The 57,671-nt window shown below is 69.5% G+C and carries 49 protein-coding genes, 2 tRNA genes and 1 pseudogene (1 of these 52 running past the window's edge); 35 read left to right on the top strand and 17 right to left on the bottom strand.

Annotated features, from left to right (window positions below; all coding sequences use genetic code 11):
- Window positions 1-71: the final stretch of a lipid II:glycine glycyltransferase FemX gene (locus IEZ17_RS26135; RefSeq protein ID WP_189304165.1), read on the top strand. Its footprint begins 1,048 nt before the window's first position; only the last 71 of its 1,119 coding nucleotides appear in the window; its start codon lies off the left edge, out of view; the stop codon is at window positions 69-71.
- Between the two features lie 64 nt (window positions 72-135).
- Window positions 136-1,167 carry an alanine racemase gene (locus tag IEZ17_RS26130; RefSeq protein ID WP_189304154.1) on the top strand — a complete coding sequence of 344 codons (1,032 nt, stop codon included), beginning with the start codon at window positions 136-138 and terminating at the stop codon, window positions 1,165-1,167.
- A 91-nt stretch (window positions 1,168-1,258) separates the two neighbouring features.
- Here the strand turns inward: IEZ17_RS26130 and IEZ17_RS26125 are convergent, their stop codons facing one another.
- Together IEZ17_RS26125 and IEZ17_RS26120 are read right to left on the bottom strand one after the other, a co-directional pair.
- Entirely contained in the window at window positions 1,259-2,740 is a 1,482-nt protein-coding gene (locus tag IEZ17_RS26125; RefSeq protein ID WP_189304152.1) for a glycosyltransferase family 87 protein, read from the bottom strand.
- Window positions 2,741-2,870: 130 nt separating this feature from the next.
- Complete coding sequence (locus IEZ17_RS26120; protein WP_373299938.1) at window positions 2,871-5,543, bottom strand: transglycosylase domain-containing protein; 2,673 nt, start codon at window positions 5,541-5,543, stop codon at window positions 2,871-2,873.
- A 361-nt stretch (window positions 5,544-5,904) separates the two neighbouring features.
- Here IEZ17_RS26120 and IEZ17_RS26115 point away from each other — a divergent pair, with 361 nt between their 5' ends.
- The 4 genes from IEZ17_RS26115 to IEZ17_RS26100 all read left to right on the top strand — a co-directional run bounded on the left by IEZ17_RS26115 (window position 5,905) and on the right by IEZ17_RS26100 (window position 9,757).
- Entirely contained in the window at window positions 5,905-6,573 is a 669-nt protein-coding gene (locus tag IEZ17_RS26115) for a PadR family transcriptional regulator (protein ID WP_189304148.1), read from the top strand.
- A gap of 59 nt (window positions 6,574-6,632) precedes the next feature.
- On the top strand, window positions 6,633-7,715 hold the full coding sequence (locus tag IEZ17_RS26110) for an inositol-3-phosphate synthase (protein WP_189304146.1): 1,083 nt from the start codon (window positions 6,633-6,635) through the stop codon (window positions 7,713-7,715).
- A 79-nt stretch (window positions 7,716-7,794) separates the two neighbouring features.
- A complete protein-coding gene (locus tag IEZ17_RS26105; protein ID WP_189304144.1) occupies window positions 7,795-9,057 on the top strand; it encodes an MFS transporter in 1,263 nt (420 codons plus the stop codon).
- A 124-nt stretch (window positions 9,058-9,181) separates the two neighbouring features.
- Entirely contained in the window at window positions 9,182-9,757 is a 576-nt protein-coding gene (locus IEZ17_RS26100) for an LppU/SCO3897 family protein (RefSeq protein ID WP_189304142.1), read from the top strand.
- A gap of 143 nt (window positions 9,758-9,900) precedes the next feature.
- Here IEZ17_RS26100 and IEZ17_RS26095 read toward each other — a convergent pair whose 3' ends face one another.
- Complete coding sequence (locus tag IEZ17_RS26095; protein ID WP_189304140.1) at window positions 9,901-11,376, bottom strand: CCA tRNA nucleotidyltransferase; 1,476 nt, start codon at window positions 11,374-11,376, stop codon at window positions 9,901-9,903.
- A 246-nt stretch (window positions 11,377-11,622) separates the two neighbouring features.
- On the opposite strand from IEZ17_RS26095, the gene IEZ17_RS26090 reads away from it, so the two are divergent.
- From IEZ17_RS26090 to trxA, 7 genes are all read left to right on the top strand, one after another.
- On the top strand, window positions 11,623-13,902 hold the full coding sequence (locus IEZ17_RS26090) for a DUF6049 family protein (protein ID WP_268249852.1): 2,280 nt from the start codon (window positions 11,623-11,625) through the stop codon (window positions 13,900-13,902).
- Window positions 13,903-13,948: 46 nt separating this feature from the next.
- A complete protein-coding gene (murJ, locus tag IEZ17_RS26085; protein ID WP_189304136.1) occupies window positions 13,949-16,177 on the top strand; it encodes a murein biosynthesis integral membrane protein MurJ in 2,229 nt (742 codons plus the stop codon).
- A gap of 107 nt (window positions 16,178-16,284) precedes the next feature.
- Window positions 16,285-18,006 carry a protein kinase family protein gene (locus IEZ17_RS26080; protein WP_189304134.1) on the top strand — a complete coding sequence of 574 codons (1,722 nt, stop codon included), beginning with the start codon at window positions 16,285-16,287 and terminating at the stop codon, window positions 18,004-18,006.
- 193 nt (window positions 18,007-18,199) lie between these two features.
- Complete coding sequence (sigM, locus tag IEZ17_RS26075) at window positions 18,200-18,895, top strand: RNA polymerase sigma factor SigM (RefSeq protein ID WP_189304133.1); 696 nt, start codon at window positions 18,200-18,202, stop codon at window positions 18,893-18,895.
- Window positions 18,892-19,812: an anti-sigma factor family protein gene (locus IEZ17_RS26070; RefSeq protein WP_189304130.1), complete on the top strand. Its 921-nt coding sequence runs from the start codon at window positions 18,892-18,894 to the stop codon at window positions 19,810-19,812. The genes sigM and IEZ17_RS26070 overlap by 4 nt, the downstream gene beginning before the upstream one ends.
- Window positions 19,813-19,925: 113 nt before the next feature.
- On the top strand, window positions 19,926-20,876 hold the full coding sequence (gene trxB, locus IEZ17_RS26065) for a thioredoxin-disulfide reductase (RefSeq protein ID WP_189304128.1): 951 nt from the start codon (window positions 19,926-19,928) through the stop codon (window positions 20,874-20,876).
- A 58-nt stretch (window positions 20,877-20,934) separates the two neighbouring features.
- Entirely contained in the window at window positions 20,935-21,276 is a 342-nt protein-coding gene (gene trxA / locus IEZ17_RS26060; RefSeq protein ID WP_373299937.1) for a thioredoxin, read from the top strand.
- 87 nt (window positions 21,277-21,363) lie between these two features.
- On the opposite strand, the gene IEZ17_RS26055 is transcribed toward trxA, so the two are convergent.
- The 9 genes and pseudogenes from IEZ17_RS26055 to rpmH form a co-directional block, all read right to left on the bottom strand.
- Window positions 21,364-21,981 carry a GNAT family N-acetyltransferase gene (locus tag IEZ17_RS26055; RefSeq protein ID WP_189304126.1) on the bottom strand — a complete coding sequence of 206 codons (618 nt, stop codon included), beginning with the start codon at window positions 21,979-21,981 and terminating at the stop codon, window positions 21,364-21,366.
- A 308-nt stretch (window positions 21,982-22,289) separates the two neighbouring features.
- Window positions 22,290-23,390, bottom strand: coding sequence for a ParB/RepB/Spo0J family partition protein (locus IEZ17_RS26050; protein WP_189304124.1), 1,101 nt, complete (start codon window positions 23,388-23,390; stop codon window positions 22,290-22,292).
- Complete coding sequence (locus tag IEZ17_RS26045; protein WP_159509548.1) at window positions 23,387-24,457, bottom strand: AAA family ATPase; 1,071 nt, start codon at window positions 24,455-24,457, stop codon at window positions 23,387-23,389. The genes IEZ17_RS26050 and IEZ17_RS26045 overlap by 4 nt, the downstream gene beginning before the upstream one ends.
- Before the next feature lie 306 nt (window positions 24,458-24,763).
- Window positions 24,764-25,489 (bottom strand): 16S rRNA (guanine(527)-N(7))-methyltransferase RsmG, encoded by a 726-nt coding sequence (gene rsmG / locus IEZ17_RS26040; RefSeq protein WP_189304123.1) that lies wholly within the window; start codon window positions 25,487-25,489, stop codon window positions 24,764-24,766.
- Between the two features lie 132 nt (window positions 25,490-25,621).
- Complete coding sequence (locus tag IEZ17_RS26035; protein WP_189304121.1) at window positions 25,622-26,128, bottom strand: Jag family protein; 507 nt, start codon at window positions 26,126-26,128, stop codon at window positions 25,622-25,624.
- A gap of 14 nt (window positions 26,129-26,142) precedes the next feature.
- A complete protein-coding gene (gene yidC, locus IEZ17_RS26030; RefSeq protein WP_189304119.1) occupies window positions 26,143-27,282 on the bottom strand; it encodes a membrane protein insertase YidC in 1,140 nt (379 codons plus the stop codon).
- A 3-nt stretch (window positions 27,283-27,285) separates the two neighbouring features.
- Entirely contained in the window at window positions 27,286-27,603 is a 318-nt protein-coding gene (gene yidD, locus IEZ17_RS26025; RefSeq protein WP_006604423.1) for a membrane protein insertion efficiency factor YidD, read from the bottom strand.
- Window positions 27,604-27,701: 98 nt separating this feature from the next.
- Window positions 27,702-28,058, bottom strand: a pseudogene (gene rnpA, locus IEZ17_RS26020) (ribonuclease P protein component); the annotation flags it as partial.
- Between the two features lie 24 nt (window positions 28,059-28,082).
- Window positions 28,083-28,220, bottom strand: coding sequence for a 50S ribosomal protein L34 (gene rpmH, locus IEZ17_RS26015; protein ID WP_003949374.1), 138 nt, complete (start codon window positions 28,218-28,220; stop codon window positions 28,083-28,085).
- A 375-nt stretch (window positions 28,221-28,595) separates the two neighbouring features.
- On the opposite strand from rpmH, the gene dnaA reads away from it, so the two are divergent.
- From dnaA to IEZ17_RS25955, 12 genes are all read left to right on the top strand, one after another.
- Window positions 28,596-30,506: a chromosomal replication initiator protein DnaA gene (dnaA, locus tag IEZ17_RS26010; protein WP_189304116.1), complete on the top strand. Its 1,911-nt coding sequence runs from the start codon at window positions 28,596-28,598 to the stop codon at window positions 30,504-30,506.
- Between the two features lie 983 nt (window positions 30,507-31,489).
- Complete coding sequence (gene dnaN / locus IEZ17_RS26005; RefSeq protein WP_189304114.1) at window positions 31,490-32,620, top strand: DNA polymerase III subunit beta; 1,131 nt, start codon at window positions 31,490-31,492, stop codon at window positions 32,618-32,620.
- Window positions 32,621-32,766: 146 nt separating this feature from the next.
- A complete protein-coding gene (gene gnd, locus IEZ17_RS26000) occupies window positions 32,767-33,645 on the top strand; it encodes a phosphogluconate dehydrogenase (NAD(+)-dependent, decarboxylating) (protein WP_189304112.1) in 879 nt (292 codons plus the stop codon).
- A 42-nt stretch (window positions 33,646-33,687) separates the two neighbouring features.
- On the top strand, window positions 33,688-34,824 hold the full coding sequence (gene recF, locus IEZ17_RS25995) for a DNA replication/repair protein RecF (RefSeq protein WP_189304110.1): 1,137 nt from the start codon (window positions 33,688-33,690) through the stop codon (window positions 34,822-34,824).
- A complete protein-coding gene (locus IEZ17_RS25990; protein ID WP_189304108.1) occupies window positions 34,821-35,354 on the top strand; it encodes a DciA family protein in 534 nt (177 codons plus the stop codon). The genes recF and IEZ17_RS25990 overlap by 4 nt, the downstream gene beginning before the upstream one ends.
- 451 nt (window positions 35,355-35,805) lie before the next feature.
- Window positions 35,806-37,803 (top strand): DNA topoisomerase (ATP-hydrolyzing) subunit B, encoded by a 1,998-nt coding sequence (gyrB, locus tag IEZ17_RS25985; RefSeq protein ID WP_229852653.1) that lies wholly within the window; start codon window positions 35,806-35,808, stop codon window positions 37,801-37,803.
- A 50-nt stretch (window positions 37,804-37,853) separates the two neighbouring features.
- Entirely contained in the window at window positions 37,854-40,478 is a 2,625-nt protein-coding gene (gene gyrA / locus IEZ17_RS25980; RefSeq protein WP_189304106.1) for a DNA gyrase subunit A, read from the top strand.
- A 14-nt stretch (window positions 40,479-40,492) separates the two neighbouring features.
- The gene (locus IEZ17_RS25975; protein WP_189304104.1) at window positions 40,493-41,194 is read left to right on the top strand and encodes a DUF3566 domain-containing protein; all 702 of its coding nucleotides are present in this window, start codon (window positions 40,493-40,495) and stop codon (window positions 41,192-41,194) included.
- An 87-nt stretch (window positions 41,195-41,281) separates the two neighbouring features.
- A tRNA-Ile gene (locus tag IEZ17_RS25970) sits at window positions 41,282-41,355 on the top strand.
- Between the two features lie 229 nt (window positions 41,356-41,584).
- Window positions 41,585-41,719, top strand: coding sequence for a DLW-39 family protein (locus tag IEZ17_RS42850; protein WP_003958712.1), 135 nt, complete (start codon window positions 41,585-41,587; stop codon window positions 41,717-41,719).
- A gap of 189 nt (window positions 41,720-41,908) precedes the next feature.
- A complete protein-coding gene (locus IEZ17_RS25960; RefSeq protein ID WP_189304103.1) occupies window positions 41,909-43,816 on the top strand; it encodes a vWA domain-containing protein in 1,908 nt (635 codons plus the stop codon).
- Between the two features lie 120 nt (window positions 43,817-43,936).
- Complete coding sequence (locus IEZ17_RS25955) at window positions 43,937-44,536, top strand: hypothetical protein (RefSeq protein ID WP_229852635.1); 600 nt, start codon at window positions 43,937-43,939, stop codon at window positions 44,534-44,536.
- Window positions 44,537-44,827: 291 nt separating this feature from the next.
- On the opposite strand, the gene IEZ17_RS25950 is transcribed toward IEZ17_RS25955, so the two are convergent.
- Window positions 44,828-46,234 carry a serine/threonine-protein kinase gene (locus IEZ17_RS25950; RefSeq protein WP_189304099.1) on the bottom strand — a complete coding sequence of 469 codons (1,407 nt, stop codon included), beginning with the start codon at window positions 46,232-46,234 and terminating at the stop codon, window positions 44,828-44,830.
- A gap of 67 nt (window positions 46,235-46,301) precedes the next feature.
- Window positions 46,302-46,850: a helix-turn-helix domain-containing protein gene (locus IEZ17_RS25945; RefSeq protein ID WP_189304097.1), complete on the bottom strand. Its 549-nt coding sequence runs from the start codon at window positions 46,848-46,850 to the stop codon at window positions 46,302-46,304.
- A gap of 129 nt (window positions 46,851-46,979) precedes the next feature.
- Between IEZ17_RS25945 and IEZ17_RS25940 the strand changes: the two genes are divergently transcribed.
- Window positions 46,980-47,052, top strand: a tRNA-Ala gene (locus tag IEZ17_RS25940).
- A gap of 143 nt (window positions 47,053-47,195) precedes the next feature.
- Here the strand turns inward: IEZ17_RS25940 and IEZ17_RS25935 are convergent.
- Entirely contained in the window at window positions 47,196-48,578 is a 1,383-nt protein-coding gene (locus IEZ17_RS25935; protein ID WP_229852634.1) for an MFS transporter, read from the bottom strand.
- Between the two features lie 92 nt (window positions 48,579-48,670).
- Here IEZ17_RS25935 and IEZ17_RS25930 point away from each other — a divergent pair, with 92 nt between their 5' ends.
- Complete coding sequence (locus IEZ17_RS25930; protein ID WP_189304095.1) at window positions 48,671-49,591, top strand: LysR family transcriptional regulator; 921 nt, start codon at window positions 48,671-48,673, stop codon at window positions 49,589-49,591.
- 59 nt (window positions 49,592-49,650) lie between these two features.
- Here IEZ17_RS25930 and IEZ17_RS25925 read toward each other — a convergent pair whose 3' ends face one another.
- A complete protein-coding gene (locus IEZ17_RS25925) occupies window positions 49,651-50,367 on the bottom strand; it encodes a DUF5324 family protein (RefSeq protein WP_189304093.1) in 717 nt (238 codons plus the stop codon).
- 294 nt (window positions 50,368-50,661) lie between these two features.
- On the opposite strand from IEZ17_RS25925, the gene IEZ17_RS25920 reads away from it, so the two are divergent.
- Both IEZ17_RS25920 and IEZ17_RS25915 read left to right on the top strand, forming a co-directional pair.
- Window positions 50,662-51,189 (top strand): peptidylprolyl isomerase, encoded by a 528-nt coding sequence (locus IEZ17_RS25920; RefSeq protein ID WP_189304091.1) that lies wholly within the window; start codon window positions 50,662-50,664, stop codon window positions 51,187-51,189.
- 112 nt (window positions 51,190-51,301) lie between these two features.
- On the top strand, window positions 51,302-52,210 hold the full coding sequence (locus IEZ17_RS25915; protein WP_189304089.1) for a rhomboid family intramembrane serine protease: 909 nt from the start codon (window positions 51,302-51,304) through the stop codon (window positions 52,208-52,210).
- A gap of 244 nt (window positions 52,211-52,454) precedes the next feature.
- Here the strand turns inward: IEZ17_RS25915 and crgA are convergent, their stop codons facing one another.
- Window positions 52,455-52,709: a cell division protein CrgA gene (crgA, locus tag IEZ17_RS25910; protein ID WP_043265204.1), complete on the bottom strand. Its 255-nt coding sequence runs from the start codon at window positions 52,707-52,709 to the stop codon at window positions 52,455-52,457.
- Between the two features lie 177 nt (window positions 52,710-52,886).
- Here crgA and IEZ17_RS25905 point away from each other — a divergent pair, with 177 nt between their 5' ends.
- The 6 genes from IEZ17_RS25905 (at window position 52,887) to IEZ17_RS25880 (ending at window position 57,652) form a co-directional block, all read left to right on the top strand.
- The gene (locus tag IEZ17_RS25905) at window positions 52,887-53,657 is read left to right on the top strand and encodes a DUF881 domain-containing protein (RefSeq protein WP_189304087.1); all 771 of its coding nucleotides are present in this window, start codon (window positions 52,887-52,889) and stop codon (window positions 53,655-53,657) included.
- Window positions 53,658-53,695: 38 nt separating this feature from the next.
- Window positions 53,696-54,388 (top strand): class E sortase, encoded by a 693-nt coding sequence (locus IEZ17_RS25900; protein WP_189304085.1) that lies wholly within the window; start codon window positions 53,696-53,698, stop codon window positions 54,386-54,388.
- Window positions 54,389-54,469: 81 nt separating this feature from the next.
- On the top strand, window positions 54,470-54,646 hold the full coding sequence (locus IEZ17_RS25895; RefSeq protein ID WP_189304083.1) for a hypothetical protein: 177 nt from the start codon (window positions 54,470-54,472) through the stop codon (window positions 54,644-54,646).
- Window positions 54,643-55,299 carry an aminodeoxychorismate/anthranilate synthase component II gene (locus tag IEZ17_RS25890; RefSeq protein ID WP_189304081.1) on the top strand — a complete coding sequence of 219 codons (657 nt, stop codon included), beginning with the start codon at window positions 54,643-54,645 and terminating at the stop codon, window positions 55,297-55,299. Before IEZ17_RS25895 ends, IEZ17_RS25890 begins: the two co-directional genes overlap by 4 nt.
- The gene (locus IEZ17_RS25885; RefSeq protein WP_189304079.1) at window positions 55,296-56,852 is read left to right on the top strand and encodes a class E sortase; all 1,557 of its coding nucleotides are present in this window, start codon (window positions 55,296-55,298) and stop codon (window positions 56,850-56,852) included. The genes IEZ17_RS25890 and IEZ17_RS25885 overlap by 4 nt, the downstream gene beginning before the upstream one ends.
- Window positions 56,853-56,878: 26 nt before the next feature.
- Window positions 56,879-57,652, top strand: a complete 774-nt coding sequence (locus IEZ17_RS25880) for a class E sortase (protein WP_189304077.1) — start codon at window positions 56,879-56,881, stop codon at window positions 57,650-57,652.
- Window positions 57,653-57,671: the final 19 nt, after the last annotated feature.

Raw genomic sequence — 57,671 nt, 5'->3', positions numbered from 1 at the left:
TCGGCGAATGGGACTTCCCGCTCAACAAGCTGCTGCACAAGGCGCTCGACATCTACATGTCGCGGCGCTGACCGCTCCACCGCACCGTTCGTACCCCTGACATACCCCAGCCACGAGAAAGGTTCCGGGCCGGCCATGGCGCTCACCCTCTACGTCGACACCGCGCGCTGGCGGGCGCATCAGCAGAGCGTTCTCCAGCAGTTTCCCGGGCTGGTCCCGGTCTGCAAAGGCAACGGCTACGGCTTCGGCCACGAGCGTCTCGCCGATGAGGCCACCCGGCTCGGCTCCGACATCCTCGCGGTCGGTACGACCTACGAAGCGGCCCGTATCAAGGACTTCTTCAGCGGCGACCTGCTCGTTCTGACCCCGTTCCGGCACGGCGAGGAGCCGGTGCCGTTGCCCGACCGGGCGATCCGCTCGGTCTCCTCGGTCGAGGGCGTGGGCGGACTGGTCGGCGCCCGGGTCGTCATCGAGGTCATGAGCAGCATGAAGCGGCACGGCGTCCTGCCGGAGGACCTGCCGAAGCTGGCCGCGGCCATCGAGGACGTCCGGCTGGAGGGCTTCGCGATCCACCTCCCGCTGGACCGCACCGACGGCTCCGACTCGGTGGAAGAGGTCATCGGCTGGATGGACCGGCTGCGCGCCGCGCGTCTCCCGCTGCACACCATGTTCGTCAGCCACCTGAAGGCCGACGAACTCACCCGTCTCCAGCAGCAGTTCCCGCAGACCCGCTTCCGCGCGCGGATCGGCACGCGGCTGTGGCTGGGCGACCATGAAGCCACCGAGTACCGCGGCTCGGTCCTCGACGTCACGGCCGTCAAGAAGGGCGACCGGTTCGGCTACCGCCAGCAAAGGGCGGCATCGGACGGCTACTTGGTGGTCGTGGCGGGGGGCACCTCGCACGGCGTCGGCCTGGAGTCGCCCAAGGCGCTGCACGGCGTGATGCCGCGCGCGAAGGGCGTTGCCCGGGCCGGTCTGGCGACCGTCAACCGCAACCTCGCGCCGTACGTATGGGCCGGGAAGCAGCGCTGGTTCGCGGAGCCCCCGCACATGCAGGTGTCGATCCTGTTCGTCCCGGGGGACGCCCCCGAGCCGAAGGTCGGCGAGGAGCTGGTGGCCCACCTGCGGCACACCACCACCCAGTACGACCGCATGGTGGACCGCTGATCCGGCCGGATCCCTCACACACCCGCACCAGGGCCCGGTGCCGCCGGTCAACTCCGCGGCACGGGGCCCTTGTTGTGCGTCCGCCGGCGGGTCAGTCCCGTACGACGCCCCAGCGCACCCGCGGCGCCCCCTCGAAGTGCACCGCGTGGCGCGGCGCGTGATACGCCCGCCCGAGCACGACCACATCGGGGCTCCGGTCCAGGACGCCCCCTGACGGGTCGTCGTCCCCGTCCCTGCGGACCACGTCCCGCTCCGGCATCAGGATGTCACGGACGACCACCGCGCACAGGTAGAGGGTGGCCAACAGGTGGAGGGCGATGGCCAGTTGGTAGCCCTCCGGCGGCAGCCCCTGGTGTTTGTCGCCGCTGCCGGTGTAGGCGAGGTACATCCAGATCCCGAGGAAGTACATGATCTCGCCCGCCTGCCAGATCAGGAAGTCCCGCCAGCGCGGCCGGGCCAGTGCGGCGAGCGGGATCAGCCACAGCACATACTGCGGCGAGTAGACCTTGTTGGTGAGGATGAACAGCGCGACGACGAGGAACGCGAGCTGGGCGAAGCGCGGCCGGCGGGGCGCGTAGAACGTCAGCAGCGCGATGCCGCCGCAGCCGAGGATCATCAGCACGGTCGCGTAGAGGTTGGCGTCCTCCAGGGGGTTCCCGGTGCGCTGCGAGATCAGCAGCCAGACAGAACCGAAGTCGATGGGCCGCTCCTGGCTGAAGGTGTAGAACTTCGCCCAGCCCTCCCGGATATGGAATCCGGACGCGTCATGCATGATCATCACCGGCAGGTTCACCACCAGCCACGACGCCACCGCGCCGATGACAGCCCTCCCGTACGCGCGCCAGGCTCCGGCGCGCCAGCAGAGCACCAGCAGCGGCCCCAGCAGCAGGACGGGGTAGAGCTTCGCCGCCGTCGCCAGCCCGATCAGGACGCCGGCCGCCAACGGGCGGCTGCGTGCCCACATCAGCATCCCGGCGGCGGTCAGGGCGACCGCCAGCAGGTCCCAGTTGATGGTGGCGGTGAGGGCGAAGGCGGGGGCCAGGGCCACCAACAGGCCGTCCCAGGGGCGCCGCCGGTGGGTACGCGCCACACACACCGCGATGACGGCGGCGCAGACCATCAGCATCCCGGCGTTGACCAGCCAGTAGATCTGTTCGCGGCCCTGGATCGCCCCGCTGTGCGGCGTCATCCAGGAGGCGACCTCCATGAAGACGCCGGTCAGTACCGGGTATTCCAGATACTGCATATCGCCCGGCAACCGGTCGAAGTACGGGATCAGCCCGTCGGCGAAGCCCCGTCCGGTATAGAGATGGGGGATATCGGAGTAGCAGGCGTGGACGTACTGGCTGGTGGCGCCGAAGAACCAACCGCCGTTGTAGCAGGGCAGCTTCTGCACCATGCCGAGCGCGAACATACCGATGGCGACGAGCGCGATGAACCGCACCGGCGTCATCCAGTGCGCCCCCAGCAGCGCCCGCCGGCCGATCGGCCCTCCGATCAGCTCGCTGCCGGCCGCCGCCACCTCATCCCGTTGCGTCGGCCGTACCGGCTCGTCCTGTCGCAGGCTCGTCATGGCCCCATCCTGCCGTACACGCATGGGACGAACACGACGAAGCCCCCGCCCGGTCGCACCGGGTCGGGGGCTTCGTGGAGCCGTGTTTCACGTGAAACGAGCGCCGTTTCACGTGAAACGAGCAGTGGTCCTAGCCGCCGGTGGGTCCGCCGAAGATGCCTCCTCCGGTGTTCCCACCGCTCGTCGGGTCAGGTGTCGGACTCGTACCGCCGTTGCCGCCGTTGCCGCCGTTGCCGCCGCCCGGCCCGCCGCCGTTTGCCCCGCCGTTCCCACCGTTGTGCTTGCAGTGGAAGTCCCACGGAGAGCACTGCTTGGTCGGGGTGGGGGTCGGGGAATTCGTCGGGGACGCGGACTGGCTGGGCGTACCGGACGGAGTCACCGACGGCGTGGCGCTCGGCGTCGGGGTCGGGGTCGGAGAGGGCATCCCCAGCTCGTTCTGCACCTGCCCGATCGGCGTGGCGGGCGGGAAGTCCTGCGGGGTGACGCCCTGCATCGCCTGGAGCATGTACTCGGTCCACACCTCGGTCGGCAGCGCGCCACCGTGGATCGAGTCGAAGCCGCCGACACCGTTCATGGACAGCTGACGGGGGTTCTGCGCGTCCTCACGGAACATGGTGATGGCCGTCGAGAGCTGCTTGGTGTAGCCGACGAACCAGGCCGACTTGTTCTCGTCGGTGGTACCGGTCTTGCCGGCGGCCGGCATCCCCAGCTTCTTGGCCGTTGTCGCGGTGCCGTTCTGGATCACGTTCTTCAGCACGTCGGTGACGTTGTTGGCGATGTTGGCGTCCATCGCCGTCTGGGTCTTGGGCTTGTCGAAGCCCGGCAGATCCTTGCCTTCGGACATCACCTTGATCACCGAATACGGCTCCACGCTCGTACCGGAGGCGGCGAAGGTGCCGTAGGCGTCGGCCATACGAATCGCGCTCGGCGTGGAGGTGCCCAGTGCGAAGGACGGGTTGAGGTTCTTGTCGAAGCTGCCCGGCGCGATCCCCGCGGCCTGCGCCATCTCCTTCACCTTGTCCATGCCGACATCCATGCCGAGCTGGACATACGGGGTGTTGACGGACTGCTCCATCGCCTTCCGCAAGGTGATGTAGCCCCAGGGGTAGTTGCTCTCGTTGACCTGATAAAAGGGCGAGTTGTCCTTCTTCAGCACGAACGTACCGTCCGGGTTCTTCACCTTGAGATGGTCATCGCCGTTGTACTTGCTGTCCGGCGAGACCGGCGTGCCGCTGTGCGCGACCGTCCCGTACTTCATCGCCGCGGCGAGCACGAACGGCTTCCAGGTCGAGCCGACCGGCACACCGTAGGTGTCGGCGTTGTTGCTGAAGTGGCCCTTGTCGTAGCCGTCACCGCCGTACAACGCGACGATCCTGCCGTCTCCCGGCACCACGGAGGCGCCACCGAACTGGACGTACTTGTCCTTTTCCGGCCGCTTCGTCGGGTCGATGTAGTGCTTGTCGACCTTCTGCACCGCGGCTGCCAGCTCGCTGGTCTTCTTCTCGTCGAAGGTCGTCTGGATCGTGTAGCCGCCCTTGTCGAACAGGGCCTCGCTGATGTGCCCCTCCTTGAGCACGTACTTCTTGGCTACGTCGATCAAGTACCCGATCTGGCCGCTCTTGCTGGCCACCGGCTTCGGCGCCTTGGGCGTCGGGAACTTCGTGTAGGTGGCCCGCTCTGCCTTCGACAGGAGGTGGTTGTCCACCTCGCGGTCGAGGATCCAGGACCACCGGGCCTTGACGCGCTGGGTGTTCTGCTCGGGTGTGGCGCCGGGGCCGGTGCCGCCCGCAGGGTCGTAGAGGTTCGCGCCCTTGAGCAGGGACGCCAGGAACGCGCCCTCGTCCGGCTTCAGCTGGGAGGCGTTCTTCCCGTAGTACGCCTGGGCCGCCGCCTGGATGCCGTAGGCACCGCGACCGAAGTAGCTGGTGTTCAGGTACCCCTGCAAGATCAGAGGCTTGTCCATCGTCGAGCCGACCTTGATGGAGATGAACAGCTCCTTGAACTTACGGGAGATGGTCTGCTCCTGGCTCAGCATCGCGTTCTTCACGTACTGCTGAGTGATGGTCGATCCACCCTGGGTGTCGCCGCCCTTGGCCATGTTGACCAGGGCGCGGAGGATACCCAGCGGGTCCACGCCGGAGTCCGTCCGGAACGAGGCGTTCTCCGCGGAGATCGCTGCGTTCTGCATGGACAGCGGGATTTCGCTTATGTTGATGTTCTGCCGGTTTGTCTCACCGTCACGCGCCATGACCTTGCCATCGGCCCAGAGGTAGACGTTGTTCTGCGACTTGGCGGCCTTGTTCTCGTCCGGCACCTGCACCAGCGCGAGGCCGACGCCGGCCGCGCCGACGATCAGGCCGAAGACCGCGACGGACATGCCGGCCACCTGCTTCCAGGACGGCACAAACCGTCGCCAGCCGGTGCGATTGGAACGCGGATAGTCAATGAAGCGCTTCTTGGCGGGATTTCCACCACCGCGACCGCGCCCCCGGCCTCCTTCACCACCGCCTCCGCCACCGCCTCCGCCGCCACGACGGCCACCGCCGCCGTAACCGCCGGCGGCCCCTCCGGAGGCCATCGCCGCGGAGTCGGGCGCCCGGCGCCGTCCACCGCCGCGCTGCGCAGCCCGCCGGGCCTCGGCACGCCCTCCGGGCGGCCGGTCCTGGGGGGACTGGGGCAAAGAACCAGTAACAGCGTCATGCGGAGCGGCAGTACGCCGCCCTGATGGCTGCTGTGCGGCACGTCTGGCCGCGGCACGTCCGCCACCTTGCGGCTGTGGCGGTTTGCGACGGTGCTCGCTCATGGAACGAATACTCCTCGGGCAGGCGCGCTCTCTCGTCGCCTGAAGGCGGCAGTTGTCTTCAGGTCCCCCCGATGCACGACCCGCTCCTGACGCGCGGGCCGCACTACACCGAGGTCAGGGACGCCACATATTGGCCCACGGTTCCCGGCAGTCTGCATGCCGCACAGACTACGCACGGCCAAAACCTGCCCAGTGTTGAAATTCACTCCAAAACAGTCAGGTTACGTCGCACGAATAAGTGATGTGACACCGTTCACCGTCCCCCGTCTTGTTCGACCCAGGGCGCCGTTCTATCGTCTGGATGTATCGAGTCGATACATCAGCACGAGATAAAGACCGCACAGGGCCAAGGAGGCGGAGGATGAGCAGGCGTTCCGGCGTCCTCGAATTCGCCGTCCTCGGCCTGCTCCGTGAATCCCCCATGCACGGTTACGAGTTGCGCAAGCGGCTCAACACCTCGCTCGGGGTCTTCCGTGCGTTCAGCTACGGCACCCTCTACCCCTGCCTCAAAGGGCTGGTCGCGAACGGCTGGCTCGTGGAGGAAACGGGCGGCGCCCCGGAGGGCGTTCCCGCCGCGGCGCTCACCGGGCGCCGGGCCAAAATCGTCTACCGATTGACCGCAGCGGGCAAAGAGCACTTCGAGGAGCTGCTCACCCACTCCGGACCGGATGCGTGGGAGGACGAGCACTTCGGCGTCCGCTTCGCGTTCTTCGGCCAGACATCGCGGGACGTACGGATGCGCGTGCTGGAAGGCCGCCGCAGCAGGCTGGAGGAACGCCTCGAAAAGATGCGCACCTCCTTGGCCAGGACCCGCGAGCGGCTGGACGACTACACCCTCGAACTTCAGCGGCACGGCATGGAGTCCGTGGAGCGCGAGGTCCGTTGGTTGAACGAGCTCATCGAGAGTGAGCGCGCCGGGCGCGATCAGCGCGCACCGGGTCCCACGGAGCGGGACAAGAACACCCCGTCAGGAGATGCGGACGGCCTGCCCCGGCACCGGGGTGGTTCCCGGCCGGATCCGTCCGAATGACACCACCACATGAGGCCCTGCCAGGCAGGTCCTCATCGAGAACACAGGGAGCAACCGGAATGGGTTCGGTTCGCGTAGCCATCGTCGGCGTGGGCAACTGCGCCGCCTCGCTGGTACAGGGCGTCGAGTATTACAAGGACGCCGACCCCGACAGCCGCGTGCCCGGCCTCATGCACGTGCAGTTCGGCGACTACCACGTCCGCGACATCGAGTTCGTGGCCGCCTTCGACGTGGACGCCAAGAAGGTCGGCCTCGACCTCTCGGACGCCATCGGCGCCAGCGAGAACAACACCATCAAGATCTGCGATGTGCCGAACACCGGCGTGCGGGTCCAGCGCGGCCACACGCTCGACGGCCTGGGCAAGTACTACCGCATGACGATCGAGGAGTCCGAGGAGACCCCGGTCGACATCGTCCAGGTCCTCAAGGACAAGCAGGTCGACGTGCTGGTCTGCTACCTCCCCGTCGGCTCCGAGGACGCCGCGAAGTACTACGCCCAGTGCGCCATCGACGCCAAGGTCGGGTTCGTCAACGCCCTCCCGGTCTTCATCGCCGGCACCAAGGAGTGGGCGGACAAGTTCACCGAGGCCGGTGTGCCGATCGTCGGTGACGACATCAAGTCGCAGGTCGGCGCCACGATCACGCACCGCGTGATGGCCAAGCTCTTCGAGGACCGGGGCGTCGTCCTGGACCGCACGATGCAGCTGAACGTCGGCGGCAACATGGACTTCAAGAACATGCTGGAGCGCGACCGCCTGGAGTCCAAGAAGATCTCCAAGACGCAGGCCGTCACCTCGCAGATCCCCGACCGCGAGCTGGGCGAGAAGAACGTCCACATCGGCCCGTCCGACTACGTCGCCTGGCTGGACGACCGCAAGTGGGCCTACGTCCGCCTTGAGGGCCGTGCCTTCGGCGATGTCCCGCTGAACCTGGAGTACAAGCTCGAGGTCTGGGACTCCCCGAACTCCGCGGGCGTCATCATCGACGCGCTGCGCGCCGCGAAGATCGCCAAGGACCGGGGGATCGGTGGCCCGATCCTCTCCGCTTCCTCGTACTTCATGAAGTCGCCGCCGGTCCAGTACTTCGACGACGAGGCACGGGAGAACGTCGAGAAGTTCATCCGGGGCGACGTCGAGCGCTGAGGCACTCGCCGCGCTCCTCGCTCCGCCGGCCTCCGGGTATTCCGCCCGGAGGCCGGTGTGCTGTGTGAGGCTGTGCCTCATGCATGCTGTGCGCGATCTCCGCGTATTACTGCGGCTGCGCGACTTCCGGACGCTCCTTGCCGCACGGCTCCTGTCCCAGGCCGCCGACGGGGTGTTCCAGGTTGCGCTCGCCGCGTTCGTCGTCTTCTCGCCCGAAAAGCAGGCGTCGCCCGAGGCGATCGCCTCCGCCATGGCGATCCTGCTGCTGCCGTACTCCCTTCTCGGGCCGTTCGCCGGAGTGCTGCTGGACCGCTGGCGCCGGCGTCAGGTCCTGCTGTACGGCAACCTGCTGCGGACCCTGCTCGCGATGGCGACCGCCGTGCTGATCGCGGTGAAGGTCCCGGACTGGCTCTTCTACGCCTCGGCTCTCTCCGTCACGGGCGTGAACCGCTTTGTCCTGGCGGGGCTTTCCGCCTCGCTTCCCCGCGTCGTCGGCGGCGAGCAGCTGGTGATGGCCAACTCCCTTGCGCCCACGGCTGGAACGCTCGCCATGACGGTCGGCGGTGCGCTCGCCCTCGCCGTCCGGCTGGCCGGCTCGGACGTGGATGCGTTCGTCGTGCTGCTCGCCGCGTTCCTCTACTTCTGTTCCGCCCTCACCGCCCTGCGGATGACCCCGCAGCGCCTCGGCCCCGACCCCTCGGTGCTCCAACCACACCTCGGCGAGGCCCTGTTGAGCACCGTCAAGGGTCTGGTGGACGGTCTGCGCCACCTCGCCGAGCGGCCCACCCCGACCCGCGCCCTGGCTGCGATGACGGTGATCCGCTTCTGCTACGGCGCGCTGACGGTCATGGTGCTGATGCTGTGCCGCTATGCCTGGGCCCGTACCGAATCCCAGGGCCTGGCGCTGCTCGGGATAACCGTCGCCGTGTCGGGAGCCGGCTTCTTCGCGGCTGCCGTGATCACCCCCTGGGCGGTCGGGCGCCTCAGCCCGTTCGGCTGGATCTCCTTCTGTGCCGCGATAGGTGCGGTCCTGGTGCCCGCGCTCGGCCTCTTCTTCCATCCGGCGCCCATGCTGGTCGCCGCGTTCATCCTCGGCCTGAGCACACAAGGCACCAAGATCACCACAGACACGGTGGTCCAGTCGTCGGTCGACGATGCCTTCCGCGGCCGGGTCTTCTCCATCTACGACGTGCTGTTCAACATCGCCTTCGTCGGTGCCGCCGCGGTCGCCGCACTGATGCTGCCGCCCGACGGGAAGTCAGCGGTGCTGATCGCCGTGGTGGCCGTTCTCTATGCGGTGGTCGCCGCGGCGCTGGCCCGCCGGGGGTTCGGGCGCCATTAGCCGTCTTCCCCTTGCTGGTTGGCGCCCCTCGCCCGTGCAGCAGCGCCGGAGCAGATACCGTACGGGCGTCATTCACACACCCGGACACATCACGTCCGGACACTTCAATATCGGGGGAACTCCCATGACCACGCCGCCTCAGGGCCCGAATCCCTACGGCCAGAATCCATACGGCCAGCAGCCGTACGGCCAAGCCCCCTACCCGCAGGCTCCCCAGGCGCCGCAGGCCCCTTACGGCCAGCCGCAGGGCGGATACGCCTACCCCCAGCAGCCGCAGGCACCGTACGGTCAGCAGCCGCAGCAGGGGTATCCGCAGGCACCGCAGCAGCCGTACATGCAGGGCGGAGCGCCCGTGCCGCCGCAGCCTTCCCGCCCGCAGCGGTCGCCCAAGGCGATCGTGAAGGGCATCTTCGTAGCCGTCGCCCTGATCGGTATCGGGGTGGCCTGGGTGAGCTCCTGGAACGACGCCGACACCGCCAAGGTCGGCGACTGCATGAAGAACAGCGGCAACGAGATCAACCCTGATCTCAAGGTCGTCGACTGCGGCACCGCAGAGGCCAAGTTCAAGGTGACGGCAGTCCACACCAACACCACGAACAGATCTCTCTGCCCCAAGACCGACACGACCTATGCCGAGACCCAGCACCGCCGCCACGGCGGCACCACCCGCTTTGTGCTCTGCCTCCAGGACGTGAAGTAGCGACGAGCCCGCTCCCGGGACGGGACGACGCGGGCGATGTTTCACGTGAAACACGGCGGTTCACGACCGGCCGTTTCACGTGAAACGTCGCCCCGTTTCACGTGAAACATCGACGGTTTCACGCTCGCGCGGCCCCAGCGGCCTCAGCCCTGAGCGGCCCACCACTCCTTGAGCGCGGCCACCGCGGCCTCCCGCTCCATAGGACCGTGCTCCAGCCTCAGCTCCAGCATCTGCTTGTACGCCTTGCCGACCTCAGGCCCCGGGCCGATGCCCAGGATCTGCATGATCTCGTTGCCGTCCAGGTCCGGGCGGATCGCGTCGAGCTCTTCCTGCTCCTGGAGCCGCGCAATGCGCTCCTCCAGGCCGCCATACGCACGCGACAGGGCTGCGGCCTTGCGCTTGTTGCGCGTGGTGCAGTCCGAGCGCGTCAGCTTGTGCAGGCGCTCCAGCTGGGGGCCGGCGTCACGTACGTAGCGGCGGACCGCGGAGTCCGTCCACTCACCCGTCCCGTAGCCGTGGAAGCGCAGATGCAGCTCCACCAGAAGCGAAACGTCCTTGATCATGTCGTTCGAGTACTTCAGGGCGGACATGCGCTTCTTGGTCATTTTCGCTCCCACCACCTCGTGGTGGTGGAAGGAGACCCGGCCGTCGCTCTCGAAGCGCCGCGTCCTGGGCTTGCCGATGTCGTGCAGCAGCGCCGCCAGCCGCAGCACCAGATCCGGCCCGTTCTCCTCCAGGTCGACGGCCTGCTCCAGGACCGTCAGCGAGTGCTCGTAGACGTCCTTGTGACGGTGATGCTCGTCACTTTCCAGGCGCAGCGCGGGCAGCTCGGGCAGCACCCGGTCCGCCAGCCCTGACTCCACCAGCAGCCGCAGCCCCTTGCGCGGATTGGCCGCCAGGATCAGCTTGTTCAGTTCATCGCGCACCCGCTCCGCGGAGACGATCTCGATACGCTCCGACATCGCCTTCATCGCGGCGACGACGTCCGGGGCAACCTCGAAGTCCAGCTGTGCGGCGAAGCGGGCCGCGCGCATCATCCGCAGCGGATCATCGGAGAACGACTCCTGCGGCGTCCCCGGGGTGCGCAGCACACGGGCTGCCAGGTCCTCCAGGCCGTCGTGCGGATCGACGAACTCCTTCTGCGGCAGCAGTACCGCCATGGCGTTCACCGTGAAGTCCCGGCGGACCAGATCCTGCTCGATGGAGTCGCCGTAGGAGACCTCGGGCTTGCGCGAGGTGCGGTCGTACGCCTCGGAGCGGTAGGTCGTGACCTCGATGTCGAACGATTCCTTCTTGCAGCCGACCGTGCCGAAGGCGATGCCGACCTCCCAGACCGCGTCCGCCCACGGCCGGACGATCTTCAGCACGTCCTCGGGCCGGGCATCGGTGGTGAAGTCCAGGTCGTTGCCGAGCCGGCCGAGCAGTGCGTCCCGGACCGATCCGCCGACCAGGGCAAGCGTGAACCCGGCCTCCTGGAAGCGACGGGCCAGGTCGTCCGCGACGGGGGACACCCGCAGCAGCTCGCTCACGGCACGGCGCTGCACGTGGTTGAGCGCGTTCGTCGGCTGCGGAGCCCGCTCGGACCGCGGGGTGGGGAAGTCATTGTTGGCGTTCGGCACAACAGAAAAGGGTACGTGGCCGCGCAGCGGGCGGCGTCACGTCAATAGTCACGTCAATAAAGGGGACAGGCATGAGCGGCCCCGGCTTGGTGATCATGTGGAGCAGTCCCCGGCACTACGGCGTGCCGGGCCTCGTTACCATTCGTGGACGCACATTCCGACGACCACTGACGACGACGAGGGACGGGCGAGCGCGTGGCCGATGCGGCAGGGTTCCAGGTGACTGAACGGCCGCGTGGTCGATGGCTGCGCAGGACCGTGACACTGCTCACCGGAGCGCCCCTGCTCGTGGGAATGCTGCAACTCCCGCACCCTCCCTCCGCCCAGGCGGCCCAGGCGGCCCAGGCGGGCTCCCACACGGTAAGCGTCACGATCAATGCGATGTCCCCGTCCGCCCCCGCCAAGGACGACACGGTCACGATCTCCGGCACGCTGACCAACGACAGCAAGACCCCGGTCACCGACGCGCACGTCGGACTGCACCGCGGCGCCGCGCTCAGCGACCGCAGCTCCATCGAGGCCGTGACAGAGCGCACCGGATATCTGCCGGGCGCCGACGGCAAGGAGATCGGCGGGGACACCGAGAAGATCGACAAGCTGGATCCGGGCACCAGCAAGCCGTTCAACCTCAGCGTGCCGGTCAAGGACCTCGACCTCGGCGACGACGGTGTGTATCCGCTCGGTGTCACGCTGTCCGGGCACACCCAGAGCTCCTCGTACGAGCAGGTCCTCGGCATCGACCGGACCTTCCTCCCGTGGCAGGACGCCGCCCCGGCCAAGAAGACCCAGCTCACGTACCTGTGGCCGCTGATCTCCTCCACCCACCTCACCGCCGAGACCGGCGCCGACGCCCAGCAGACCCCGGTCTTCCGCAATGACGACCTCGCCGCGGAGATCGCCCCCGGCGGCCGACTGCACCAGATGGTCACGCTCGGCAAGAACCTCCCGGTGACCTTCGTCATCGATCCGGACCTGCTCGCGACGGCCGACGCGATGACCAAGCCTTACCGGGTGAACGGTCCGGACGGCCCGATGGGCAAGAACCAGGCCGTCGCCAAGCAGTGGCTGAACGATCTCGAAGACGCTGTGAAGGGGCACGAGGTCGTCGCCCTGCCGTTCGGCGACCCCGATCTGGCCTCGCTCGCGCACCACGGCAAGAGCGTGCCCAGTGCGCTCAGCCACCTCGGTCCGGCCACCGAACTCGCCTCGAAGACCGTGGACACCATCCTCGGCGTGAAGCCGCGCACGGACTTCACCTGGCCGGTGAACGGCGCGATCGACTCCTCGATCGTCGACGTCGCGACATCGGCCGGCGCACACAACGTCATCACCCGCAGCGACAGCCTGGCCGACAGCGGCCTGCCCTACACCCCGACCGCGGCCCGGCCCATCGGCGGCGGCAACACGGCCATCGTCACCGACGAGCAGCTCTCCCGGGCTTTCGAAGCCGATACGTCGAAGTCCGGGAACGCCAGCCGCGCGATCCAGGAGTTCCTCGCCCAGGCCCAGATGATCGGCCTCCAGGACCCGGAGCAGCAGCGGAGCATCGTCGTCGCGCCGCAGCGCATGCCGTCGGCCGGCCAGGCCGAGACGATGGCCGGCGCGCTGCGGAATCTGGAGTCGGCCGGCTGGACCCAGCCGCTGAAGCTCGGCGATGCGGCCAAGGCCAAGCCCGACCCCGCCGCCAGCCGCCAGATCCCGAGCCGCTCCGTGTACCCGTCCTCCCTGCGCCGGCAGGAGCTCTCCGCCGACGCCTTCCGGCAGATCCAGGACACCCAGGCCGCACTCGACGACTTCCAGGTGATCCTGGCCCAGCCCGAGCGAGTGGTCACCCCCTTCGGCAACGCCATAATGCGCGAGATGTCGACGGAGTGGCGGGGCGATTCCAAGGGTGCCGGGAGCTTCCGCAACTCCGTGCGCAGCTACCTCGACGGTCTGACCAAGAAGGTGCACCTGATCCAGAAGTCGGAGGCCACGCTCTCGGGGCGCAGCGCCACGATTCCGGTGACGGTCCAGAACAACCTGCTCCAGGGCGTCGAGGGCATGACGCTGCGGCTGACCTCGTCCCAGCCCAACCGCCTCGACGTGGGGCCGTCCCAGCAGATCAAGGTGGACGGCGGGCACAGCCAGTCCTTCAAGTTCGACACCACGGCGAACGCCAACGGTCGCGCCTGGGTGACGGCCCAGCTCTACACCGCGGACGGCAAGCCCTACGGTGACCCCATGACGTTCCAGGTGAACGTCACGGAGATCACCGCCACTGTGATGCTCGTCATCGCGGGCGGTGTGCTGCTGCTCGTCCTCGCCGGCGTACGGATCTACCTCCAGCGCAAGCGAGCCGCGGCCGAGGACGCCGAGGAAGGGCCCGACGACGAGGACAACGACGGTTCCGACGGCGCAGCAGGAACGAACGGCGACAACGGCGGCACGGGCGGCGACAAGCCCGAGCAGCCGAGTGACCGCTCGCCGGACACCGGATCGGAAAAGTCCGGCCCGTCCGGCACAGGTGAGAAAGTGGACCGTTGATACATGACGGGGCCGGATGGCCGGCGACGGATGAGGTGGGGCAGCGATGAATGCGCCGTATGACGGTGGCCGCGGCCGGGGCGCCCATGGCGATCCCTCGGGGGCGGTCCCTCCGACGCCGCCGTTGCCCGCGGACCAGGACCCTTTTGTCCAGGACGCCTACCGCAACGACCCGCACCACCCGCAGGAACCGGCAGGCCAGGATCCGGCGGCTGACGCGTTCTACGACCGCGCCGCGCCTCCGCCGCCAGGACAGCCCACGCACCCCCTCCATCAGCAGCCGCCCACCGCTCAGCACGCCCCCGGCGCGCAGCAGTGGTCCGCGCCGGTGCCGCCCGCGGCCCAGGGCCCGGCCCACGATCTTTCGTACGGCGACGCCGCCGAGACGATGCAGTTCGCCGGTGGCGAGGAGCTGACCGCCCGGGCCGAGGGCGGGCGTCCCGAGCAGGACGCGTTCGCGCATCTCTTCCGGGATCAGCAGCAGCCTTACGAGGCGCCGCGCCCGGCACCGTCCCCGGTGGCGCAGCCGGTGGCCGCCGCCGCGCCCGGTGCGGAGCCCGTACCCCAGCAGGCCCCTTCGGAGCCCGAGCCCGAGCCCGCCCCCGAGCCCGCCCCCGTGGCCGCGGCCGGCAAGCAGTCCGGTGGCCGCGCCTCCGGACTGCTGAAGTCCAGCGCGGTGATGGCCGCCGGCACCATGGTGTCCCGGCTCACCGGCTTCGTCCGCTCGGCGCTGATCGTCGCAGCGCTCGGCGGCGCGGTGCTCGGCGACTCCTGGCAGGTCGCCTACCAACTGCCGACAATGATCTTCATCCTGACCATCGGCGGCGGTCTGAACTCCGTCTTCGTCCCGCAGCTGGTGCGCGCGATGAAGGAGGACGAGGACGGCGGCGAGGCATACGCCAACCGGCTGCTCACCCTCGTCATCGTCGTCCTGGGACTCCTGACGATACTTGCGGTGTTCGCGGCACCACTGTTGGTGAAACTGGTCTCGTTCGACATCTCCCGCGATCCGGCCGCCAACGAAGTCGCGGTCGCCTTCACCCGCTACTGCGTGCCCACGATCTTCTTCATGGGCCTGCACGTCGTCATGGGCCAGATCCTCAACGCCCGTGGCCGCTTCGGCGCGATGATGTGGACCCCGGTCCTCAACAACATCGTCATGATCGCCACCTTCGGCCTGTTCATCTGGGTCTACGGCACGGCGAAGACCTCGCACATCGGCGTCACCACCATCCCCGCCGAAGGCATCCGGCTGCTCGGCATCGGCACCCTGCTGGGCCTGGTGGTCCAGGCGCTGGCGATGATCCCGTACCTGCGCGACGCCGACTTCAAGCTCCGGCTGCGCTTCGACTGGCGCGGCCACGGCCTGGGCAAGGCCGCCAAGCTCGCCAAGTGGACGGTGCTGTTCGTGCTCGCCAACCAGGCGGGCGTCCTCGTCGTCACCCAGCTCTCCACCTGGGCCGGCAACACCGCGGACCAGCAGGGCCACCCGGGCACCGGCTTCATTTCGTACGCCAGCGCCCAGCTGATCTGGAACATGCCGCAGGCGATCATCACCGTCTCCGTGATGGCGGCGCTGCTGCCGCGGCTGGCGCGGTCCGCGCACGACGGCGACACCGGAGCGGTCCGGGACGACATGTCCCAGGGTCTGCGCACGTCGGCCGTCGCCATCGTCCCGATCTCGTTCGGCTTCCTCTCCCTCGGCATCCCGCTGTGCACGCTGGTCTACGGCTCGTCCGGCGCCGGTATCCCGATGGGTTACATGCTGATGGCCTTCGGCGTGGGGCTGATCCCGTTCTCGGTGCAGTACGTCGTCCTGCGCGCCTTCTACGCGTACGAGGACACCCGCACCCCCTTCTACAACACGGTGATCGTCGCCGCCGTCAATGCCGCCGCCTCCGCCCTCTGCTTCCTGGTCCTGCCCGCCCGCTGGGCCGTGATCGGCATGGCGGCCTCCTACGGTCTCGCCTACGTCATCGGCGTCGGTGTGGCCTGGCGCCGGCTGAGCAAGCGGATGGGCGGCGACCTGGACACCGCGCACGTCGTGCGGACCTACGCGCGGCTGGCCGGCGCCAGCATCCCTGCCACGATCATCTCCGGGGCCGTCGTGTACGGCATCATGCAGACCCTCGGCAGCGGATTCGTCGGCTCGCTGGCCGGTCTCGTCGGCGGTGCAGCCGCACTTCTGGCCGTGTTCTACGTCGCCGCACGCAAAATGCGGATCGAAGAGCTGAATGCCCTGGTCGGCATGGTCAGATCCAAGCTGGGGCGCTGACCGAGCACAACCATCGGCTGCCACCGTGTGTCGTGCATAGTGGCGGACTGTGGGCACAATTGTCTTGGCTCATTGAGCCTGCAACGGATGGGGAGGCAGGAACGACGGTGGCGGAACGGAGCACGGCTGCCGTCGACGTGGCCGACACGAGCGGCGAGGAGCCGCTGACCGCCCAGGCGGGTCAGGCCACGAGCGACGGCGCGGAGGCCGAGAAGGTATCCGGCAAGGAACAAGACGCCGCGCGCACCGATGAAAAGGGCGCCGCGACAACCGATTCCAAGCCACCGGAACTGCACAGCGGCCACAAGCTCGCGAGACGCTATCGCCTCGAGGAGTGCGTCACCCGTCTGGACGGATTCAGCAGCTGGCGAGCGGTCGACGAAAAACTGCGCCGAGCAGTCGGTGTGCATGTCCTGCCCGCCGACCATCCGCGGGCCCGTCCCGTGCTCTCGGCAGCCCGGTCCTCCGCGCTCCTCGGTGACCCCCGGTTCGTACAGGTCCTCGACGCCGTCGAGGAGAACGATCTCGTCTACGTCGTCCATGAGTGGCTGCCGGACGCCACCGAGCTGACGACCGTCCTCGCCTCCGGCCCGCTTGAAGCGCACGACGCCTACCAGCTCGTCAGCCAGGTCTCCCAGGCCATGGCCGCCGCGCACCGCGAAGGCCTGGCGCATCTGCGGCTCACGCCGAGCTCGGTGCTGCGCACGGAGTCCGGGCAGTACCGCATCCGCGGCCTCGCGGTCATGGCGGCACTGCGCGGCATCACCTGCGAACACCCACAGCGCACGGACACGGAGGCGATCGGCGCCCTGCTGTACGCCGCCCTGACCCAGCGCTGGCCGTACGAGAACGACGCCTACGGCCTCACCGGCCTGCCGAAGGGCGTCGGGCTGATCGCGCCCGACCAGGTGCGCGCAGGAGTTCACCGCGGGCTGTCCGAGCTCGCCATGCGCGCGGTGAACAACGACGGTGCCACGGCCTCGCGCCAGGAGCAGCCGTGCACCACCCCGGAGGAACTGGCCAAGGCCGTTGCCGCGATGCCCCGCATCCGGCCTCCCGAGACCGCGTTCTCCACCCCGCCGCCGTACCCGCGCAACGGCCATCGGCAGGGCGCGTACGGCCAGTCGTCGGCCCGCAGCGGCCAGTCCGGCCGGCCGACGCAGGCGATCGCCACGCCGCCGCCCCCGCTCCAGAGCCGTACCGGCAAGGCGCTGAAGTGGTCCGTCTCCGCGCTGCTCATCGCGGCGCTGGGCCTGGGCAGTTGGCAGCTGGCAGACACCCTCCTGAAGCGTGAGACCGACCAGGAGAACCCGGGCAACTCGCAGACCAGCAGCGGCTCGGCCAAGAAGCCGACCGGCAAGCCGATCAAGATCATGGACGCCTCGGAGTACTACCCCGACGGTAAGCCGCAGCACCCCGAGCAGGCGAAGAACACCTACGACGGGGACCCCAGCACGTACTGGCGCACCATGAGCTACCGGGAAGGCCCCGACCTCAACCCGGCCTTCAAGCAGGGCGTCGGCCTGGTCTACGACCTCGGCTCGAAGCAGCAGATAAGCAGCGCTTCGATCGGGCTGCACTACGGCGGAAACCACACGACGGTGACGCTCTACGCAGCCAATTCCCTCTCGCCGTCCGAGCCGTTGAGTTCGATGCACAAGCTCGGTACGGCCGAGACCTCGGGAACCACCGCAAAGGTCAGTCTCAAGACGCCGGCAACGGCCCGCTATGTCCTCGTCTGGTTCACCGCGCTGCCCAACTCGCCGGGCGACCAGTACAGCGAGGCTGGTTACAAGCAGGGCGTGACGGAGGTTTCCTTCACCAGCTGAGGGCACGGTGCAGAGGCACCGTCCGCAAGCAAGCCGGGGTTCCGGCCGGGCAGCCGGCCGGAACCCCGCATCCATGCCCACCGGCATACGACTGGCCCACAGCGGTCGGAGCGCCGCATTTCGCCGGCATTTACTTTCCCGACCCGGCGGGCTTCAATGGGACCGAGATCAGGCAGCTACGGCCGGGGGGCCCGTGTCCACCGACAGCGACGAGGCTTCGACACCAACCGACGCCGATCTCCTTGCGCTGCACGTAAAGGGCGACCCCGATGCCTTCGGGGAGATCGTCCGGCGCCACCGCGACCGGCTCTGGGCGGTGGCCTTACGGACGCTCAGTGATCGCGAAGAGGCGGCAGACGCCGTGCAGGACGCCCTGGTCTCCGCCTATCGTGCCGCTCACTCGTTCCGCGGCCAGTCAGCCGTGACGACCTGGCTGCACCGCATCACGGTCAACGCCTGTCTGGACCGGGCCCGCAAGGCAGCCTCCCGCCGCACCTCACCCGTCGCCGAAACCGAGCGGCTGGAGCAGCTTCTCGAACCCGAGGAATCCGCGGCGCTCCCTGCTGAACGCCAAGACCTGCACCGCGAACTGCTCATCGCGCTGCGCACACTCCCCGAGGAACAGCGTGCCGCTCTCGTCCTCGTCGATATGCAGGGTTACCCGGTCGCGGAGGCCGCCGCAATCCTCGATGTCCCGACCGGAACCGTGAAAAGCCGCTGCGCACGGGGCCGTGCACGGCTCTTGCCATTGGTCACCCATCTGCGCGGCGATGGCGGGGATAGCAATCCCGCGAGCGGGGGAAGGAACCGGGCGCAGGGGACATCCGTCCCACCGACGGCAGGGCCGAAGGGAACAGGTGCCGTGAAGGGCGGAGGTGGGCGAGCGTGACGTCGACGACCGGCACAGGTGAGCACCCGGAGGTCTCCGAGATCTCCGATCTCACGGATGGACTGCTGTCCCCCTCTCGCACCGCGGATCTACGCGACCACCTCGCGACCTGCCCGCTGTGCGACGACGTCCATGCCTCCCTGGAGGAAATCCGGGGGCTGCTCGGCACACTCCCCGGGCCGATGCGGATGCCTGCCGATGTCGCCGGCCGCATCGATGCGGCCCTTGCAGCCGAGGCCTTGCTCGACTCCACCGCTGCAGCGTCCGAGTCGTTCGTTTCACGTGAAACACCGAACGCCGCCGTCGCCGTTTCACGTGAAACCACCACGGAAGCCCCCCGACGCGAAGCACCGCCCGCCCGGCCGGCCGGCCAACCCCGTGGCGCCTCCGGGCCGGGCCGTCAGGCACCGCGACGTCCGGCGCGCTCGCGGCTCTGGCCTCGGGTGCTGCTCGGCACCGCGGCGGCGGCAGCGGTGTTCGGCATCGGCGGCCTCTTGATGCAGAGCACCCTCACCGACGGCACTCAGGCCGGCAATCAGCACAGCGCGCCCCCGGCCGCCGCGGGTGGTTCCGGCGGGCTGACCGCCGCATCGCTCGAGACACACGTCCACGAACTGCTCACGTCCACGCAGTCGCACAAAGTGCCGGACATCGGGACCCGCAGCTCTCCCCAGACACCGCTGCTCGGCGGGACCAACACCGTCCCGTCGTGTGTGCGTGTGGGCATCGGACGTCCCGAGGCCCCGCTGGCATCGAGCCGCAGCACGTACGAGGGCAAGGACGCCTTCCTCGTGGTGCTGCCGCATCCTTCCGACCCCAAGAGCGTCTCCGCCTATGTCGTCACTGCCTCGTGCGTCTCGGCCACGCCGCCGGCACCCGGGAAGGTCCTGCTGACCCACTCGTATCAGCGAGACTGAGATACGGGATGTGCGCTGTGGCACTCCGGGAATGCTCGCCCCTTAGGATCCGTTGGGTGGGGTGAGAGTTCCGAGACCCCAGCAAGCCGTCGGCAGAGACAAGGAAGACACCCGTGAGCGACGTCCGCAACGTGATCATCATCGGCTCCGGGCCCGCGGGATATACCGCAGCGCTCTACACCGCCCGCGCGTCCCTGAACCCTCTGGTCTTCGAAGGCGCCGTCACCGCCGGCGGTGCCTTGATGAACACCACCGACGTGGAGAACTTCCCCGGCTTCCGCGACGGCATCATGGGGCCGGACCTGATGGACAACATGCGCGCCCAGGCCGAGCGCTTCGGCGCCGAGCTTGTGCCGGACGACATCGTCTCGGTCGACCTCTCCGAGGAGATCAAGACCGTCACCGACACCGCGGGCACGGTGCACCGCGCCAAGGCGGTCATCGTCACCACCGGCTCCCAGCACCGCAAGCTCGGTCTGCCCCGTGAGGACGAGCTGTCCGGCCGCGGCGTCTCCTGGTGCGCGACCTGCGACGGGTTCTTCTTCAAGGACCACGACATCGCCGTCATCGGCGGCGGCGACACCGCGATGGAGGAGGCCACCTTCCTCTCACGCTTCGCCAAGTCCGTCACGGTCGTCCACCGCCGCGATGCTCTGCGGGCCAGCAAGGCGATGCAGGATCGTGCCTTCGCCGATCCGAAGATCAAGTTCGTGTGGGACAGCGAGGTCGCCGAGATCCACGGCGAGAACAAGCTCTCCGGTCTGACCCTGCGCAACATCAAGACCGGCGAGACGTCCGAGCTGCCGGCCACCGGGCTCTTCATCGCGATCGGCCACGACCCGCGGACCGAGCTGTTCAAGGGCCAGCTGAATCTGGATGACGACGGCTACCTCAAGGTCGAGGCACCCAGCACCCGTACGAACCTGTCGGGTGTCTTCGCCGCCGGCGACGTTGTCGACCACACCTACCGCCAGGCGATCACCGCGGCCGGCACCGGCTGCTCCGCCGCCCTCGACGCCGAGCGGTTCCTCGCGGCACTCTCGGACGGCGAGGCCACGGCCTAGCCGGAGCAGACCACTTCCGCCTGACCCGCCCACTCCCAGCTTTCCCACCACCCACCGCATGAAGGAGATAGCCATGGCCGGCGCCACGGTGACCGTGACGGACGACAACTTCGAAGAGGTCGTCCTCAAGAGCGACAAGCCCGTCCTCGTGGACTTCTGGGCCACCTGGTGCGGTCCGTGCCGCCAGATCGCCCCGTCCCTGGAGGCCATTGCCGCCGAGCACGACGAGATCGTCATCGCGAAGCTGAACACTGACGAGAACCCGGCGACCACCGCCAAGTACGGCGTCATGTCCATCCCGACCATGAACGTCTACAAGGATGGCGAGGTCGTCAAGACCATCGTCGGCGCCAAGCCGAAGGCCGCGATCGAGCGCGACCTCGCGGACTACCTCGCCTGAGGTACGCCGTCGCGTTTCACGTGAAACAGGCCCGCCCCCTCCATGGGGGCGGGCCTGTTTCACGTGAAACGCGACGCTCAGACCGTCTCAGAGCGGCCGGAGGGCAGGCTCCTTCTGGACCGCACCGAGCAGACGGTCCAACGCCAGCTCCACATCTTCCTTCCACGAGATCGTGGTCCGCAGTTCGAGCCGCAGCCGCGGAAAGCGGTGATGGGGGCGGACCGTCTTGAAGCCCACTGCGAGGAGATGATCGGCGGGCAGCACACAGGCCGGTTCGGTCCAGCGGGCATCGCCGAACGCCTCAATGGCCTTGAAGCCGCGCTGAATCAGATCCTTGGCAACCGTCTGCACCATCACCCGGCCCAGCCCTTGCCCCTGGTAACCGGGCGTCAGCCACGCCGTCAGCAGTTGCACGGCGTCCGGCGACACCGGACTGGTGGGGAAGGCCAGAGAGCGCGGCACATACGCCGGCGGGGCATACATGACGAACCCCGCCGGCACCTCATCGACATAGACGACGCGCCCGCAGGACCCCCACTCCAGGAGTACCGCCGAGATCCAGGCTTCCTTCTCCAGCTCCGGCCGACCCGCCTTTACCGCGGCTTCGCCGCTGACGGGGTCGAGCTCCCAGAAGACGCAGGCGCGGCAGCGTTTTGGGAGATCTGGAAGGTTGTCCAGCGTAAGCGGTACGAGCCGACGGCCCATGGAACCAGGTCCTCGCTTCCCTCGCCTGCCGCACCACGCAGCGCGCTCAGCGCCGCCTGCTCCCTGAGCAGACCACCAACGAACCCTCCGATGGCTGCGAGGCCGAATCCCGCCGCCAGCAGTCCGGTGCGGCTCACTGATCGCATGGCCCTCTCCTCGGTGTGAGGTCTCTCCACGTGGATGCGTGCCATACCCGATCGCATCGTATCTACCCTTTACGGGCACGGGTACTGCCGGAAAGCAAAGGGCGGGCCGTGTTCCGGTATCCACTCCGGAACACGGCCCGCCCTGGAGCCGAACGGATCAGCTCACTCTTCTTCGTCGCTCTCCTCGGACAGCGACTTTCCCAGTACCGGTCCCTCACCGGGGGCGAGGGTGCCGAGGATCCGCTCCAGATCGTCCATCGAGGCAAACTCGACGACGATCTTTCCCTTCTTCTGGCCGAGGTCGACCTTCACTCGGGTCTCGAAGCGATCGGACAGCCGAGAGGCAAGACCGGTGAGCGCGGGAGACACCCGGGCGCCTGCCCGCGGCCCCTTCGCCTTGCTCGCGCCCTTCGGGTCCGAGCCCATGAGCGTCACGATCTCCTCGACCGAGCGGACCGACAGCCCCTCCGCCACGATCCGGCGCGCGAGCTGGTCCTGCTCTTCCGAGTCCTCCAGAGACAGCAGGGCACGAGCATGTCCCGCGGAGAGCACCCCTGCCGCGAGCCGCTTCTGCACGGCCGGCGACAGCTTCAGCAGCCGCAGCGTGTTGGAGACCTGCGGACGCGAACGTCCGATCCGGTCGGCCAGCTCGTCATGCGTGCACTTGAAGTCCTTCAGCAACTGGTCGTAGGCGGCGGCCTCTTCCAGCGGGTTGAGCTGAGCCCGGTGCAGATTCTCCAGAAGCGCATCGAGCAGCAGCCGCTCGTCGTCCGTGGCCCGCACGATGGCGGGAATCTTGTCCAGCCCGGCCTCACGGGATGCCCGCCAGCGCCGCTCGCCCATGATGAGCTCGTAGCTTCCGGGCGCCGTCTGACGAACCACCACCGGCTGGAGCAGCCCTACCTCCTTGATGGAGGTGACCAGTTCGGCGAGAGCATCCTCGTCGAAGACCTCACGCGGCTGCCGCGGGTTCGGCCGGATCGCGTCCAGCGGCACCTCTGCGAAGTGGGCACCAGCTACCTCTGACACAGACTCCGCGGTCTTCTCCGCCTCGTCCGGTGCCCCTGTTTCACGTGAAACACCGGGCGTCGGCAGCGAAGCGACCTTGGCAGCCGCTACTCCTCGATCCGGGGCCAGAACCGGTACGGACGACGGTGACGTCGCTCCTCGTCCCACCGCGGGCCCGGCATGGTCCGTGCTCTGCGGTGCCGCGGGGATCAGCGCACCGAGCCCACGGCCCAGCCCTCTACGTCGTTCGCTCACTGAGTCCCCTCCGAGATGCTGTGCTGTGCTTCATAGTTCACACTCAGGCCCTGGCCCCCGGTCTGCGGAGCGCCACGCAACGCGATCTCTCTGGCCGCTTCGAGATACGAGAGCGCGCCACTGGATCCCGGGTCATAGGTGAGCACCGTCTGCCCGTAACTGGGTGCCTCGGAGATGCGCACCGATCGGGGGATGCTCGTACGGAGCACCTCGCTGCCGAAGTGGCTGCGCACCTCATCGGCGACCTGCGACGCGAGCCGGGTACGTCCGTCGTACATCGTGAGCAGAATCGTCGAGACGTGGAGCTTGGGGTTGAGATGCCCTCGCACCAGATCGACGTTCCGCAGCAGCTGCCCCAGGCCCTCCAGCGCGTAGTACTCGCACTGAATCGGGATCAGGACCTCGGCGCCGGCGACCAGAGCGTTCACGGTCAGCAGGCCGAGCGAGGGCGGACAGTCGATGAGGATGTAGTCCAGCGGCTGCTCATACGCCTTGATGGCACGGTCCAGCCGGCTCTCGCGCGCGACCAGTGACACCAGCTCGATCTCGGCGCCGGCCAGATCGATTGTGGCGGGGGCGCAGAAGAGGCCCTCCACTTCCACCACCGGCTGCACCACGTCCGAGAGTGGCTTGCTCTCGACCAGCACGTCGTAGATGGACGGCACTTCGGCGTGGTGGTCGATACCCAGAGCCGTCGATGCGTTGCCCTGGGGGTCGAGGTCTATGACCAGAACCCGGGCCCCGTGCAGCGCCAGTGAGGCCGCCAGGTTCACCGTGGTGGTGGTCTTACCGACCCCACCCTTCTGGTTGGCGACCACCATGACCCGGGTCTGTTCAGGTCGGGGCAGCGCCTCACCCCCGCGGCCAATTGCCTCTACCGCCAGCTGAGCTGCACGACCGATCGGGGTGTTGTCCATCGGGGGCGGCGTTTCACGTGAAACGTCGTCCCCGAACGACTCGCTACGGGGACCGGGGACCGGATCGGTCATCGGTCCCGCGATGTTGGCGTCGGACCGCAAGGATTCACTCTCCTCGACATCAGGCTCGCAATGGTCAGAGCCTGCCATGCTTTCGGCACCGTGAACCAGTGAGGTCCGTTCTCCTGTGGATGAATCCACATCTGTGGATACTTTCGTGACCCTTGCGGGTTTCCGGTCGTGCGGCGCGGCAGCCGCACGACCACGGCCGATGATCCCTTGCAGCAGAGAACGACGTTTCACGTGAAACACGATGCCAGCGCCGCGTCCGATTAAGTCGCGACACTCCGTCTTGTGGCTTTTTATGGCGCTTGCGGAATTCGCCCTATCCGCTATTTCGCGGATAGCCGCGCCCACCGCATTGCAGCCGGCCGGGACCTCTCCGGCGTCAGGGCATCAGCGCCGGCGGCCCCTCGCCCCACGGCTGACACGCGCCGCCTTCGCCCTCTTCGCGGCGAAGCGCACCCCGCCGGGGCTCTCGCCCACCTTGACCCGCACCACGGTCGACGGCGGATCCACCACGCCCTCGCCCACCTGCACGACCGAGGTCTCGACCACACCAAGCTTGCTCAGCGCCGCACGGGCCGCCTTGAGCTCCTCCTCCGCGGTGTCGCCCTTGAGCGCCAGCATCTCGCCGTACGGACGCAGCAGCGGAACACCCCAGCCGGCCAGCCGATCCAGCGGCGCGACCGCCCGCGCGGTCACCACATGCACCTGCGGAAGCTTGCCCATGACCTCTTCGGCCCGGCCCCGGACGACCGTGACATGGTCCAGCCCGAGCAGCTCGACCACTTCCTGAAGGAAGTTCGTCCGCCGCAGCAGTGGCTCCAGGAGCGTGATCTTCAGGTCCGGTCGCACCAGGGCCAGCGGGATACCGGGCAGGCCGGCCCCCGAGCCCACATCGCAGACCGAGACGCCCTCGGGAACGACCTCGGAGAGCACCGCGCAGTTCAGCAGGTGCCGCTCCCACAGCCTCGGAACCTCGCGTGGGCCGATCAGTCCGCGCTTCACACCCGCGTCGGCGAGCAGTTCGCCGTACCGTACGGCCTCAGGAAAGCGCTCGCCGAATACCTCCTGCGCCGCTTTCGGCGCGGGAGGGAGCTCCGCTGCTGCCTCCGTCACGGGAACCGCCCTTCCTCTGGACTGCTTTTCCTGCCGGGTCCCCGGGCTGTTCCCGGGGACACACAGAAGGCTGACAACTTTTGGCCCCGCCTGCGAGCAGACGGGGCCAAAGAAAGACTGAGCGCGAAGCGATCAGGCCGGGAGGACAACCACGCAGCGCTGCGGCTCCTCGCCCTCGGACTCGCTCCGCAGTCCGGCCGCGGCCACCGCGTCATGCACGACCTTGCGCTCGAACGGCGTCATCGGGTCCAGCTTCACCGGCTGCCCCGTGCTCTTGGCCTCCGCCGCCGCGTTCGCGCCGATCTTGGTGAGCTCCTCGCGCTTACGCGCCCGGAAGCCAGCGATGTCCAGCATCAGACGGCTGCGGTCACCGGTCTCGCGGTGCACTGCCAGCCGCGTCAGCTCCTGGAGCGCCTCCAGCACCTCGCCGTCCCGTCCCACCAGCTTCTGGAGATCGCGGCTGGTCGAGTCGCTGATGATCGACACCGCGGCGCGGTCCGCCTCGACATCCATGTCGATGTCACCGTCGAGGTCCGCGATGTCCAGCAGACCTTCCAGGTAGTCGGCCGCGATCTCGCCTTCCTGCTCCAGGCGGGTCAGGGTGTCGGTGCCCTTGGCGGCAGGGGTCGTGTCCGTCACGTAAGGACTCCTTCTTACTTCTTGGACGGGTGCTTGGGGCGCTGCTGGCCCTTGCGCTGCCCGGACTTGGCGGTACGGGATCCGGAGGCGGAGCCGCCCTTGGCGGGCGTCTCGCCGGTCCCCTCACCGTCCTGCGCGGACGCCTTCGAGGAGCCGGCCGCCGTACCACCCGACGCCGAGCCGGCACGCGTACGGTTCTGCGCGCCACCCGTCGGCGCACCCGTGCCGGACTGCCGCTTGGCCTTCGTCTGACGCTTGGGCTGCTGGCGGTTCTGGCGGGCCTCCTCGGCGGCCTGCTTCGCCTCGATCTCGGCGGGGCTCTCGACGAGCTTGCCCGCGGCGCGCAGCCGCTCCTGGCGCTCGGTGAACGCCTTGCTGCCCGGGGTGGGGTTACGGCGGATGACGAACATCTGCTGACCCATGGTCCACACGTTGGTGGTCAGCCAGTAGACGAGCACACCGACGGGGAAGTTGATACCGAAGACGGCGAACATGACCGGGAAGACGTACATCAGCATCTTCTGCTGCTGCATGAACGGCGTCTTCACCGTGAGGTCGACGTTCTTGGTCATCAGCTGGCGCTGGGTGTAGAACTGCGACGCCGACATCAGGACGATCATGATGATCGTGACGACACGGACGTCGGTCACCGAAGCGCCGAGGCTCTGGATCTTCGCCGCGCTGTCCATGAACTTCGCCGCGAGCGGGGCACCGAAGATGTGCGCCTTCTGCGCGCTCGCCAGCAGCGTCGGGTCGATGAAGCCGACCGTCTTGTTCTGGGCGATGTGGCTGAGAACCTGGTACAGCGAGATGAAGAACGGCGACTGGGCCAGAATCGGGAGACAGCTCGAGAGCGGGTTGGTGCCCGTCTCCTTGTAGAGCTTCATCATCTCTTCGGACTGGCGCTGCTTGTCGCTCTTGTAGCGCTCCTGGATCGCCTTCATCTTCGGCTGGAGCGCCTGCATGTTCCGCGTCGACTTGATCTGCTTCACGAAGAGCGGGATCAGGCAGACACGGATCAGCACCACCAGCGAAACGATGGACAGACCCCACGCAGCTCCACTGTCCCGGTCAAAGACGAGGCTGTAGAACGAGTGGAACTGGACGATGATCCAGGAAACTGCGTAATAGAGAGGACCGAGGATCGTGTCCACGAATCAGGCTCCTTGGGCGTTGGGCTGAGTCTCGGGCTGGGCGACAGGCTCAGGGACGGTGGGCCCGCCCAGGCGGCTCCTCAGCCGCTGATGCCAAACCGGACGCTTCCGGGGAGGGACGTGGTCGACGCCACCGAGCGACCACGGGTTGCACCGCAGGATGCGCCAGGCCGTGAGCGCAGTCCCTTTCACCGCGCCGTGCCGGTCGATGGCCGTATAGCCATAGTGCGAGCACGACGGGTAGTACTTGCAGACCGGCCCCAGCAGGGGGCTGATGGTCCACTGGTAAATCTTGATCAAAAGCAGCAGCGGGTACTTCACTGTGCGCTCCCTCCCGGGTCCCGTCCGGGGTTCCGGGGGCCCGCGGCGGAGCCGCCGTCGGTCACAGCTCCCGGGGGATTGCCACCTTTCGGCACCTCTCCCAGCAGCCGCGCGAGCGCGGCGTCCAGGTCGCGGGCCAGCTGGTCGTGATCCGCGTCACCCGCGCCGGGCAGGGCCCGTACGACAACCAGGCTACCGGCGGGCAGCCGGTCCAGCCGGTAGCGCATGAGATGGCGAAGCCTCCGCTTGACCTTGTTGCGAACGACGGCGATGCCAACGGCCTTGCTGACGACGAAACCCGCACGCGCCGGGGGAACGCATTCCCCCGCTGCGTGCGGGTCCGTTGCACCGCTACGAAAATGAACGACAAGGAGCGGGCGCCCGGCCCTGCGTCCCCGGCGTACCGCGGTCGCAAAGTCCTCGCGCCGCCTCAGCCGATGCTCGGTAGGCAGCACGTCATGGACCTAGGGTCAGGCTGCTCAGGCAGACAGGCGGGCGCGACCCTTGCCACGGCGGGACGCGAGGATCGCGCGGCCGGCACGGGTCCGCATGCGCAGGCGGAAGCCGTGGGTCTTCGCACGACGGCGGTTGTTCGGCTGGAAGGTGCGCTTGCTCACTCGGGGGCTCCAGGAATCCTTGTTGTCTCTGGCGAGACAGATGTGGGGCGTCGACTGGCTGTCACCGTGCGCCCACGAGTAGCTCGCAACGCCTAAGTGCACCGCTACACGATCACTGGAGCGCGATCTTTGCCCATCGGAGGCAGGCGGCAGCAGCCATCGACAACTCGACCTGGTCACGGTACGCGCGGCTACGCCATCCGGTCAAACCGGCTCTATGGCAGCGCGGACGCCCCTCGCCAGGACACACTATGCACAGCCTGTGGACAACAACTTGAATCCCCAGGCCCGCCCTGACTACCGTGACTGAACTCCGATTCCTTCCCGCCCGTCCTGAGAATCACACATTCGTGGGACTGTGAGAGAGCGTGCCCTGTGGCTGATGTACCTGCCGATCTTGCCGCAGTGTGGCCACGCGTACTCGATCATCTGCTCCGGGCCGAGGCCGACGGCCTCAAGCCCAAGGACCAGGACTGGCTCAAGCGCACCCAGCCGCTGGCGCTGGTCGCCGACACCGCGCTGCTCGCCGTGCCCAACGAATTCGCCAAGGGCGTCCTCGAAGGCCGGCTGGCACCGCTGATCGGGGAAGCGCTCAGCCATGAGTGCGGCCGGTCGATCCGGATCGCGATCACCGTCGACGACTCCTCCGAGGAGCCTCCGGCCCAGCAGTCCGCGCCCCCCGCGCCGCAGCAGCCGCAACACCAGCAGCCGCACCAGCACCAGCAGCCGCAGCACGATGCGTACGACGGCTACGACGGGCGGCACGAGACCCGCCGGGGCTACGGGCACCAGGGCGACGACCTGCCGTCGGTCCGCCCCGCGTATCCCGATTACCCGCAGCCCCGGCACGAGCCCGGGGCCTGGCCGCAGCACTCCGCCATCGACGCGGTCGGTCCACGCGAGGAGTACGGCTGGCAGCAGCAGCACCTCAGCGGCTACCCCGACCGCGACCCGTCCGCGGAGCAGTGGCGCGAGCCGTACCCCTCCCCGCAGCCGCCGCACCTCCAGCAGCACCAGCAGCACCAGCAGCACCAGAACGACTACCGCGCGCAGGCGCCCGACCGCAGCGGGCCGCCGCGGCACGGCGACGGTCCGCGCTCCCCTTATGACCAGCAGCGCCGTGATCACTCCGAGCTCCCGCCGCCCGGTCCCAACGGCCGGCCGGGCGGCCCCGGCGGCCCCCTGCCCGCGCCCAGTGGCGCGCCCGGCCCGCTCGCCGCGCAGCCCGCGCCGGCGACCGGCCCCGGGGAGCCGACCGCGCGGCTGAACCCGAAGTACCTCTTCGACACCTTCGTCATCGGCGCGTCCAACCGCTTCGCGCACGCCGCGGCGGTCGCGGTCGCCGAGGCGCCGGCCAAGGCGTACAACCCGCTGTTCATCTACGGGGAGTCGGGGCTGGGCAAGACCCACCTGCTGCACGCCATCGGGCACTACGCGCGCAGCCTGTATCCCGGCACCCGGGTGCGCTATGTGAGCTCGGAGGAGTTCACCAACGAGTTCATCAACTCCATCCGCGACGGCAAGGCGGACGCGTTCCGCAAGCGCTACCGGGACATGGACATCCTGCTCGTCGACGACATCCAGTTCCTGGCGAGCAAGGAGTCGACGCAGGAGGAGTTCTTCCACACCTTCAACACGCTGCACAACGCGAACAAGCAGATCGTGCTCTCCAGTGACCGGCCGCCCAAGCAGCTGGTCACCCTGGAGGACCGGCTGCGCAACCGCTTCGAGTGGGGTCTGATCACCGACGTCCAGCCGCCCGAGCTGGAGACCCGGATCGCGATTCTCCGCAAGAAGGCGGTGCAGGAACAGCTCAACGCCCCGCCGGAGGTGCTGGAGTTCATCGCCTCCCGGATCTCGCGCAACATCCGCGAACTGGAGGGCGCGCTGATCCGGGTCACCGCGTTCGCCTCGCTGAACCGGCAACCGGTGGACCTCGGACTCACCGAGATCGTCCTGAAGGACCTGATTCCCGGGGGCGAGGACGCTGCGCCGGAGATCACCGCGACGGCGATCATGGCGTCGACCGCCGACTACTTCGGGCTGACCATCGACGACCTGTGCGGCTCCTCGCGCAGCCGGGTGCTGGTGACGGCCCGCCAGATCGCGATGTACCTGTGCCGGGAGCTGACCGACCTCTCGCTGCCGAAGATCGGCGCGCAGTTCGGCGGGCGCGACCACACGACCGTGATGCACGCCGATCGCAAGATCCGCGCGCTGATGGCCGAGCGGCGCTCCATCTACAACCAGGTCACCGAGCTGACCAACCGCATCAAGAACGGCTGACGGGCGGCCCTCGCCGCCGGCCGCCACAGGCGCGCCCAGGGCGCTCCGGGACCGGTTCCCGGGGCGCCCTTCGTCGTACGGGACGACGTGCTGCGGAGCCTCGGCGGTCGTGAGGCTCCGACGAGGTCCTGGTGGGCTCCTCGTGATGGCCGCGGGCGAGCGCTCCGAGCCGGTTTTGGGACCGTCCGGCACCGTCCGGCACCGTCCCGAACCTGTGGAGCGCGCCGTCTCTGTTCGATTCCGGGCCTGGTCACGGCCTCTCTCCACAGATTGGGCGAGAATCTTCCGTCCACACCCTGGGGAGAGGAAAGTTATCCCTGTGGGATCCACAGGCCGGTGTTCTGACGGGCCATCGGGCAAGGTCAGCAGCGTGTGGAATTGTGGCCAACCGTGATCCACAGGTTGTGGACAGAGATTTCGTCCACAGGGCTGGGGGCAGCTTGTCCACCGTCAACCCACAGGTGAGCCGTGGTTGTCCCCAGTGATCCTCAGCTTCTCCACACCCCTGTCCACTGTTCGGCAACGCAACACCCGGCCTCACCACGCCGAGTGAAAGCGGTCACACCAAGGTGGTGGGTTGGGCTGTGGGGAACGTGGGTAAACCTGGGGACGGCACTGGGGAGAAGTAGCCCTGCCCTGTGCATCGGGTGTGCAGAACTTCGGGCGGTCCACAGAAGAGGCCGCTTATCCACGGTTGCCACCCACAGGGGCAGTGGACAAAAAATCCGCGCTGACCTGCACAAAGGCAGTTGTCCACGGTTTCCACAGGCCCTACTACTACGACCACGGATATCTACCGGGGAATTCGCTCGGAAACGGGGCCTGTGCACAACTCGCCTCCGGAGCGCCCGGCACCGGTCGAGCCGACTTGACCCCGAGCCGCACCGAGTGTCGGTGGCGTGCGTCAGACTGGACTCCGGCAACCCAGCCGACGACGAAGAGCCAGCAGGGCGAGAGCCAGCAACAGCAGGAGGCGGTTTCCGGTGAAGATCCGGGTGGAGCGCGATGTACTCGCGGAGGCAGTGGCCTGGGCGGCCAAGAGCCTCCCGGCCCGTCCGCCGGTGCCCGTCCTCGCGGGCCTGCTGCTGAAGGCGGAGGACGGCGCACTGAGCCTTTCCGGCTTCGACTACGAGGTCTCGGCGCGGGTCTCGGTGGACGCGGAGGTGGAAGAAGAGGGCACCGTCCTCGTCTCCGGCCGGCTGCTCGCCGACATCTGCCGGGCCCTCCCCAACCGCCCGGTGGAGATTTCCACCGACGGTGTACGAGTGACCGTCGTCTGTGGCTCCTCGCGCTTCACCCTCCACACCCTGCCTGTGGAGGAGTACCCGTCCCTGCCCGCGATGCCCACCGCCACCGGCACCGTTCCCGGTGAGGTCTTCGCCGCGGCTGCCGCCCAGGTGGCCATCGCCGCCGGCCGTGACGACACGCTTCCGGTGCTCACCGGCGTCCGGATCGAGATCGAGGGCGACACCGTCACCCTGGCCTCCACCGACCGCTACCGCTTCGCGGTGCGCGAGTTCCTGTGGAAGCCGGAGAGCCCGGACGCCTCCGCGGTCGCGCTGGTGCCGGCCAAGACGCTGCTGGACACCGCCAAGTCCCTGAGCAGCGGCGACACCGTCACCCTGGCGCTGTCCGGCTCCGGGCAGGGCGAGGGACTGATCGGTTTCGAGGGCGCCGGGCGGCGGACCACGACCCGTCTGCTGGAAGGCGACCTGCCGAAGTACCGGACGCTCTTCCCGACCGAGTTCAATTCGGTCGCGGTGATCGAGACCGCCCCGTTCGTCGAGGCCGTCAAGCGTGTGGCGCTGGTCGCCGAGCGGAACACCCCGGTGCGGCTGAGCTTCGAGCAGGGGGTGCTGATCCTGGAGGCCGGCTCCAGCGACGATGCACAGGCTGTGGAGAGGGTGGACGCCGACCTGGACGGCGACGACATCTCGATCGCCTTCAACCCGGGCTTCCTCCTGGAGGGCCTGTCGGCGATCGACTCCCCGGTGGCGCAGCTGTCGTTCACGACGTCGACCAAGCCCGCGCTGCTGAGCGGGCGCCCGGCCAAGGACGCCGAGGCGGACGACGCGTACAAGTACCTGATCATGCCTGTCCGGCTCTCGGGCTGACCCCTCCGGCGCCGTTCATCAGGGCCCTTCTGCCGACTGGCTGACAGGCCCTGATGAGCGGCTGAGCCCACAGCTGTGCACGGGGTCGCGGGCGTAGGCTCGGACTCAGGTACGACAGCAACGACTACGTGCAAAGAGGGTCTCTGATGGAGCTCGGTCTCGTCGGTCTCGGCAAGATGGGCGGCAATATGCGCGAGCGCATTCGCCGCGCCGGCCACACCGTCATCGGATACGACCGCAACCCCGACCTGGCCGATGTGGACAGCCTCAAGGAGCTTGTGGACAAGCTCAAGGGCCCGCGGGCGGTCTGGGTCATGGTTCCGGCCGGTGCCGCCACCCAGGCGACGATCGACGAGCTGGCGGAGCTGCTCTCGCCCGGCGACATCGTCGTGGACGGCGGCAACTCCCGCTGGACCGACGACGAGAAGCACGCCGAGGAGCTGGCCGCCAAGGGCATCGGCTTCGTGGACTGCGGCGTCTCCGGCGGCGTCTGGGGCCTGGAGAACGGCTACGCCCTGATGTACGGCGGCGACAAGGAGAACGTCGCCAAGGTCCAGCCGATCTTCGACGCCCTCAAGCCCGAGGGCGAGTTCGGCTCCGTCCACGCCGGCAAGGTGGGCGCGGGCCACTTCGCGAAGATGGTCCACAACGGCATCGAATACGCGATGATGCAGGCGTACGCCGAGGGCTGGGAGCTGCTGGAGACGGTCGACTCGGTCACCGATGTGCGCGAGGTCTTCCGCTCCTGGCAGGAGGGCACGGTCATCCGCTCCTGGCTGCTGGACCTGGCCGTCAACGCCCTCGACGAGGACGAGCACCTGGAGAAGCTGCGCGGTTATGCACAGGACTCCGGTGAGGGCCGGTGGACTGTGGAAGCCGCCATCGACAACGCGGTACCGCTGCCCGCGATCACGGCGTCGCTGTTCGCCCGCTTCTCGTCGCGCCAGGAAGACTCCCCGCAGATGAAGATGATCGCCGCGCTGCGCAACCAGTTCGGTGGCCACGCGGTCGAGAGCACGAAGTAAGCAGCAACCAGCTCAGCAGCCGGGGGAGGTCGGCGCGTAGCTATGCACGTATCGCATCTGTCGCTCGCCGACTTCCGCTCGTACGCCCGGGTCGAGGTCCCGCTCGACCCGGGCGTCACGGCTTTTGTCGGGCCCAACGGGCAGGGCAAGACGAACCTTGTCGAGGCGATCGGCTATCTGGCCACGCTCGGCAGCCACCGGGTCGCGTCGGACGCGCCGCTGGTGCGGATGGGCGCCGACCGGGCGATCATCCGGGCCGCGGTCGTCCAGGGCGAGCGGCAGCAGCTGGTGGAGCTGGAGCTCAACCCGGGCAGGGCGAACCGCGCCAGGATCAACAGGTCGTCTCAGGTCAGGCCGCGCGATGTGCTGGGGATCGTACGGACCGTGCTGTTCGCGCCGGAGGATCTCGCGCTGGTCAAGGGCGATCCCGGGGAACGCCGGCGGTTCCTGGACGAGCTGATCACCGCGCGCTCACCGCGGATGGCGGGGGTGCGCTCCGACTACGACCGCGTACTGAAGCAGCGGAACACCTTGTTGAAGACGGCGGCGCTGGCCCGTCGGCACGGCGGTCGGCAGATGGATCTGTCCACGCTGGATGTCTGGGACCAGCATCTGGCTCGTGCGGGGGCCGAGCTGCTCGCGCAGCGGCTCGATCTGATCGCCACGCTGCGCCCGCTGGCGGACAAGGCGTACGAGCAACTGGCGCCGGGCGGCGGTCCGCTGGGGCTGGAGTACCGCGGTTCCGCGGGCGAGGCGATGGCCGCCGCGTCGAACCGCGAGGAACTGTACGGCGTGCTGCTGGCGGCACTGGGCGAGGCCCGCAAGAGCGAGATCGAGCGCGGCGTGACCCTGGTCGGGCCGCACCGCGACGATCTGCTGCTGAAGCTGGGGCAGTTGCCGGCGAAGGGCTATGCCAGCCACGGCGAGTCCTGGTCGTATGCGCTGGCGCTGCGGCTGGCGTCGTACGAGCTGCTGCGGGCCGAGGGCAATGAGCCGGTGCTCGTTCTCGACGATGTCTTCGCGGAGCTCGATGCGCGGCGCCGGGAGCGGCTGGCGGAGCTGGTCGCGCCGGGCGAGCAGGTGCTGGTGACGGCGGCGGTGGACGACGATGTACCGGGGGTGCTGGTCGGCGCGCGCTACGCGGTGTCCGACGGTGCCGTGGAGAAGGTGGACCGGTGACCGAACCGCAGCCGGAGCGCCCCAGGACGCCGGAGTTGTCGGGTGTGGATCTGGCCCGTCAGGCGCTGGTCGCCGCCAAGGAGCAGGCCCGCGCCCGGGGGGCGGCGGTGCAGCAGAAGAAGCAGGCCCGGCGCGGCGGACTGCGTTCGGGCGCGCGGGCGGACGGCCGCGATCCGCTGTCGCTGGGTGCGGCGATCAACCGGCTGATCACGGAGCGCGGCTGGGAGACCCCGGCGGCGGTCGGCGGGGTGATGGGCCGCTGGCCGCAGCTGGTGGGGCCCGAGGTGGCGCAGCACTGCGAGCCTCAGAGGTACGACGAGGATGCCCGCGTCCTGACGGTGCAGTGTGATTCGACGGCCTGGGCGACGCAGCTGCGGCTGCTGGCGCCTCAGCTGGTGGCCCGGCTGAACCAGGACCTGGGCCATGGCACGGTCAAGATGATCAAGGTGCTGGGGCCCGGTGGCCCCGCGCGCCGGTACGGGCCGCTGCGGGCGCCGGGCAGCAAGGGCCCCGGGGATACCTACGGCTAGATCCCGGCGCGAGGCGGGGGTGGTGTTTCACGTGAAACACCACCCCCGCCTCGTTGTCCGGGCCGTTTCACGTGAAACGGCCCGAGCGCCGGATGGGGTGTAGGGCGCTTGTAAACACGTGTGACGCATGAGACTCCGTAAACGGTAGCCGGTGGTTGACATCCCGAAGCGCTGAGTGCCCGTTTGAGCGTCCTGAGGCCCCTTCTCGCATATGGGGAGTCGGCGGACGTCAGTTCAGGGCGGCACATGACGACTCAGGCGCCTGCAAACCCCCATGAGTGTCCGCGCTACCGGTAGACTGGTGGACAATCCCGCCCACTCGCGGAACATGTCGAACGACGAGCCGCTCCCGCCTGTCTTCCCAGGGGTCCTCCCCGCAGGTGCGGAAGGGCTCGTGCTGTGCCAGAAAGGGCGCTTCGTGGCCGACTCCGGCGACCTCAACGAGAACAACATGGCTTCTACCGAAGAGGGGGTTCCCGCAGGTGCCGTGGGCGACTCCTCGGTGGAGAAGTCGTACGACGCCAGCGCGATCACCGTCCTCGAAGGCCTGGACGCGGTTCGCAAGCGCCCCGGCATGTACATCGGCTCGACGGGCGAGCGCGGTCTGCACCACCTCGTGTACGAGGTCGTGGACAACTCGGTCGACGAGGCGCTGGCCGGGCATGCGGACACCATCGACGTGACGATCCTGGCCGACGGCGGTGTCCGCGTCGTCGACAACGGCCGCGGTATCCCCGTCGACATCGTGCCGTCCGAGAACAAGCCGGCCGTCGAGGTCGTGCTGACGGTGCTGCACGCCGGCGGCAAGTTCGGCGGCGGCGGTTACGCGGTCTCCGGTGGTCTGCACGGCGTGGGCGTCTCCGTCGTGAACGCGCTGTCGACGCGGGTGGCCGTCGACGTCCGCCGGGACGGCTACCGCTGGGCGCAGGACTACAAGCTCGGTGTGCCGACCGCGCCGCTGGCCAAGCACGAGGCCACCGAGGAGTCCGGCACCTCGGTCACGTTCTGGGCCGACGGCGACATCTTCGAGACGACCGAGTACAGCTTCGAGACGCTGTCCCGGCGCTTCCAGGAGATGGCGTTCCTCAACAAGGGTCTGACGATCGCGCTGAAGGACGAGCGCACGGACCACGTGGACGAGGACGGCAACCCGCTCTCGGTGCGGTACCACTACGAGGGCGGCATCGTCGACTTCGTGAAGTACCTGAACTCGCGCAAGGGCGAGCTGGTGCACCCGAGCGTGATCGGGGTGGACGCCGAGGACAAGGAGCGGATGCTCTCGGTCGAGATCGCGATGCAGTGGAACACCCAGTACAGCGAGGGTGTCTACAGCTTCGCGAACACCATCCACACCCACGAGGGCGGCACCCACGAAGAGGGCTTCCGCGCCGCGCTGACGGGTCTGATCAACCGCTACGCCCGCGACAAGAAGCTGCTGCGCGAGAAGGACGACAACCTCACGGGTGAGGACATCCGCGAGGGTCTGACGGCGATCATCTCGGTCAAGCTCGGCGAGCCGCAGTTCGAGGGCCAGACCAAGACCAAGCTGGGCAACACCGAGGCCAAGACCTTCGTCCAGAAGGTCGTGCACGAGCACCTCACCGACTGGCTGGACCGCAACCCCAACGAGGCCGCGGACATCATCCGCAAGGGCATCCAGGCGGCGACGGCGCGGGTCGCGGCCCGCAAGGCGCGCGATCTGACCCGCCGCAAGGGGCTGCTGGAGACGGCGTCGCTGCCCGGCAAGCTGAGCGACTGCCAGTCCAACGACCCGACGAAGTGCGAGATCTTCATCGTCGAGGGTGACTCCGCCGGCGGCTCGGCCAAGTCCGGCCGCAACCCGGAGTACCAGGCGATCCTCCCGATCCGCGGCAAGATCCTCAACGTCGAGAAGGCCCGGGTCGACAAGATCCTCCAGAACAACGAGGTCCAGGCGCTGATCTCGGCCTTCGGCACCGGAGTCCACGAGGACTTCGACATCGAGAAGCTCCGTTACCACAAGATCATTCTGATGGCGGACGCCGATGTCGACGGCCAGCACATCAACACCCTGCTGCTGACCTTCCTGTTCCGCTTCATGCGTCCGCTGGTCGAGGCCGGGCACGTCTACCTCTCGCGCCCGCCGCTGTACAAGATCAAGTGGGGTCGCGACGACTTCGAGTACGCCTACTCCGACCGCGAGCGGGACGCGCTGATCGAGCTCGGCAAGCAGAACGGCAAGCGGATCCGCGAGGACTCCATCCAGCGGTTCAAGGGTCTCGGCGAGATGAACGCCGAGGAGCTGCGCATCACGACCATGGACACCGACCACCGTGTCCTCGGCCAGGTCTCGCTGGACGACGCGGCCCGCGCGGACGACCTGTTCTCCGTGCTGATGGGCGAGGACGTCGAGGCACGCCGCTCGTTCATCCAGCGCAACGCCAAGGACGTCCGCTTCCTCGACATCTGAGCCCTGTCGGCCCGAACAACAGCCGCAGCTCGAAAGGACTTTGAACCACCATGGCCGACGAGAACCCCCCCGTGACCCCTGACGGCGTGACCGCCGAGGGCGCGCCCGCCACCATCGAAGGCGTCGGGATGCGCGTCGAGCCCGTCGGGCTCGAAACGGAGATGCAGCGCTCCTACCTCGACTACGCGATGTCCGTCATCGTGTCGCGTGCGCTGCCCGATGTGCGCGACGGCCTCAAGCCGGTGCACCGCCGCGTGCTGTACGCGATGTACGACGGCGGCTACCGCCCCGAGAAGGGCTTCTACAAGTGCGCCCGCGTCGTCGGCGACGTCATGGGTACGTACCACCCGCACGGCGACACCTCCATCTACGACGCGCTGGTCCGCCTCGCGCAGCCGTGGTCGATGCGGATGCCGCTGGTCGACTCCAACGGCAACTTCGGTTCTCCGGGCAACGACCCGGCCGCGGCCATGCGGTACACCGAGTGCAAGATGGCCCAGCTGTCGATGGAGATGCTCCGGGACATCGACGAGGAGACCGTCGACTTCCAGGACAACTACGACGGCCGCAACCAGGAGCCGACGGTCCTGCCGTCCCGCTTCCCCAACCTGCTGATCAACGGCTCGGCCGGTATCGCCGTCGGTATGGCCACCAACATCCCGCCGCACAACCTCCGCGAGGTCGCGGACGGTGCGCAGTGGGCGCTGGCCCACCCGGAGGCGTCCAGCGAGGAGCTGCTGGACGCGCTGATCGAGCGGATCAAGGGCCCGGACTTCCCCACCGGCGCGCTGGTGGTGGGCCGCAAGGGCATCGAGGAGGCGTACCGCACCGGCCGCGGCTCCATCACGATGCGCGCGGTGGTCGAGGTCGAGGAGATCCAGAACCGCCAGTGCCTGGTGGTCACCGAGCTGCCCTACCAGGTCAACCCGGACAACCTCGCGCAGAAGATCGCCGACCTGGTCAAGGACGGCAAGATCGGCGGCATCGCGGACGTCCGCGACGAGACCTCCTCGCGTACCGGCCAGCGGCTGGTCATCGTCCTCAAGCGGGACGCGGTCGCCAAGGTCGTCCTCAACAACCTCTACAAGCACACCGATCTCCAGACCAACTTCGGCGCGAACATGCTCGCGCTGGTCGACGGGGTGCCGCGCACGCTCTCCCTGGACGCGTTCATCCGCAACTGGGTCACGCACCAGGTCGAGGTCATCGTCCGCCGGACGAAGTTCCGGCTGCGCAAGGCCGAGGAGCGGGCGCACATCCTGCGCGGTCTGCTCAAGGCGCTGGACGCCATCGACGAGGTCATCGCGCTGATCCGGCGCAGCGAGACGGTCGAGATCGCCCGCGAGGGCCTGATGGGCCTGCTGACCATCGACGAGATCCAGGCGAACGCGATCCTGGAGATGCAGCTGCGCCGGCTGGCCGCCCTGGAGCGCCAGAAGATCACCGCCGAGCACGACGAGCTCCAGCGCAAGATCAGCGAGTACAACGCGATCCTGGCCTCCCCGGAGCGGCAGCGCCAGATCATCAGCGAGGAACTGGCCGCGATCGTCGAGAAGTTCGGCGACGACCGGCGCAGCAAGCTGGTGCCCTTCGAGGGCGACATGTCCATCGAGGACCTGATCGCCGAGGAGGACATCGTCGTCACCATCTCCCGTGGCGGCTATGTGAAGCGGACGAAGACCGACGACTACCGCTCGCAGAAGCGCGGCGGCAAGGGCGTCCGGGGCACCAAGCTCAAGGAAGACGACATCGTCGACCACTTCTTCGTCTCCACCACCCACCACTGGCTGCTGTTCTTCACCAACAAGGGCCGGGTCTACCGCGCCAAGGCGTACGAGCTCCCGGACGCCGGGCGGGACGCGCGGGGCCAGCATGTGGCCAATCTGCTGGCCTTCCAGCCGGACGAGCAGATCGCGCAGATCCTGGCGATCCGCGACTACGAGGCGGCGCCGTACCTGGTCCTCGCCACGAAGGCCGGCCTGGTCAAGAAGACCCCGCTCAAGGACTACGACTCGCCCCGCTCCGGCGGTGTGATCGCGATCAACCTGCGCGAGCGGGAGGACGGCACGGACGACGAGCTGATCGGCGCCGAGCTGGTCTCGGACACCGACGATCTGCTGCTGATCAGCAAGAAGGCGCAGTCGATCCGGTTCACCGCGACCGACGACGCGCTGCGCCCGATGGGCCGGGCCACGTCGGGTGTGAAGGGCATGAGCTTCCGAGAAGGTGACGAGCTGCTCTCGATGAATGTGGTCCGGGACGGTACGTTCGTCTTCACGGCGACCGACGGCGGCTACGCCAAGCGCACCGGGGTCGACGAGTACCGTGTCCAGGGCCGTGGCGGCCTGGGCATCAAGGCCGCCAAGATCGTCGAGGACCGGGGTTCGCTGGTCGGCGCGCTGGTCGTCGAGGAGTCGGACGAGATCCTCGCGATCACGCTCGGCGGTGGCGTGATCCGAACGCGGGTCAACGAGGTCCGGGAGACCGGCCGTGACACCATGGGCGTCCAACTGATCAACCTGGGCAAGCGCGATGCCGTCGTCGGCATCGCACGGAACGCCGAGGCCGGCCGGGAAGCCGAAGAGGTCGACGGGCCCGAGGGGGCCGACGAGACCGGTGCGGCGGATGAGGCCGCGCCCGTAGCGGCCGAGGGCGAGCAGCCCGCGGCGGAGTAACCGAGGAGTAGGTCGTGAGTGGAGCCACGGGCGCTGCGGCGGGCGGACCGGGAGTCGGCAAAGACTCCTCGTCCGGACCCGCAACCGTGACGGAAGACAGCGCCCGTGGCTCTGCCATGTCCGAAGGCACACGGGACGACGGTGCCCACGAGGGGGGAACCATGACGGATACCCGACAGCCCCAACCCCAACCCCAGCCGCAGGCCCGCACCGGTGGCCAGGTGAACCCGCAGGGCGGCGCACAGCAGCCGTACCAGCCGCCTCAGGCGTACCGCACGGGTGGCGGGCAGGACGGAGCCGGGCAGGCGGTGCGCAAGCCGCGTACGGGCGCCAGCACGGCCCCGAGGACGCGCAAGGCCCGGCTACGGGTGGCGCGTACCGACCCGTGGTCGGTGATGAAGGTGAGCTTCCTGCTGTCCATCGCGCTGGGCATCTGCACGGTCGTGGCGGTGACGGTGCTGTGGATGGTGATGAACGCGATGGGCGTCTTCTCCACCGTCGGCAAGACGATCAGCGAGGCGACCGGCTCGGCGGACGGCGGCGGCCTCGATCTCCAGTCGTTCCTGTCGCTGCCGCGGGTGCTGCTGTTCACCTCCGTCATCGCGGTGATCGACGTGGTGCTGGCGACCGCGCTGGCCACGCTCGGTTCGTTCATCTACAACCTGTCCGCCGGCTTCGTCGGCGGGGTGGAGCTGACGCTCGCGGAGGACGAGTGAGCCCTCGGCGGGCGGCGTTCCCGAGGCCGCGGGAACCGATTTTGGGAACGCCTCTGAAGTGCGCTAATCTTTCGGTGCAGCGAACGAGCGGCTATAGCTCAGACGGTTAGAGCGCTTCCCTGATAAGGAAGAGGCCCCAGGTTCAAGTCCTGGTAGCCGCACCGCACCATCGGCCCGGCCGGAGACTTCTCCGGCCGGGCCGATGCGTTATCCGGGGCAGTGGGAACCCGAGATGCGGGCGATTCGTTGTACAGGGGCGGAAGTTGGGGCTCTTCGGTACCCGCGGACGAGGTGTTGCCGAGTGCGGGCTAGATAACCGATCGGTATCGGCCGGTGTGTATCATCGGCCGACATAGGGTCCCCTACGTCAACGAAAGACGAGGTCGCGCGGTGAAGAAGCTTCTCCTGGTCGCACTGGCCGCCATCGGCGGGCTCCTCGTGTACCGCCAGATCCAGGCGGATCGCGCCGAGCAGGATCTGTGGACGGAGGCGACCGACTCCGTGCCCGCAGGTTCGGGTGTGTGAGACCACACGCACAGCACAGTTTGCAGGGACCCCGGTTGCCGATGGGCAGCCGGGGTTTCGTGCGTCCGGGGGCAGGGGAGGCAGGCCGGTGAGTTTGCTATCGCACATCATTGGATTGCAGTGGCAAAGTGGATGTCCGTGACGGTGGTGTCCGTGATGTGATCGGCGGGACGCGAGGGGGACGACGACATGGCACGACGACCATGCCGCGGAGCGGTGGCGGCGCTCGGAGGGCTGTTGCTGGCCCTCACCGCGGCGGTCCTCCCGGCCGCGGCGGCACCGCACACGGCGCCGGTCGCCGAGGGTGGCGGCATGATGATGGTGCTGGACTCCTCCGGCTCCATGGCCGGGAGCGACGGCGCCGGAAGCACCCGGATCGCCGCTGCCCGCAGGGCGATCGGCACCGTCGTCGACGGGCTGCCGGACGGCTATCCCACCGGTCTGCGGGTCTACGGCGCCGACAAGCCCAAGGGGTGTGACGACACCCGGCTCGCCCGGCCCGTCGCCCCGCTGGACCGGGACGGCCTCAAGCGCGCCGTCGCGGGCGTCACGCCCAAAGGGGACACCCCCATCGGGCTGTCGCTGAACAAGGCCGCCGCGGACCTCCCCCGGCCCGCCGACGGCGGCACCGGCAAGCGCACGATCCTGCTGGTCTCCGACGGCACGGACACCTGCCAGTCGCCGCAGCCCTGCCAGGTCGCCGCCCAACTCGCCGCGTCCGGTGCCGATCTGCACATCGACACCGTCGGCTTCCAGGTGGCGGGCCAGGCCCGCGCGCAGCTGGAGTGCATCGCCAAGGCCGGCAACGGGCAGTACTACGACGCCCCGGACGCCCGGGCGCTCTCCCGCCAGGTGCAGCGGGCCGGTCAACTCTCCGCGGCCGGCTACCGGTTCAGCGGGAAGCAGGTCCGGGGCACGGCCGACCGGCAGAGCGCGCCGCTCATCGCGCCGGGGCAGTACCTGGACAGCATCGGCCCCAACGAAGAGCGGTACTACGCCACCAACCTGGACGCGGCGTCGGCGGCGGACTTCTCGGCGACGGTGGTCCCGCAGCCCGGCGCGGCGATCGACTCCCCGGACGCGCTGCGCACCAAGGTCGTGTACGGAGCGGACGGTTCCTGCGAGTCCACCTCGGCGATGTTCGGGCAGCGCGAGGGAGCCGCACCGCTGACCTCGGCCGTCAGCCGGATCCCGTCGCAACGCGGCACCAAGAGCTGTGACAAGGCGGGCCGGTACTGGCTGGTCGTCGAGCGCACGGCGGCCAAGGGCTCGGACGCCGCGCGCTGGCCGCTGGAGCTGACGTTTCACGTGGAACATCCGCTGTCGAAGGGCGTCACCCCCGCCCCGTCCGAGCCGGACTACGGCGCCGGCGGCAAGGACGCCACGCTGCCCACCACCGCCCCCGAGGCGGTCTCCGGCGGCACCGGCTTCAACGACGCCCGTCCGCTGCACCAGGGCGTCTGGCGGGACAGGATCCTCCCGGCCCAGACGCTCTGGTACAAGGTGCCGGTGGGCTGGGGCCAACAGCTGCGCTACGACGTGGAGTTCGCCAACGAGCCCAAGGCCAAGGGCGCTGTCACCCCGACGTCCTTCGGCAGCACCCAGGTCTATACGCCGTACCGGGCGCCGGTCGGCAGCGGCACCGGTCAGTTCACACAGCAGGCGCCCTACAACGGGCGGGTGGCGTCGCTGAAGATGGGGACGGTGCCGGTCTCCTGGACCAACCGCTACGAGACCCGCCCCAACGTCACCCCCGTCCACGCCAACGGCGACTTCTACATCGCGGTCACGCTGGGTGCCAGAGCCGCCCAGATCAGCGAGAACCCGCAGATCGGGGTGGTGCTGCGGGTCGCCGTCCTGGGCAAGGAGAAGGCCGGACCGGAGGCCGGTGCGGTGGCCGTCAAGAGCAGTGCCGTGGACGGCGGTTCGGGGTCCGCGGCCGGCTCCGGCGGATGGCCCGCGATCCGGGTGGCCGGGGTGTCCGTCGGTGTGGTGGGCGTGCTGCTGCTGGCCGGCCTCGGGATGTCGTACGTCTGGGCCCGCCGTAAGCCGCGGCCGGCCGGTGCGGGGTCGGATCCGCGGAAGAGCGGTTCGTAGCGAGGCGGGCGGCGGGTCCAGGGCTCGCGGCCCTGGCGGCGCTGGCCGTGGTGGCGCTCGCGCCGGGCACGGTGGGCGTGGCCGCGGCCGACGGCGTACCGGGCTATGCGAGGGCGCCCGGTGGCACGGCGGTCGGGGGCGGCGCGGACACCTGCCACGGACTTCGTGGCGAACGCCTTCGGGCTGCGCGTCTACAACCCGGCGCGCGGCGTGGTAAGTGACGGCGGCTTCGTCGCGTACAGCGGAAAGCCGGTCACCACCGGGGAGTTCAGCGCGCCGGTGGCCTACGGCAACCGCTTCGCCTCGGACGACACGGTCCGCGCCATGCGCTTCGCGGGCCGGTACTACGTGGCGGTGACCCTCGACTCCGGTGCCGCCAAGCACTTCCCGCAGGGCGCCGACCTCACCCTCCGGGTGGACGTCCGGGGCACCCCGCAGGCCGGTCCGGGATACGCCGGGCCCGCCGGCGACTTCGACGTCACGCCCGGCGACGGGGACGGCACGGGCCGGACCGCGCGGACCAACGGCACCCTGATGCTCGTGGCGTACGCCGGGATCGGCACCGGGGTGGTGCTGCCGGCGGGGCTGGGTGCCTGGACGGTGGTCGCGCGGCGCGGGGCCGCGGCCACGATCGCGCAGGGACCCGGCGAGGCCCCGTCCGCACCGCGGGACCGGCTGCCCGCCCCCTCGTCCCCGGTGGACCAGCAGCCGACGCAGTAGTCGCCGCGGCGGCCCCGACCGTCCCGGGACGGCCAGGGCCTGTCCGAGGGGTCAGGGGCGGGCCCTCGACGCTCCCCCAGCCACCGCTGGGCGGTGCCCCCAGGCACGGGGCACCGCGCCGCGTTGCCGAACCGTCCCCGTAGCTTTGCTGTCGAGCCGCTCCGGCGCCTGCGCTCCGCCTCGGCTCCTGGCACGGTCACCGGAAGCCGAGCCGCACCGCACCGGACGCCGGGCCTTTTCGACCCCGGCCCACCGCGGACAGGCCCCGGGGACTCCCCGGCAGGACCGGCGTCAGGCGCCGAGCAGCGCCCAGATGCCGACCGCGATGCACAGCAGCGCCACGATCAGCACCGGGACCGCGACCTTCGGGGGCGGTCCCGGTCTGCGGTCCGGGACGGCGGAGCGCGGCGCTGCCGGGGCGCCCGGGGGAGGCGTCACCGGAGCGGGGGCGGCGCCCGGCGGCTGGCCGGGGAGCGGGGGCTGCCCGGCGGTGTACGGGCGGGTCGCGGACGCCTCCGGGGGGCCGGCGGCCGGCGGCTCGTAGCGGGGCATCGGGGCCGGGGTCCGCGGCGGGGTGCTCGGCGGGGCCGGGATGTTCCGGGCCGGCGGCGGTCCCGGCGGCATCGGGGTCGGGGTCGGCGGGGTGCTCGGCTGCGGCGGGATCTGCGGCTCCGGCGGCGCGAGCTGGAAACTCCCGGTGCCCGACAGGGAACGCGGCCCGGGGGTCGGGTCGCCGGCCCCTGAGGTTCCGCCGGTTGCGCCGGTCCCGGCGGCGGCCACGGTCGTGCTGCCGGTCGCGCCGTCGCCGCCGGCGGAGCGCAGCGGCCCGTCCGGCCCGAACCCGGCGGGGAGCGGCCCGATGTGGTCGAAGACCTCGACGACCTCGTCCTCGATCGTCGCCTCGGGCAGCAGCTCGGCCGCCGCCAGCAGCGCCTTCCGGGCCCCGGTCGCGGTCTTGAAGCGGGCGTCCGGATCCGGGTGCACCAGTGAGGCCAGCACCTGCCACAGCGGTTCCGGTACGCCTTCGGGGGCGTTCGGTATGCCGTGGTCCGCGAAGTGCCGGATCAGCGCCTCCGCGTCCGGCTTGACGCCGGTGAGCAGGGAGAGCGCGACCAGCCCGGCCGCGAACAGGTCGGCGGGGAAGTCCGGTTCGGCGCCCAGCATTTGCTCGGGTGCGAAGTAACCGGGCGTGCCCACCACGTAGTTGGTCTCCGTGAGCCGTGGCTCGCCCTTGCGCATCGCGATGCCGAAGTCGGACACCCGCAGATGGGGGCGGCCGGTGCCGGTCGCCTCCAGCAGGAGGTTCGCCGGTTTGATGTCGCGGTGCACCACGCCCTCGGCGTGCACGGCGGTCAGCCCGGCCAGCAGCTGGTCCATCAGGGTGCAGACCATCCGCGGCGGCAACGGGCCGTAGTCGCCGGACAGATGGGCCAGCGAGCCGCCGTGCACCAGGTCCATGGTGAACAGCACCTTGTCGTCGTCCGCGGCCCAGCTCGCCGGGGCCAGCACATGGGGGTGATCGATCCGCAGCGCCTGTTCGCGGACGAAGCGCAACAGCGTGTGCGCATCGCTCTGCTGGAGCACTTTGGCCGCCACGTAGCGGCGGCGCCGGTGGTCCCAGGCGCGCCAGACCGCGCCCACTCCGCCCCGTCCGATCGGATCCACGAGCTCGTACCGACCGGCGAAGATCTCACCCATTGCGCCCCGTCCGCTTCTGGATCACGAGTCTCCTGCGACCGACTCTCGGCTGGCCAACGCTCCCCGGCTAACTCTGGTGCGCCTCGTAGTGGGCGACCGCGTCCGCGGTGCGGCCGGCACCGTAGACCCTGAGGAACTCTGCCAGTTCGGGATGCGTGGGGGCGAGGGTGGTCGCCGCCTCGATGATGTCCCCGGCGTCGGAGACCGACCGCAGCAGCGACTGGATCTCCCGCACCACCCGGCGCACGGTGGTGGCGCCCGTGGAGGACGTGGTCTGCGAGGTGTTGTTCAGCACCGAGCCGCCCGCCGTCTTCTTGATCTCTTCCATCCGGTCGGTGGCCTCGGCGGCGCTGACGCTGCCGTCCGCGACCTGGCCGGCCAGCTCCTGGAGCGCCTGGACCCGCTGGACCACGGCCGGGTTGCCTATCTTGGCGCGCTGCCCGCTCATCAGCTGGGACAGCATCGGCGCGGACAGTCCGAGCACCGAGGCCAGCCGGGCCTGGTTGAGCCCGAGGTCGTCGATCAGCCGGCGGAACAGCGCGCCCAGAGGTTCCCCGTACCAACTGCGCTGGAGCTCCCGGGCCCGCGCGGTGGCTTCCTGCTGTGCTGCGTCCATGCCGTCTCCCCAGTCTCCCCGATCGCGCTTCGCTGCCGCGAATCTCGCGAAGCATCCTACGGAGAGCCACGGTGTGCGGCGATACCCGGTCGGGAAAGCACCCCGACACCGGGTACCCTGTTCCGCGAAGGGGCCTTAGCTCAGTTGGTAGAGCGCTGTCTTTGCATGGCAGATGTCAGGGGTTCGACTCCCCTAGGCTCCACCGGATAAACCCCTCCGACCTGCAAGAACGCGGTCGGAGGGGTCTTTTTGTGCCGTCTGCGCCTTCCATGCCTCCTATGACTTCTGTGCCCTCTGCGCCCTCTGTGTCGCTTTGCGGGGCCGGGCGGCGGGTGGCCTGCGCCGTCACCGGCGGGCGGTGGCACCCGCGCGGAAGATCAGCAGCGCCGCGGCCGACCCGATGACGACGAGTACGCCGCCCGCGCCCGGCAGGCCGCCCAGGGTGCCGAGGACCGCGACGCCGAGCGCCGAGCCCGCCTGCCGTATGCCGTTGAGGGCGCCCTGGCCGGTCGCGGCCAGTTCGGCCGGCGCGGCGACGGCCATCTCGGCGGCGGCGCCGGGGATGGAGAGGGTGCCCGCGGCGGCGAGGGCGAGTTCGGCCGCGACGATCAGGGGGAGCGGGGCGTGCCCGTTGCCGGCGAGGAGCAGCAGCACCCCTGCCAGCGCGGTGGCCGACATTCCGGTCAGCAGCACCGGGCGGGCCCCGTGCCGGGCCACCAGCCGGCCGGTGAAGAAGGGCATCACGCACACCGGGAAGGTGAGCGGCAGCGACGCCAGGCCGGCCGCCAACGGGGAGAGCCCGTAGGCGTGCTGGAGCCGGACGGCGAGCAGGTACATCCCGCCGAAGAAGGCGAAGCAGGACACCGCGGCGGCCAGCATGGCGGCCCGCACCCGGGGCAGGGCCAGCAGCGCGGGCGGCAGTACGGGGGCGGCGGCACGGCGTTCCACGGCGGTCAGTGCGGCGAAGGCGAGCAGCGCACCGGCGATCGGCCCCCAGGCGGGCGGTGCCGCCCAGCCCTCGATGCCCGCCTCGACCAGGCCGAAGGTGAGCGCGGCGAGCGCGGTGGTGGACAGCAGCAGCCCGGGGCGGTCCAGGGCGCGCAGGGCGTTGCCGGCGGCGCGGGCGGGCGGTGCCGGGAGCCGGCGGGCGAGCAGCAGGGCGGCGAGGGCGATGGGCGGGTTCACGAGGAACACCAGCCGCCAGCCGCCGAGTTCGATCAGCCCGCCGCCCAGTACGGGTCCGGCCGCGGCGCCGAGTCCGCTCAGTGCGGCCCACGCCCCGATGGCGCGGGTGCGCCCGGCCGGGTCCGGGCTGAGGGCGATCAGCAGCGCGAGCGAGGCGGGGACCAGTCCGGCGCCGGCCGCTCCCAGCAGGGCCCGTCCGGCGATCAGCGACCCGGTGTCGGGCGCCGCGGCGCACAGTACGGACAGCGCGGCGAAGGCGGTGAGGGCGAGGACGTAGACCCGTCGCGCACCCCACCGGTCGGCCAACACGCCTGCCGCGAGCAGCAGTCCGGCGAAGACCACGGTGTACGCGTCGACGGCCCAGGGGAGTGCGGCGGCGGCCGGGTGGAGGGAGCGCTGGAGGTCGGGAACGGCGACGTTGAGGATGGAGGTGTCCAGGAGGACGAGCAGGTTCCCGGCGGCGATCCCGGCGAAGGCGAGCCGGGACCGTACGGGCGCCGGCGGTGCGGCGTCGGCGCAGCGCGCCATGGCATCGGTGGTCATGGCAGAAAGGTGGCCCGGTGGGCCCGGGTCCGGCGACGCCGCACTCTCGATGGCCCCATCGGAATGTCCGATGGCGAGGGCATGCTGGTGGGGTGGACTCCCGTTATCTGCGTGCCTTCGTCGCCGTCGCCGATCACGGCGGAATATCCGCTGCCGCCCAGGAGTTGGGCTATGCGCAGTCGAGCGTGAGCGCACAGCTCAAGCGCCTGGAGGCGGAGCTCGGCGCGAGCGTGCTGGTCCGTGCCGGCACGGGCACGACGCTCACCGACGCCGGACGGCGGCTGCTGCCCCATGCCCGTGAGGCGCTGGAGCTGGAGGAGCGGATGCGCCGGGCCGCGCTCGGCGACCGGCCCAGGCTGCGGATAGGCGCCCAGGAGTCGCTGGCGCACGCCTGGATGCCGGAGGTACTGGTCGCGCTGGAGTACGGCGCCGGCGCCTCCGGCACGGGCGTCGACGTCGAGCTGACGGTGGGAAGCCGCAGCCTGGTGGAACGGGCCTTCGGCGCGGGCGAGTTGGACGTGACGTTCCAGTACGACAACGGGGTGCGTGCGCTCGGCCCGCACGCGGTCATGGGCCATGACCGCACGGTGCTGGTGGCGTCCCCCGGCCATCCCCTGGCCGGGAGCGCGCAGGTGAGGCCGGATCAGCTGCTGGCGTACGACTTCCTGGTCGCCGAGCCGGGCTGCACCTCCGAGATGCTGGTGGACCGCTTCGGGCGCGACCTGCTCGCCGGGGCGCACCTCTCGATGATCACCGGCTCGCTGTCCGCGCTGCTGCGGCTGACCGGGCACGGCCGCGGTGTCTCGCTGCTGCCGGAGCTGGCGGTGGCGCGGGAGCTGGAGACCGGCGAACTGGTCGCGCTGCGGCTCACCGAACCGCTCCGCCCGGTCAGCATCCTCGCCCAGTGGCGCCCCCGCCTCGGCCTCGCCGAGCGCCCGCTGCACGCCCTCCTCGACGTGGCCCGGCGCGCCGACCCGCTGCCGGCCGCCGGGCGCCCGGCAGAGGTGTCCTGAGGGCCGTACGCCACCGGGCCGCGCCCCCGTGAGGGAGCGCGGCCCGGTGGCGGTGCGGATCAGGCGGTGCCGCCGCCCCGTTCGCCGTCGTCGGTCTCGGCCTGCTTGGCCTGGACCTCGGGGTCGAGCGGGGCGCCCTCGCTGCCGTCGACGGCGCTCAGATGGCCGCGCTCACCGACCTCGGTGGGGGCCGGCGGCTCGACCAGCCAGTCCGGGTTGGCCTGCTTGTCCCACCACTTCCAGGCGGCGACCGCCCCGGCCACCACGATGCCCAGCAGCGCCAGCCGCTTGGCCGCCCTGCCGCAGGCGGCCCGGCGGTGCTGCTTCTTCTGGAGCTTCTCGATCTCCGCGGCGGTCACCTGGCCGCGGAGCGCGGCGAGCGCCGCGGTGCCCCGGGCGAGCGCCTCCTCGCGCACCGGCTCGGCCGCCGCACGGGCGCTGTCCACGGCGTACTCCAGCCGCGGGGCGGCGTAGTCGGCCGCCTGGCGGGCCGCCTTGCGGGTGCGGCAGGCCGCCCGGGTCGCCGCCGCGTCCACCTTGGGCGGCAGCGCGCCGCGGGCGTGCTCGATACGCGGGTGCAGATGGGCGTCGTACTGGGAACGGGCCTGGTGCGCCGCCTCGGCCACCACCGGCGCCAGCCGCGTACGGGCCTCGGATGCGTACTGGACAGCGGCGTCCTTGGCCGTACCGGCATAGGGAGCCACCACCTCCGCTGCATGCCGCACGCTGTCCCTGGCGGTGCCGGTCGCGGCGCGCACGCTGTCCTTGCGGGTCACGGGGATCCTCCTCCTCGGCGGTGTGTCCGGGTTGCGGGGGCTGCTCCCCCGTTGCTGCTCTGTCGCCTGTCCACCCGATTGACGAGCATGCCCGCTCGGGCGTCGTACGGCATGTGCGAGCGGGCATCCGGGTCATTGGGGACCTTCCGGAGCCTTGTGACGACAATGCCACGCTGCGTCGCATCGTGCGCAAGAAATGAGTACGAACACCGTCAAGAGGTGGCGGCCGGGCGCTCGGCGGGCGCTTCATGCGAGGATCAGGGACCGTCAGTGAAGACTTATGGAAGGTAGATCGTGGCTGAGCAGCTCTACGCCACCCTGAAGACGAACCAGGGCGACATCGAGATTCGGCTCCTGCCGAACCATGCACCGAAGACGGTCAAGAACTTCGTCGAGCTCGCCAACGGCGAGCGGGAGTGGACCCACCCGGCGACCGGCAAGAAGTCCACCGACCGGCTGTACGACGGCACCGTCTTCCACCGGGTCATCAGCGGCTTCATGCTCCAGGGCGGTGACCCGCTGGGCAACGGCACCGGCGGTCCCGGTTACGAGTTCGCCGACGAGTTCCACCCCGACCTGGCGTTCAACAAGCCGTACCTGCTGGCCATGGCCAACGCCGGTCCGGGCACCAACGGCTCGCAGTTCTTCATCACCGTCGCGCCGACCGCGTGGCTGACCGGCAAGCACACCATCTTCGGCGAGGTCACCAACGACGCCAGCAAGAAGGTCGTGGACGCCATCGCCAACACCCAGACCAACCCGCGCACCGACCGTCCGGTCCAGGACGTCGTCATCCAGTCGGTGGTCGTCGAGACCCGCTGAGGCGCGTCTTGTGCCCCGGCAAGGTCCGGGGGAACCATTACGCCCCGCCCGGTCGTACACCGGGCGGGGCGGTGTGTTCACGCGCTCAGGCGAGAAAGAGGACGAGGGGACCATGGACCAGGTGCCAGGCAGCCCGCAGGAGCCGCAGGACGCGCACGGCCGGGACGGCCGCTCCGGCTGCTACCGCCATCCGGACCGGACGACCGGCATCCGGTGCACCCGCTGCGACCGGCCGATCTGCCCGGAGTGCATGGTCAGCGCCTCGGTCGGCTTCCAGTGCCCGGACTGCGTACGCAACGGCGGCGGCACCGGCCACGCGCCGGGGGCGAGTGCGCCGCGCACGATAGCGGGCGGCACGGTCACCGCCGACCCGCGGCTGATCACCAAGATCCTCCTGGGCATCAACGCCGCCGTCTTCGTCGCGGTCCTGGCGTCCGGCAGCGGCCTGGTCGACCGGCTGGACATGCTCGGACTCGCCCTCGACCCGAGCCGTTACCAGCTCGTCGGCGTCGCCCACGGCGAGTGGTACCGCCTGCTGACCGCGATCTTCCTGCACCAGCAGATCCCGCACATCGCCTTCAACATGCTCTCGCTGTGGTGGCTGGGCCCGCCCCTGGAGGCGGCGCTCGGCCGGCTCCGCTACATCACGCTCTACCTGCTCGCCGGCCTCGGCGGCAGCGCTCTGACGTACCTGCTCGCCGCGCAGAACCAGCCCTCGCTGGGGGCGTCCGGCGCGATCTTCGGGCTGCTGGGCGCGACGGCGGTGCTGATGCGCCGGCTGCGCTACGACATGAAGCCGGTGCTGATCCTGCTCGGCCTCAACCTGGCCTTCACGTTCCTGTGGCCGAATATCGCCTGGCAGGCGCATGTCGGCGGGCTGGTCGTGGGAGCCGCGGTGGCGTTCGGGATGGTGCACGCGCCGCGCGACCGCCGGACGCTGGTGCACGCCGGGACGTGTGCGCTGGCGCTGCTCGCGATCGTCGCGGTGGTGTGGGTACGGACCCTTCAGCTGGTGGGCTGAGGTCCGTACCCACACCATCGGGCGACGTTGTCCACAGTGCGTGGCGGATCTTGTGCATGCTGTGCGGAAGATCCCCCCGGACCCCGTCGGCCTGCGTTTCCCCAGGAAGGACAGGGGGAGACGCAGACCGTGGACGGCTACCACCGGTCACACCGGCGTCAACCTCCCGAAGGTTATCCACAGATCTTCTGAAGTTTTCCCCGGCTGTGGATAACTGTGTGGATGGCCTTGGGCAGGGCTTGCGCTACTTCCACTGCGTGGAGATACCGAAGCCCACCGCGATGAAGCCGAAGCCGCACACGATGTTCCAGTTGCCCATCGCCTTGATCGGGAGATCGCCCTCGGACACGTAGAACAGCACGATCCACGCCAGGCCGATCAGGAACATCGCCAGCATCAGCGGCGCGACCCAGCCACGTCCTGAGTTCATCTTCAGGGCGGTGGTCTTCGCCGGCGGCGGCGTGAAGTCGTCCTTCTTGCGGATCCGTGACTTCGGCACGAGGAACTCTCCTGTCGATGTGCTGCTCCCCCGCTCTCCACGGCGAGCGGGCGGTGCCCCCATCCGTGCGGGGGCGGTACGGAACGGGAGCCAGGGGGCGGACACGGTGGGAACGGATTCCTTCCCGGGCGTCCGTTAGCGTAGTGCTTCCGCGGCGTCGTAAGGAGTAAGGGTACGTTGAGCAATTCCGCTGACTCCTCCGGGCGTCCGGCCCGACCGCGGCTGCGACCCGTCCGGCTCCTCACCCTCGTCGTCTTCGCGCTCGCCGGGCTGATGTTCTGGCTGAGCTTCGACACCGCCCGCGGCACCAATCTCCGCTCCGACGACTCGATGCTGCGGCTGTCCGACCTCATCCAGGAACGCAGCCACAAGAACGGCTCCCAGGACGACCGCAACGCCACCCTGCGCGCGCAGGTCGACGGGCTGGCCCGGCGCGACACCAGCAGCTCCACGACCGAGCAGGCCAAGCTCAAGGCACTGGAGAAGAGCGCCGGCCTGGACCCGCTGTCCGGCCAGGGCGTGACGGTCACGCTCATGGACGCCCCGCCGAACGCCACCGCCAAGATTCCCGGCATCCCCGAGCCGCAGCCCAACGACCTGGTCATCCACCAGCAGGACCTCCAGGCCGTGGTGAACGCCCTGTGGCACGGCGGCGCCAAGGGCATCAAGGTCATGGACCAGCGGCTGATCTCCACCAGCGCGGTCCGCTGCGTCGGCAACACCCTGATCCTCCAGGGCCGCGTCTACTCCCCGCCGTACAAGATCACCGCCGTCGGCGACCGCGATGCGCTCAACCGGGCGCTCACCGCGTCCCCCGCCATCCAGAACTACCTCCAGTACGTCAACGCCTACGGCCTCGGCTGGAAAGTCGACCAGCACGAGGCGGTGACTCTTCCCGGCTACTCCGGCACAGTGGATCTCCACTACGCACAGCCTGTGAAGCCGTAACCCGCACCCCGCGGGGCGGCGGGGAGGGGCGGGTCCGGATGACGGTGCGGTGGATCGTACGGACGGCCAGCGAAATCTGCGTCACCGCCGGCACGCTGATCGTCCTCTTCGTCGTCTACCTCCTCTTCTGGACCGGCATCCGGGCCGACAGCGCGATGGACGGCGAGATCGGCAGACTCCAGGACCAGTGGTCGGCGGGCCCACCCGCCGCCTCCGCCGGCAGGTCCGCGGCCCCGCCCGCCGCCGAACCCCGCCCCTACGAACCCGGCAAGCCCTTCGCCGTCATGTACATCCCGCGGCTCGGGACGGACTGGGCCAAGCCCGTCCTGCAAGGCACCACCACCGGCGTCCTCCAGCGCGGCCTCGGCCACTACGACCGCACCGCCCGGCTCGGCGAGACCGGCAACTTCGCCGTCGCCGGCCACCGCCGCACCTACGGCGACCCCTTCAAGGACTTCCCCGAACTCCGCCCCGGAGACGCCGTCGTCCTCACCGACGGGACGACCTGGTTCACCTACCGCATCGACAACCGGCCCTATACGACGCTGCCCGCCGACATCGGCGTGATCGACCCCGTACCGCAGAAGTCCGGCTACCGGGGCCCCGGACGCTATCTGACCCTGACCACCTGCGAGCCGGAGTGGGGACACAGCCACCGGCTGATCGCCTGGGCCCACCTGGATTCCACCCAACCCGTCGAGCAGGGAAGGCCATCGGCTTTGACCGGCTGACCCACCTGCCCACGGCCTCTCCCCTTACTCTGGTGTCGAATCGACATCGTCAACGGGCATCGGCAAGGGGACAGCGACAGCATGTACGGCTGGATCTGGCGGCATCTGCCGGGCAACACGTGGGTGAAGGCGCTGATTTCACTGGTGCTCGTGCTGGCGGTCGTCTTCGTGCTCTTCCAGTGGGTCTTTCCGTGGGCGGAGCCGCTGCTCCCCTTCAATGACGTCACTGTCGACCAAGGGATGGCAGGCACCCGATGACCGCACGCATTCTCGTTGTCGACAACTACGACAGCTTCGTCTTCAACCTCGTCCAGTACCTCTACCAGCTCGGCGCCGAATGCGAGGTGCTGCGCAACGACGAGGTCGCCCCGCGCCACGCCCAGGACGGCTTCGACGGCGTACTGCTCTCCCCCGGGCCGGGCACCCCCGAACAGGCCGGGGTCTGCGTCGACATGGTCCGGCACTGCGCGGACACCGGCGTCCCGGTGTTCGGTGTCTGCCTGGGCCTCCAGTCGATGGCCGTCGCCTACGGCGGTGTGGTGGACCGGGCGCCCGAGCTGCTGCACGGCAAGACCTCCCCCGTCCTGCACGAGGGCGCCGGCGTCTTCGCCGGGCTGCCGTCGCCCTTCACCGCCACCCGCTACCACTCCCTCGCCGTCGAGCCGGACACCGTCCCCGACGTGCTGGCGGTCACCGCCTGGACGGAGGCCGACGAGGCCCCCGGCGGCCGGATCATCATGGGCCTGCGGCACCGTGAACTCCCGGTGGAGGGCGTGCAGTTCCACCCCGAGTCGGTGCTGACGGAGTGGGGACACAAGATGCTCGCCAACTGGCTGGTGGAGTGCGGCGACGAGGGAGCGGTGGGGCGTTCGGCGGGGCTGGCCCCGGTGGTCGGCAAGGCCGGCGCGTGACCGCGCTGCGCCCCGAGCGTGACGGCAGATCCTACGACCCGTACGAGCCGGAGCGGCCGTACGGGGCGCAGGATCCGTACGGGCCGGGAGAGCCCGACGGGCACCCCGATGCGTTCGAGGCGGCGGTCGGGCGGCTCCGCGACCCGCTGAACGACCCCCTGCCGGGCCGGGCGGCGACATCGCTGCCGGGACCGTACGAGCAGGAGCAGCAGGCACCCCGGACCGACGAGGGGCCGGGCTCCCCCTGGTTCCGGCCGCACCACGAGCCGCCCGCCCAGCCCCGGCCGCCGGCCCGGACCGAGCCCCCGCCGCCGGCCCAGCCCCAGTCGCGGCCGGCTGCCCGGCACCGGAAACCCAGCCCCGAGGACACCCCGCACACCCCGCCCGCCCCGCGCCGTCCGCAGTCCTACGGTCCCGAGCGCGACGACTACGGGCAGGTCAACGGCGGCCTCGGCGGCGGCAGTTACGCCGCGCGGACCGAGCCGATACCTCCGCCGTTCACGGTCGCCGAGGCCCTGACGGCGCCGCTCCCCACGATTCCGCCGCTGGTCCCGAGACCCGCCGCGCCCGCCGTTCCCGGGCCGCAGCGGGACGAGGAGACCATGGCCCTGCGCCAGGCGGAGCGCGACCGGGACGCCGTTTCACGTGAAACCGACGCCACCGCGGTGGTTTCACGTGAAACCGAGACCGCTTCGGCGCCAGGAGGCCGAGCGGCCCGGCGCAAGGCCGCTCAGGAGGCCACCCGGCGGGGTGGCCGCCACGGCCGCCACGGAGGCGGGGCAGCCGCTGCCGCCGCTGCCGCCACCGCGTCCGCCGCCGAATCACCCAAGGCCCCCCTGACCCGGGTCGAGGCCCGCCGCGCCCAGCGCGCCGCCAAGGAGAGCCCCAGCCTGATCGCCAGCCGCGCACTGGGCGAAGTGTTCATCACCCTCGGCGTGCTGATGCTGCTGTTCGTCACGTACCAGCTGTGGTGGACGAACGTGAGGGCCAACGAGGAGGCGGGCGGCGCCGCCAACACGCTCCAGCAGCAGTGGGACAAGGGCGGCGGCGAGAAGAAGAACCTCGCGGTCGGTGAGCGCTTCGGGATCATGTACATCCCCAAGCTCGATGTGAAGGCCCCGGTCGCCGAGGGCATCGACAAGACCACGGTGCTGGACCACGGCATGATCGGCCACTACGACGCCAGCAGCGGGGTCAAGACGGCGATGCCGTGGGACCCGAAGGGCAACTTCGCGGTCGCGGCCCACCGCAACACCCACGGTGAGCCGTTCCGGTACATCAACCGGCTCACCAAGGGCGACAAAATCGTCGTGGAGACGCAGAGCGCGTACTACACGTACGAGATGGAGAGCGTCCTCCCGCAGACGTCCCCCAGTAACACCAGCGTGATCGGTCCGGTACCGCCGGGTTCGGGATTCACCGGTCCGGGTCGCTACATCACCCTGACCACCTGTACCCCGGAATTCACCAGTACCTTTCGAATGATCGTCTGGGGCAAGATGGTCGACGAGCGACCGCGGAGCAAGGGCAAACCGGAAGCGCTCGCCGGCTGAGCGAAACCAAAGAAGGGTGCGACGCGGTGACTGCCAGCGGAATCGACCAGGACAGCGACCGGTCCGCGCGGTCACCGAACCCGCGCCGGAGGTGGGCGGTCGTCGCCTCCGCCGTCAGCGTCATCGGTGAGCTGCTGATCACGGCCGGCGTGATCCTGGGCCTGTTCGTCGCCTACTCGCTGTGGTGGACCAACGTCCTCGCCGACCGCGAGTCGCACAAGCAGAGCGACCAGATCCGCAAGCACTGGGCGGCGGCGCCGCCCGCCGGCCCCAAGGGGCCGGGGGAGCTGGACACCAAGGACGGCATCGGCTTCCTGCACGTACCGGCGATGGACAACGGCGAGGTGCTGGTCAAGAAGGGCACCGACACCGACGTCCTCAACGAAGGCGTCGCCGGCTACTACACCAAGCCGGTCAAGTCGGCGCTGCCGCAGGACACGAAGGGCAACTTCACCCTCGCCGCGCACCGCGACGGCCACGGCGCCAAGTTCCACAACATCGACAAGGTCAAGGACGGCGATCCGATCGTCTTCGAGACGAAGGACACCTGGTACGTCTACAAGGTCTTCGCGACGCTGCCGCAGACCTCGAAGTACAACGTGAGCGTCCTCGACAAGGTCCCCGCGGAGTCCGGCAAGCACGCGGCGGGCCGCTACATCACCCTCACGACCTGCACCCCCGTCTACACCTCGGACTACCGCTACATCGTCTGGGGCGAGCTGGTGCGCACCGAGAAGGTCGACGCGGACCGCACGCCCCCGAAGGAACTTCCCAATCGTGATGTCAAGCCGCCAGCGTGACGGGGGGTGAAGCATGGAA

It is taken from the genome of Streptomyces albospinus, from assembly GCF_014648695.1.
GTDB classification, from domain to species: domain Bacteria; phylum Actinomycetota; class Actinomycetes; order Streptomycetales; family Streptomycetaceae; genus Streptomyces; species Streptomyces albospinus.
The sequence above is the reverse complement of the archived record's forward strand: the minus strand, read 5'-3'. Positions and strand labels throughout refer to the sequence as shown.

What these genes read in the sequence shown, in the direction of transcription:
- gnd (WP_189304112.1), top strand. Translation starts at nt 32,767, where the DNA reads ATGGAGCTCGGTCTCGTCGGTCTCGGCAAGATGGGCGGCAATATGCGC.
- IEZ17_RS26115 (WP_189304148.1), top strand. Translation starts at nt 5,905, where the DNA reads ATGAGCAGGCGTTCCGGCGTCCTCGAATTCGCCGTCCTCGGCCTGCTC.
- IEZ17_RS25935 (WP_229852634.1), bottom strand. Translation starts at nt 48,578, where the DNA reads ATGACCACCGATGCCATGGCGCGCTGCGCCGACGCCGCACCGCCGGCG.
- IEZ17_RS26130 (WP_189304154.1), top strand. Translation starts at nt 136, where the DNA reads ATGGCGCTCACCCTCTACGTCGACACCGCGCGCTGGCGGGCGCATCAG.
- IEZ17_RS25895 (WP_189304083.1), top strand. Translation starts at nt 54,470, where the DNA reads ATGTACGGCTGGATCTGGCGGCATCTGCCGGGCAACACGTGGGTGAAG.
- trxA (WP_373299937.1), top strand. Translation starts at nt 20,935, where the DNA reads ATGAAGGAGATAGCCATGGCCGGCGCCACGGTGACCGTGACGGACGAC.
- gyrA (WP_189304106.1), top strand. Translation starts at nt 37,854, where the DNA reads ATGGCCGACGAGAACCCCCCCGTGACCCCTGACGGCGTGACCGCCGAG.
- IEZ17_RS25950 (WP_189304099.1), bottom strand. Translation starts at nt 46,234, where the DNA reads ATGGGTGAGATCTTCGCCGGTCGGTACGAGCTCGTGGATCCGATCGGA.
- IEZ17_RS25900 (WP_189304085.1), top strand. Translation starts at nt 53,696, where the DNA reads ATGACGGTGCGGTGGATCGTACGGACGGCCAGCGAAATCTGCGTCACC.
- IEZ17_RS26045 (WP_159509548.1), bottom strand. Translation starts at nt 24,457, where the DNA reads ATGGCAGGCTCTGACCATTGCGAGCCTGATGTCGAGGAGAGTGAATCC.
- IEZ17_RS26105 (WP_189304144.1), top strand. Translation starts at nt 7,795, where the DNA reads ATGCATGCTGTGCGCGATCTCCGCGTATTACTGCGGCTGCGCGACTTC.
- IEZ17_RS26110 (WP_189304146.1), top strand. Translation starts at nt 6,633, where the DNA reads ATGGGTTCGGTTCGCGTAGCCATCGTCGGCGTGGGCAACTGCGCCGCC.
- IEZ17_RS26055 (WP_189304126.1), bottom strand. Translation starts at nt 21,981, where the DNA reads ATGGGCCGTCGGCTCGTACCGCTTACGCTGGACAACCTTCCAGATCTC.
- murJ (WP_189304136.1), top strand. Translation starts at nt 13,949, where the DNA reads ATGAATGCGCCGTATGACGGTGGCCGCGGCCGGGGCGCCCATGGCGAT.
- IEZ17_RS25890 (WP_189304081.1), top strand. Translation starts at nt 54,643, where the DNA reads ATGACCGCACGCATTCTCGTTGTCGACAACTACGACAGCTTCGTCTTC.
- IEZ17_RS25915 (WP_189304089.1), top strand. Translation starts at nt 51,302, where the DNA reads ATGGACCAGGTGCCAGGCAGCCCGCAGGAGCCGCAGGACGCGCACGGC.
- IEZ17_RS26100 (WP_189304142.1), top strand. Translation starts at nt 9,182, where the DNA reads ATGACCACGCCGCCTCAGGGCCCGAATCCCTACGGCCAGAATCCATAC.
- IEZ17_RS25945 (WP_189304097.1), bottom strand. Translation starts at nt 46,850, where the DNA reads ATGGACGCAGCACAGCAGGAAGCCACCGCGCGGGCCCGGGAGCTCCAG.
- IEZ17_RS26120 (WP_373299938.1), bottom strand. Translation starts at nt 5,543, where the DNA reads ATGAGCGAGCACCGTCGCAAACCGCCACAGCCGCAAGGTGGCGGACGT.
- IEZ17_RS25960 (WP_189304103.1), top strand. Translation starts at nt 41,909, where the DNA reads ATGGCACGACGACCATGCCGCGGAGCGGTGGCGGCGCTCGGAGGGCTG.
- gyrB (WP_229852653.1), top strand. Translation starts at nt 35,806, where the DNA reads ATGGCTTCTACCGAAGAGGGGGTTCCCGCAGGTGCCGTGGGCGACTCC.
- IEZ17_RS26125 (WP_189304152.1), bottom strand. Translation starts at nt 2,740, where the DNA reads ATGACGAGCCTGCGACAGGACGAGCCGGTACGGCCGACGCAACGGGAT.
- recF (WP_189304110.1), top strand. Translation starts at nt 33,688, where the DNA reads ATGCACGTATCGCATCTGTCGCTCGCCGACTTCCGCTCGTACGCCCGG.